Source organism: Pseudomonas sp. FSL R10-0056 (assembly GCF_009600105.1).
Taxonomy (GTDB): Bacteria; Pseudomonadota; Gammaproteobacteria; order Pseudomonadales; family Pseudomonadaceae; genus Aquipseudomonas; species Aquipseudomonas bubulae.
Window position 1 is genome coordinate 1 of sequence record NZ_WIWL01000193.1, and the last position, 57,379, is coordinate 57,379.

A 57,379-nucleotide genomic window follows, 5' to 3' on the forward strand; every position below is an offset into this window, starting at 1 on the left:
CCTCGCTGCCGGTGGCCTGCTGGCGTCCATGTTCATGGGCGGCGGCTTCCAGGGCATGCAATTCTTCGACATCCTGATCATGGCGGTTATCGCCTTCCTGATCTTCCGCTTTATCGCGGCCCGTCGTCGCAAACAAGCTGACATGATGGCCCCTGCTGGCCACGCACCCATGCAACGCGAAGCGTTCGACGCCAAGCCTGCTGCTTCGATCTTCGGTGGTTCGGCTGCCCCTGCAGCACGTCCGGTGATCAACGCCCCAGCCTGGTTCAATGAACAGAACTTCCTGGAAGCCGCGCGCAACCATTTCCAGTCCCTGCAACAGCACTGGGATGCCAACGAAATGGACAAGATCGCCGAGTTCGTGACCCCGCAGATGCTCGACTTCCTCAAGCGTGAACGCGCTGAGCTGGGTGATGGCTTCCAGTCCACCTACATCGACAACCTGACCGTGCAACTGGACGGCCTGGACGATCGCGCAGACAAAACCATTGCAACCCTGACCTTCAGCGGCGTGTCGAAAAACTCGCGCTTTGACCAGGGCGAAGCCTTCAGCGAAAGCTGGAACATGGAACGTCAGCAAGGCGACAACCAGCCTTGGCTGGTGGCAGGTATCCGCCAGAACGGCTAACCCTGCGAGTTACACATGCGTTTACCAAAGCCCCGGACTTGTCCGGGGCTTTGCATTTCACGATTGCACTTATAACGAGCTACTGTATAAAGCGCGTCATATAAACCGCGCCATAGAGCATGAGGATGAGGTCGTGGAAGAGATTATTGAAGAGCTACGCGAAAAAAACGAGCCTGTACCGGTTCCCCTGGAACTGCCTGAAGAAGACCAGTTGGTGGAAATCGAAGAACAGCTGTTCATCGATATTCCATTTGTCTTCAGAGAATTTCTGCTGACCGTCAGTGACGTGGTGTATGGCAGCCTGGAGCCGGTCACAGTGACCGACCCACAATCGCACACCTATCTGCCGGAAGTGGCGGCAAATGCCTGGGATGCTGGCGTTGATCGCAGCCTGATCCCTATTTGCCAGGACGGCGACGACTACTACTGCGTGGAAGAAGACGGCACCGTGGTGCTGTGGTCCGGCGAAGAAGAACTCGTCACTGAAGAAACCTGGGAATCGGTCTGGCACTGGGCGCGCGACGTCTGGCTGGAAAGCTGATACCTCCAGGGTTGGTTGACGTTTCGTTGTGAGCCACAACGAAACATCAACAGCCCCCGGGCATCCCCGCTTTCCAGCCATTGGTCAGCGGGCTGTCAGTGCCCCCCCTCCTTGTGGTTATCCAGCGTTTCCAGCAGTGCAACCTGCATGCGCGTGTGAATCCGGATAAACCAGCGCCACAACAGCGCCGCAACCCCCGCCGCCACCACCGCAATCACCATCAGCAACTCGTTGGTGGGCAGGATGCTTGCCGACAAGGCCGACAGCAGCAGAAAAATCACCAGCAACGACAGAATCGGGATGACTTCCGAGATCACCCGGCGCACGCGCTGCGTATGGCGCCCTGCCATTTCCGGCTTGACCCCCATCTCGGCCAGTAGCATCGAAAGCGCCTTGAGCTTGCGATACGCCGCAATCAGGAACGGCAACGACAGCAGCAAAGCAGCCCCCCAGATCATCCCTTTTTGCCAGCTCGGCTCCAGAATCCAGCCCTGCAAATAACGGCCGATGCGCGGTGCGAAATAACCGCCGGCAAAGAAAATAGCGATGACCAGGGCCAGATTGACCCCAACTTGCAGCAAGATCTTGCGAATCATGGCCGCCAACAACGCCCCTTCGCCCTGCGGCTGAATACTGCGCAGCCATTCGCCATACAACCCCAACACCCGTGACAAGCGACCAGGCACCACCTGTGCCAGCTTGAGCGAGAGCGGGTCTGCGGCGCGAATCAGGTAAGGGGTCATCAGGGTGGTCAATACGGAGACGGCCACTGCTACGGGGTACAGGAAGCTGCTGGTGACCTGCAATGTCATACCCAGCGCCGCGATAATGAAAGAAAACTCCCCAATCTGCGAAAGCCCCATTCCGACTCGTAGCGAGGTACGTCCATCATTGCCTGCGATAAACGCCCCCAGCCCGCAGGAGAGCATCTTGCCCAGCACCACGGCGATAGTGATCACCACAATTGGCAGCGCGTACTCCAGCAGGATTGCCGGGTCGAGCATCAACCCGATGGCGACAAAGAATATTGCACTGAACAAATCACGCACCGGTTCAATCAGGCGCTCGATTTTCAGTAACTGACGCGACTCGGCCATGATTGCACCGATCAAAAACGCCCCGAGCACCATGCTGTATTCCAGCTTGACCACCAGCAGGCAAAAGCCAAAACACAGGCCCAGCACAGTGATCAGCAGCATTTCATTGCTTTCGAATCGGGCTACATACGCCAGCACACGCGGCACCAGCAAAATGCCGATAACCAACGCCACGATCATAAACAATGACAATTTACCGACGGTCGAAAAAACCTCTTCGGGGCTGACGCTGCCGCTGACCGCAATGCTCGACAGCAGCGCAATAATCCCGATACCCAAAATGTCTTCAACGATCAGCACGCCAAAAATCAGCTGGGCAAAGCGCTCGTTTTTCATCTTGAGGTCGTTGAGGGCCTTGACGATGATGGTGGTAGATGAAATGGCCAGGATGGCGCCCAGAAACAGCGAATCCATGGTGTTCCAGTCGAACCAGCGGCCAATTTCATAACCAATCCAGATCATCAGCGTGATTTCCATAAACGCTGCGATAAAGGCTGTGGCCCCGACCTTGAACAACTTGCGCAGGCTGAACTCCAGCCCCAGACAGAACATCAAAAAGATCACCCCCAGCTCAGCCAGGGTCTTGATCGTTTCTTCATCGTGAATCAGGCCAAACGGCGGGGTGTGCGGGCCGATAATAAAACCTGCAACGATATAGCCCAGTACCACCGGCTGTTTGAACCTGTGGAAAAGAATCGTCACCACACCTGCGACCAGCATGATGACTGCCAGATCCTGAATAAAACTGATGGCATGCATGGCGTGGCACTCCTTGTTTGATATTCACCAGGCAACATGACGACAGACACAGCCTGTCAGGCCGCGCGTATCGACTGTTTAAAATGTAGGAAGTATCCGACTAACGGACTTTTGCAGGTTAACACCGCGACTTGCGACAGAAAGGCGGTGCAATATATGGAAACAGATAGAGATAAGCGTGACGGCAGCCAACACGGCAGCGTCCCGTTAATCACTGTTTCAAAAATCGACAAGTATCCACAGAGATACCCATTTCACTGCTGCAACACAACCACGAGCCTGCTGCTATGGAACCCGGAAACTCCCAACTGTCGATGACGGTCTTGATGACCCCGGACATGGCCAATTTTTCTGGCAATGTTCACGGCGGAACCCTGCTCAAGTACCTCGATGAAGTCGCCTATGCCTGCGCCAGCCGCTATGCGGGGCGGTATGTGGTCACCTTGTCGGTGGATCAGGTCATTTTTCGCGAGCCGATTCATGTCGGTGAACTGGTGACCTTCCTCGCCTCGGTCAACTACACCGGCAACACCTCGATGGAAGTTGGCATCAAGGTCGTTACCGAAAATATCCGCGAGCGCTCGGTGCGCCACACCAACAGCTGCTTCTTCACCATGGTAGCCGTGGACGACGACCGTAAGCCGGCCGCTGTTCCGCCGTTGCAGCCAGTGAACAGCGAAGACAAGCGCCGCTTTATCCAGGGCAAGCAACGCCGCCAGATCCGTCAGGAGCTGGAGCAGCGCTACCGCGAGCTAAAAGACGAAACACTGTAAGCCCGCTCCCACAGGTTTTGTTCAGTTTGCTTACAAACTGATCGGCACTGCCTCAAACCGCACACGCGGATGGGCAATGCGGTCCTGGGCCCGTACCAGCTGCAATTCATAGCTGGTGCAGGCCTGGGTTTCCAGCAACACCTCATGCACCGCCGCAGCGGTAAATTCAAACGCAGCCACCAGGCTGTCGCCCAGCAGCACTCTCGCCAGGAACAAACCTGAGGTCAGGTCGCCTACGCCCACTGGCTGGCGCGGGAAGGCAAGCAGCGGCCGACGCAAGTGCCAGTTGCCCTCTGCCGTGACCAGCAGCATCTCGAAACTTTCAGGCGGTTTGCCCGGATACGACAAATGCTTCACCAGCACCGCTTTCGGGCCGCGGGCCAGCAAGCTGCGGGCCATGGCCAGGCAGTCAAACAACGATTGCGGATGGCGGCCGCAAAAACTGTCCAGTTCGAGCTGGTTGGGGCACAAAAAATCGGCCATAGCGGCAGCTTCTTCAAGCAGGAAGTCACTGACTTCCTGAGGCACGATACAACCTTTCTCCGGGTGCCCCATTACCGGGTCGCACAGGTACAGTGCATGGGGATTAACAGCCTTGATACGCGCCACCCCACTTAAAATGGCCCGCCCCTGCGCCGCACTGCCCAGGTAACCGGACAAGACCGCATCACAGCTGCCCAGCTCGCCGATGGCGGCGATTCCATCGACCAGCGAAGGAATTTGTTCGGGAGCCAACACTTCCCCCGTCCACTGGCCATACTGAGTGTGATTGGAGAATTGCACCGTGTTCAGAGGCCAGACATTCACCCCGACGCGCTGCATGGGAAAAACCGCTGCGCTGTTGCCGGCATGGCCGAAAACCACGTGGGATTGGATGGCGAGTAAATGAGGTGTACGTTTCATGCCGGATTCCAGACTACGGGTGGATTCAAGCCACGCAGTATGCGACCAAACGCGGCCTGTACGACAGGTTGAAGACGCAGTTAAGCTGAGCACAATCTGTTGGAGCACATGTAATGCTGACCCTGGGAAATATGTTCGTCCTCATGCTGCTGGCTGCAGGCGCTGCCTGGCTGTGGCACAACCATGGGCTGCGCGAGCGGGCGCTGGAGCGGGTCAAGCAACACTGCAAAAACCTCGATATCGAACTGCTCGATGAAAACGTGGCGCTTAAAAAAATCGGTCTGATCCCCGACGCCAACGGCCATAAACGCCTGGCCCGTGTGTATAACTTTGAATTCACGGTGACCGGTGATCAGCGTCATACCGGAACCATCACCCAGTTCGGCGCCCACAGCGTAAAAATCGAGCTGCCGCCCTACCCGTTCCAGACCGAAGCCGAGCCAAGTGTCATTCCCAGCGCTCAGGTGATCGAACTCAGCCAGTGGCGCCAGGAACACAGCAAGACCCGCCACTGAGCCCTGCCTTTCAGCGCCTGCATGCCGGGCGCCTGTGGATAACTTTCCGCGCAACCTCGCTAAAACCATTGAGATAGACACCTCCGTGAGGTTTTAACGGTGCAAATCCCCTGCGCACACTTCAAGTTGTAGGACAATTTTACCAGCACAGAGCCCGCTAAAACCCTGGGTTTTGTGCCTCGCAACACGGGCCTGCTACCTAAAAAACCTCCTTGAGTAGACAACTTTCCAGCCCCGAGCAAAGCAAATCCAGATCCTGGGGCTGAGCAAAAATCAATTCGAAGCGTGAATCCTTGCGCCACTCACTCGATCTCCATTGCGCGATCGAGTTATCCACAGAATTGTTCGAAAACCAGCCCGCCGAACCATGAATAACCAGCTTTGCACGCTGCCAATCCAGCCTTTCGAGCCACTGTTGCAACAGATCCAGGTCAAATTGCCGAGAGGGGTGCCAGCGCCAACCTGCGCTCCATCCTTCGGGCTGATGTTGAGTCATCACCATCGGCGTACGCGGGTCGGAAAACACACTGCCAATATGATTAAAATCCTTATAAATCAATGAGTTATCCACAGCATGAGCGATATTCATATGGGCTACAGGCAGCGTATTTAAAGGGATGCGGCCATGCTCGACCCATAAAACAGGGCACTTTGGCAGGCTGCATGCAATCTGCTCACGTTGCTCATTTGGGACACTATTAGATTTATTCATGACCAGTAAACCGGCACTTTTCAGGGCCTCTTGCTGGGTTTTTGGCAAAGGTTTGCCCTGAGCCATCGCTTGCGCATCGAGCACCATGACGCACGGCTGGAGGGCCAAAACCCCCAGCCAGGGCGCTTCACCGAGCTGCTTTAGAATCTGTGCGGGATGGCCTAAACCGGAAGGCTCGATAAACAGGCGATCGGGCCTGGACTTGCGCAAAAGGCGACTCAAACCGATCTGAAAAGGCGCACCATTGACGCAGCACACACAGCCACCCGCCACTTCGGTGATAGCAATGTCATCGCTTCCCTGGCTCATCAGGGCCGCATCCAGGCCGATCTGACCGAACTCATTGACCAGCACCGCCCAGCGTTCGTGTGGCGGTTTGTGCGCCATCAGGTGCTGAATCAGACTGGTTTTGCCGGCGCCAAGCGGCCCGGCAATCACGTGGGTAGGTATGTTTTGCAACATGAGGCCAGCTTCTGTACGGATTGAAGCAAGCAATATGCCTCAGGCCAGCCAATCGAGGGTCAAAATCAGCCTGCGCTCGCCCGGTGCCAGTGCCGGCGAACGATGGATCAACCCCGCTCCCTCGTTACCCTGCCACTTCTCCCCCTTGAGCAAGGCAACTTCACCGGCGTTTATTTGCTGAATCAACTCTGCACGGGCGGGTTCGGCCTGCACCTGCCCTAACTGACGACGCTCCATTACGCCTTCCTGCAGCCACTGGCTACCAATCCCTGCATAAGTGGTAATAAGACGTACAGGTACATGGTCCACATGAAACCGGGGGCACATGGCTTTATCCAGGGCTCTGAGACGCAGCCCAATGCGTTTTGCGCCCAACAGGCACGCGTAGGCACTCACCAGCCAGGAAACGTCTGCAATAAAGCCTGCATAGCCTTCCAGATCATTAAACCTGGCAGCCAGGCCTGTCAGGTTGGGGTGAGCCTTTTCGTTGGGCATATCTATCACGATGGCGTCAGCCAATGGCTCGTCCAGGGAAAGCAATAAAGCCCCGAAATCGACGATATGCACAGGTAACTGACGCTGCCAGATGGCCAGGTTGACGTCTTCATCCAGAATTCGGGTCATGATTTCAGGCGTCTGCCCACGAACCTGATCGATCAACGGCTGAGCGGTAAAGGCAAATGCATTCTTCATGCAGCCACCTCTTCATACCAGTCGCCAAAAGGATCGCTCAGCAATTTCCAGCTCGCTTCGCCCAAGGCCATTTCAGCATCGTTGAGCAAGCAGGCATCGAGTTCAGCCGTCAGCCGGGCGAAGTCGATGTGCTGACCGATAAACACCAATTCCTGGCGGCAATCTCCCGTATCCGGCAGCCATTTTTGCAATATTTCTGCCTTGGCTTGCGGCTCCTGCGGCCATTGGTCGCGGGGCACAAAGCGCCACCAGCGACCGGCAAACCCATAGCGCATCAGACCGCCAGCCTGAGACCAACTGCCCGCCTCCTGAAATTTACTGGCCAGCCAGAAAAAACCTTTGGAGCGCAGCAGTTTGCCATTGGTCCAGGGCCGCTCGATAAAATTGAAAAAACGTTCGGGATGAAAAGGCCGGCGCGCACGATAGGCACTGGAGGCGATGCCGTACTCTTCGGTTTCGGGCACATGCTCACCGCGTAACTCTTGCAACCAGCCCGGTGCCTGCGCCGCACGGTCAAAGTCAAACCGGCCGGTATCGAGAATTTTATGCAGCGCAATTTCACCCATGACCATAGGCATTATTTCGGCCTGAGCGTTGAGGCGTTGCAGAATGGCCATTAATTCTTGCCGTTCGTCGGAACTTATTAAATCAATTTTGCTGATTAAAATGACGTCCGCGAACTCAACTTGTTCGATCAATAAATCAGTAATTGACCGTTCATCTGATTCTCCAAGGGTTTCACCCCGTGAATCCAGGCTCTCTGCGGCTTGATAATCCTGAAGAAAATTCAGCCCGTCGACCACTGTAACCATCGTATCCAGGCGGGCAATATCGGCCAGGCTTTGTCCTGATTCATCACGAAACGTAAAAGTTTCTGCCACAGGCAGCGGTTCTGAAATACCGGTCGACTCGATCAATAAATAATCAAATCGACCCTCCCTGGCCAGTGCGCTGACCTCTTCAAGCAAGTCTTCACGCAGGGTGCAACAGATGCAGCCGTTGCTCATTTCGACCAGTTTTTCTTCAGCCCGGTTCAAGGTCACATCGCGCTGTACTTCACCGCCATCAATATTTATTTCGCTCATATCGTTAACGATCACGGCCACGCGCAAGTTGTCGCGGTTGCGCAAAATATAATTGAGCAGCGTGCTTTTACCTGCACCTAAAAAGCCTGAGAGAACAGTTACAGGAAGACGATTCGACATCTGGATATTTCCTCATCAGGGCTGCAGGTCAAAACGCCCGCTTGGCAGTCAATCCGATACCGGATCAACAAATGATACATTATAACAATACATTTAAGACAACCCTGAAGTGACGAACGTACTGTTTTTCTGTTCGTTAACCCACGCCATATGGCTGCTGGCGGGCGGATTTTTCTGAAAATAAGCGATTAATCCGTTAAATAAACCCTCGGCTACCGCCTGTTGATGACGCGCGGTGATCAAGCGCTCGCTGTCGCGGGGGTTGGACATAAAGCCCGTCTCTACCAGAATCGACGGAATATCCGGCGACTTGAGCACGGCAAAACCGGCCTGTTCCACGCGTTTTTGATGCAGTGAGGTGATGCCCGAAAGGCTGCCCAGAATGGTGTTGCCCAACTGCAAACTGGCCGCGATGGTGGCATTCATGGACATATCGAGGATCACGCCTGCGAGCATCGGGTCTTTGTCTTTAAGGTTCAAAAGGCGGGTGGCACCGAGCAGATCCACACCATTTTCACGCTGTGCCATATACCGCGCTGTGGCCGATGTGGCACCACCCTCCGAGAGCGCGTACACCGATGCTCCAGACGCCGTAAGGCGCGGCGCTGCGTCTGCATGCACCGAAATAAACAGGTCTGCATTGTGCTTGTGAGCGACTTCTACCCGCTTGCGCAGGGGGACAAAGAAATCATCATTGCGCACCAGCCGTGCATCAAAGCCTTTTTCACGCTTGAGGCGCTTGGCCAGCAGCTGGGCGATGGACAAAACAACATCCTTTTCACGATGGCCTTTGGCGCTCGTCGCACCCGGATCCTTACCCCCGTGCCCGGGGTCAATCACCACAATAATGTCGCGTTTGGGGTGTGTGTTGCTTGGCGTTGCCGCTGCCACACCCAGTTTGGCGACCGCACTTTTGGCCAGGTCTAGCACCAGCCTGTGACCTTGCCCGCCCTGGGGTGGCAGCAGAAAACTGCTGAGCTGAACCGGCTCATCCAGGTCCAGCACGATGCGCGTATCACCCTGGCCGTAATGCTCGGAGCGAATCGAACGCAGGCCCGTATTGGCCAGTACCAACTCACTGAAATCCCCCTTCAGGCTGGCACCACTCACATCAATAATCAGCCGATCGGGAGCCGTTAATGAGAAGGTTTTGTACTGCACCGGCCCACTCAGATCCAGAACCAGACGCAAGGTATTCCCGGTGCGCCATAGCCTGGCGTGCTGAATTTGGGCAGCTGAAATTCCCAGCGGCAATGTGAATACGGAACTGGCAAGCAGCCAGTTGAGCAGTTGACGTCTGTGCATGGCCTGTACCGCAGATAAGGGAGCATCCGTACTCAAGATTGCTGTGTGTATGCCCCAGCAAAAAAGCATCGTCGACTTTATAGTTATAATATAACATGTCAAAACACTCTGCGACGGATCTCACTTTATGAATGCGCTGACTTTGCCAGATATCGCCGCGCAGTCATCCCAGCAAGCAATAGCGCTTGAATGGGTCGGTATGTGCGGCATTGCTTCCCCGGTATTAATCAACGGCCAACGCCTCAGCGCGAAAATAGATGCCGGCGTCAATCTCGTAGATGCCACTGCACGGGGCATTCACATGTCTCGCCTGTATCTGGCGTTGGATCAGCTGGAAACGGAAAACCTTACGCCTGCCCTGCTCAGGCAACTATTGCAGTGCTTTCTCGACAGCCACGAAGGTTTATCGAACAAAGCCTATGTGCGAATTCACAGCGATGTACTGCTCAAACGCTCGGCCTTAGTCAGCCCATTGGCAGGCTGGAAAAGCTATCCAACAAGCATTGAAGCGAGTTTGAAAAACGGAATGTTCCACGTGGAACTAAAAATTCTCGTGAGTTACTCCTCCACATGCCCCTGCTCAGCGGCGCTCGCACGGCAATTAATACAGCGACAATTCATCGATGATTTCGCCAACACATCACTGCAACACGCAGATGTTCTTGCTTGGCTCGGTAGTTCAAAAGGTATCGTGGCCACACCACACAGCCAGCGAAGCGCTGCACATCTAACGATTCGTTTGGGACATCAGTTCCCACAACTGCCTCTGGAAACAATCATCAATAACGCCGAAGGCGCATTAGGGACTGCCGTTCAAACAGCGGTAAAACGCGCCGACGAACAAGCCTTCGCACTGGCCAACGGTCAAAACTTGATGTTCTGCGAAGACGCGGCCCGAAGGCTCATCACGGTGTTGCAGAAAAGTTCTGGCGTGGAGGCGTTCAAACTTAAAGTTGTTCACGCAGAAAGTTTGCACAGCCATGACGCCGTGGCCGAAAGCTTTTGGAATTGGGAGGCGTGATGATCGGTTGTCAGCATCTGACTTGGGGCGTTCCGGGTCAGCCCCTCACTCCAGCGCTAAATATGAACCTGGTCAAAGGCAGCCTCACAGCCGTAATAGGCGCCAATGGTTGCGGCAAAAGCAGTTTGCTCAAAGTGATTGCGGGGCTGCAAAAGCCGCTCTCGGGAAAAGTTGTGCTGGATGTTCCACGCCAAGGCAACGTGGCCTTTATGCCACAACAACAATTTATGGATCGGCAATTCCCCATCAGTTTGCAAGAGTTGGTGGCTGCGGGATTTTGGGGCAAGAAGCAAACGGCCCAACAACGAAGCGACCGGTTGAACGCTGTCTTGGCAGACTGGCATTTAGACGGCCTGGAACACCGACCGCTTATGGCCCTGTCGGGCGGCGAATTGCAACGCTCGCTTCTGGCCCGCTTATGCCTTGCCGATGCCTCGGTGTTGCTACTGGATGAACCCCATGCAGCTCTCGATGAACTGGGGCAAGAACTGCTCTGGCAACATATCCAGAGATGGCAAACCGAAGGCCGAACGTTGCTGGTTGTGTGCCATGACCTTAACGCCGTTCGCAAACATATCCCCCAAACATTATTGATTAAAAGCAGCGGCAACTTACTGGCGCCGACCGAGCAACTGATCAACCCGCCGCAGGTCGCCTGATGGTTATCGTCAGCCAGTTATGGCAACCGTTCCAGGAATTTGTCTTTATGCGCCGTGCCTTATTTGGCGGTCTGGTACTGGCATGTAGCACGGCACCCCTGGGCGTTTTTTTGATCTTGCGGCGCATGAGTTTGATTGGTGATGCAGTCGCACACGGCATTCTCCCTGGAGCTGCGCTGGGGTTTTGGTTTGCCGGGCTGAGCCTGCCTGCTTTGACATTGGGGGGGTTGGGGGCGGGTTTGAGCATGGCCGGAGTGTCAGCCTGGATCACTCTGCGCACCGGCTTGCGTGAAGATGCCAGCCTCGCGGCGATTTACCCGATCTCATTGGCCAGCGGCATATTGATCCTTGGCATCGCCGGTAAACGTCTTGATCTGCTCCATCTGTTGTTTGGTTCAGCCTTGGCCGTCGACAGCCAGACGCTCACAGGCATGCTCTGGGTAACCGGCTTCAGCATGCTGCTGATGGCAGCCATCTACCGCCCATTGTTGCTCGACACCCTGGATCCTCTATTCCTTCGCAGTGTCAGTCGGCTGGGGCCATTGGCTCACGGGCTATTCCTGACATTGGTCGTGTTGAATCTGGTGATCGGATTTCAGGCTATCGGCGCACTGATGGTGGTTGGCCTGATGATGTTGCCGGCTATTGCCTCGCGCTTCTGGAGCCGTCGACTGCCTGTGCTGATCCTGATCTCGGCTGCGATTGGCTGCGTTTCGGTTTGGCTGGGCCTTTTACTGTCGTTTTATTACTCACTGCCCAGCGGCCCGGCCATCGTGCTGATAGCGGGTTGCAGCTATGCGTTGTCTGTCATTTTTGGTCCGGTACACGGTTTGCTGCGCCGACCGCCTTTGCTGTCATCCCGATGAGGTGCAACACGATGCGTGCTCTACCCATGATATTCAGTATGTGCGTGGCGATGGGCTTGTCCCTTGGCGTCGCGGCTCAGACACCGAAAATACCTGTCGTTGCCAGCTTCAGCATTCTCGGCGACATGACCCGGGCAATCGGCGGCGAACATGTGCACGTCAGCGCGCTGGTCGGCCCTGATGAGGATGCACATACCTATGAGCCCACCCCGGACGATGCCAAGGCACTGCTCAATGCCAAGATCATTATCAAAAATGGCCTGGGGTTCGAGCCCTGGCTTGATCGCCTGGTGAGCAGTACCGAAACCCCGGGGGCTATCGTGACTGCCAGCAAAGGAGTGGCTGCTCACACGATGGAGGAAGACGGCGAAACCATCCCCGACCCTCACGCCTGGCACAACCTGACAAACGCAAAACTGTATGTGAACAACATCACTCAAGCGCTGATCAAGGCCGACCCGGCCGATGAGGCGTACTACAACCGCAACCTTGCGGCTTATCTGAAAAAGCTGGATCGACTGCAAGCCGAGGCCATAACAGAGCTGGGCAACCTGCCCGCCGGCAATCGCCGTATCGTGACCTCCCATGATGCCTTCGGCTATCTGGGCCAGGCCTATGGCATCGACTTTATGGCACCTCAGGGCTTGTCCACTGAGCGCGAACCTTCGGCCGCTGAAGTCGCTTCGCTGATTCGTCAGATACGGGCCGACAAGGTGAGGGCCGTATTTATGGAGAACATTAAAGACTCGCGTCTGTTGCAGCAGATTGCCGATGAAAGTGGCGCACAAATTGGTGGCACGCTGTACTCCGATGCCCTGGCCAGTGAAGGTCCGGCCAGCACTTTTCTTGGCCTTTTCGAATACAACCTCACCACCCTGCACAACGCATTGAGCACACCATGATCCGAAAAAATCCATCAGGCGACTTGCCACAAATCGCCGAGTCCGCCTATGTCGACAGAACGGCCATCATTTGCGGCAAAGTAGTGATCGGCGAAAACGTATTTGTCGGACCGTACGCCGTGATCCGCGCCGATGAAGTCGACAAGGACGGCGGCATGCAACCGATCAGCATCGGCGCTAATTCAAATATTCAGGACGGCGTGGTCATTCACTCAAAGTCCGGCGCGGCGGTCATCATTGGTGAAAACACTTCGATAGCACATCGTTCCATCGTTCACGGGCCATGCCGTGTTGGCGATAGGGTATTTATCGGTTTCAACAGTGTGCTGTTCAATTGCGAGTTGGGTGATGGCTGTGTGGTGCGGCATAACTCGGTCGTGGATGGCCGCGACCTGCCGGATAACTTCTATGTGCCGTCCACGACCCGAATCGGACCAAACACGGACCTGAGCCAATTTGCGCCAGTGAGTGTTAGCGCATCGGAGTTTTCAGAAGATGTAGCGCGCACCAATGTGGATTTGGTGCGCGGCTATAAAGCGCTGCAAAACGAGTTCTGATCAAGTACGCGGTTTGACGGTTCCACAGTTTTGTCCCAACCAGACAGCACGGGTATCCATGCTGCCCTTCTGCTGTATCCCGGTCGCATTGAAGGTGCCATTTACTTGGGTGGTGAACTCCCGATCACTGGCAAACGTTGCCACACCTGCGCCCTGGGCTTTTGGACAACTAAAGCGAAACTTCCACTGATTTCCACTACGCTCAGTGATCTGCTGGTTACACCCAGACTTGGGGTCAGTCAGCGGAATGTTGTCTGACTTCACTTGCTCGGGCGTCAGGCACACCCGCACACCTTTGCCCGCCATGGTCAGCCCCTGGCTTTCCAGTTGGGCTTTTTGTTCCGGGGTCAGCATATTCTGTAATTGGCCTAACATTACCTGCAGTTCAGGCAGCTGTTGGCCATCTACCTGCATATTGCTGGAGCTGAGTTCCCAAAGCCCCGGTTGCAGCATCTGGGCCTGAGCCACAGGAATCGACAAACCACAGGCCATGAACAGCCCAAGCAGACGAACATTCATCAAGCAACTCCTACGCGATTGTCAGCGTTAGACGTCAAAAAAGGGCAAGTGTTGCGCCCGCAAACAAATAGGACATTCATAACAGATCATGGTCTGTTAGTACTGGCATTGGACATTTTGGAGTAAGGATACGCATGGATTATCTAGGCCCGCACGTACTTGGTTATCTGATTTTATTAATCCACAGCTTAGGCCTGATTGCCGCCGTGCATGCAGTGCTGACGGTCAGGACTGCGCAGGGCTCGATTGCCTGGGCTATGTCGCTGTTCTTTATTCCTTACTTCACGCTGATCCCGTATCTGATCTTTGGCCGTAGTACTTTTGACGATTACATTCGAGCCCGACGCGATGCCAACCAGGAAATGCGTGAAGCCATCACCCATCTGAGCTGGCGCCCATGGGTCGAAGAAGCACTGGCCGCACGCAGCTCAAAAGCCTACGCCTCGCTGCGCGCAATGCCCAGACTGGGTCGCATGCCATGCCTGGCCAACAACAGCGTGCGCCTGTTGATCAATGGCACGGCGACATTTGACGCCATTTTCGATGCCATTCGCTCAGCCAGAGAAGTGGTGCTGGTGCAGTTTTTTATCATCCACGACGATGACCTGGGCATGAAACTGCATGCACTGCTGCTCGAAAAAGCCGCGCAAGGGGTCGCGGTGCATCTGCTGTATGACAGTATCGGCAGCCATGCCTTGCCAAAAGTTTATGCCGAGACCCTGCGCGCAGGTGGTGTACAAACTTATGCGTTTGCCACCCGTGGCGGCTGGATCAGTCGTTTCCAGGTCAACTTCCGTAACCATCGCAAAGTGGTGGTCGTGGATGGCGTGCGCGGTTTTGTCGGCGGCCATAACGTTGGCGATGAGTATCTGGGTGCCAAGCCCCCGCTGTCGCCGTGGCGCGATACCCATGTGGAAGTCACCGGCCCTGTTGTGGCCTGCCTGCAGGAGTCGTTTGCCGAGGACTGGTTCTGGGCCGCACGCAAACTGCCGCCCCTGATCCTGCCACAAAGCTACCCGGACGGTGGCGTGCTCTGCCAGTTCCTGGCCAGCGGCCCGGCAGATCCATACGAAACCTGTTCGCTGTTTTTCGTTGAAGCTATCCATGCCGCCAATCAACGGGTGTGGATTACCAGCCCTTACTTTGTACCTGACGAAGCAGTGTTTTCCGCGCTCAGGCTCGCCGTGCTGCGCGGCGTGGATGTACGCATCCTGATACCTTCACGCCCGGACCACAAAGTCGTGTACGCCGCATCCAGCCTGTATGCCTTCGAGGCAGTACGCGCAGGCGTACGGATCTTCCGTTACCAGCCCGGTTTTGTGCATCAAAAAGTAGTACTGGTCGATGACGAGATCAGCGCCATTGGCAGCGCCAATATGGACAACCGCTCGTTCCGTCTCAACTTTGAAGTCATGCTGCTGACCGTCGACCAAGACTTCGCCAGGCAAGTCGAGCATATGCTGCTTGATGACTTCGCACTGGCCCGTGAAATCACTGATGCCGATATCAAAGCCACACACCGTTTGCAGCAACTGGGCATGCGAATAGCCAGACTGGTTTCACCGGTTTTATAGCTGTGTAGGACGGATCTGAATTACTCAGGGCAGGCAAAAGCGTCAAGCAGGATTCCATAAACTGAATGGCCCGGAATAACCCGGGCCGTTCAGTTTAAGGAATAAAAATAATGAGATTCTCGTTAATGGGTGTGCTCTTCACTATCAGCACGCTTGCTTCAGCTCAGGCCAAAGACACCCCTCATACCCCGCCGCTAATCAACGTAGAAGTGGGCCAGCCAACGTTTATCCACCGGCTGCACTACAAGAAGATGTATAGCGAAAAGCCCTTTGAAGAAGCGGTGTTGTACTACTACGACAATGGCCTCTACAAAATCATCTCCCCGGGAGAGAACCATTACGGCGTGTATGTGGTGGAGGGAGATTTTACTGACGACCAGTACCGCATCAGTTACATCTCCCTCCCCTCACCGGACTGGGGCGGCAATGTCGCCCGCCACGACCTTGTTTTCAACAAAAGCTCACTGACGTTTGAGCAAAAAGCCCTGGCCAAGGTTGATCAAAATATCGGGCTCCAGAATGGGCGCTTCGTCCTGGACAGAAACCTGATACAAGACCCGCAACCCATCACCTGGGAAACCCACGCTCAGCGGTAAATATCCGCCCTGGTCGGTGGTAACTCCAACGAGCCATCGGCATGGGGCTTGGTCGCCAGAATCTGGTCGATGTTGATCCAGCCATGGGCAAAGGCGTAGGCACAACCGGCCAGATACAAACGCCAGATCCGCAGGGCCTGCTCCGGTACCTGCTTGGCGGCAGCATCCAGTTTTTGCTCCAGGCGCTGGCTCCAATGCTCCAGCGTACGCGCGTAATGCAGGCGCAAACTTTCAACATCGACCACTTCCAACCCGGCCTCGCTGATTTCGGCAGTCATCATCGACAGATGCGGCAACTCGCCATTGGGGAACACATAACGATCGATAAAATCCCCTGCACCCCGACCAACCTGGCGGCCATCGGTGTGCTTGGAAGTGATCCCGTGGTTCATCACCAACCCGCCTTCGCGCACCGCTCTGGAGAGAATTTCGCAGTATTCGCGCAGGTTGGCGTGCCCGACGTGTTCAAACATCCCGACGCTGACGATTTTGTCGAACCGGCCATCCTGCGGCAGATCGCGATAATCGAGCAGTTGCAGATCAACCTTGTCTTGCAGACCTTCAGCGTTGACGCGCTCACGGGCAAGTTTGAGTTGTTCCTTGCTGAGGGTAATCCCGAATACCTTGACCCCATATTCGCGTGCGGCAAACCGCGCCAGCCCGCCCCAACCGCAGCCTACATCCAGCAAGTATTCGCCGGGCTTGAGCCGCAGCTTGCGGCATAACAGACGAAACTTGGCTTGCTGGGCTTCGTCCAGACTCTCTTCCCCGGTTTCAAAATAACCACAGGAATACGCCATGTCGCGATCAAGCCACAGCTGGTAGAAGTCATTGGACAGGTCGTAGTGATAAGAGATGGACTCGGCGTCAGTCGCCTTGTCGTGATAAACCCGGGGTGGCGGGGCGTAGTCATCATCATCTACCAGCGCCTGGCTCAACTCATCGCATACCCGAATCGCTTCGCTGATAGAGCCTTCCAGTTCAAGCCGACCCTCAACGAAGGCACTGCCCAGCAAGTCGAGGCTGGGGTGGGTAAATTGAGCCACCAGGGTCGGGTCCTTGACCACGATCGTGACGCTGGGCGTCGGGCCGAAATTGAACTCGTGCCCGTCCCACAGCCTCAGGCGTAATGGAAGTTGAAGTTTCTGTAAGGCCGGTGGAAGTTGCGCGAGCATCTGTAATCCTCCTTCATTTCAGATATCAAAACTATAGGTTAGACGAATAACGAAAACTGTCAGCTTCGCGGACAGGAGGTCGACGCTAGAGCGGGCGCGACCGTTTATCCGAATCACTTTCAAGCCAACTTCAACGGCTGCAGGGGTTCATGAAACCGCAGCAAACGCCCGGCATTGCCCAGCACCAGCAATGTGCTGAGGTTATGCAACACCGCGGCGATCATCGCGCCGGCGGCCCCCAGCCAGCCAAACGCCGCCGCCGCGACAATCGCCAGGGTCCAGCCCAGGCCGATGATCACATTGACCTGCAAAGTATGCCGGCACTCACGGCTCAGGCGCACGCAGGTGCCCAGCCGACGCAAATCGCTGCCGATCAACACGATATCCGATGACGCCAGCGCGATATCCGCGCCACCGGCGCCCATGGCAACCCCCACCACACCGGCCTTGAGCGCCAGCGAATCGTTGATACCATCGCCCACCACCATAGGCCGAAAGCCGTTGCCGATTTCACTCAGCACACGTTCGAGCTTGTCTTCGGGCAGTGCCTGCGCTTGAACTTCGTTGATGCCCACAGTGTGCGCCAAATGCTCGGCCACGCTCTGGCGGTCGCCGGTCAGCAGCACCTGGCGCCCAAGCCCCAGTTCACGTAATTCACTTAACGCCTGTCGGGCTTCGGGTTTTACGCTATCTGCCAGCAACATCCAGCCCAGGAAATTGCCATTGAGGGAAAGCCCGGCAATGGGGCCATCGTGGTCAGGCACGGCACTGGTGGTGATGTTCAATTGACTGAACAATTCAGGACGGCCCAACGCTGCTTCACCCTGCCCGGTGCTGGCCACAATGCCCAACCCTTGTCGCTCGCGCACATCATTGAGGGGGAGCATCTGCTCGTGGCTCACCAACCCGGCCAGCGCCCGGCTCACCGGGTGGCTGCTGGCGGCGCCCAAACTGGCGGCCAGTTGCAGCAGCGGTTGCTCGTGCAGCACATCGGTTTCGATCGCTTGCAGGCGCAAAGTGCCGTAGGTCAGGGTACCGGTTTTATCCACAACCAATGAGCTGAGGTCTGCCAGCTCTTCCAGAAACGCCGAACTACGGATCAAGATCCCGTGGCGCGCCGCCACGGCAATCCCGGCAATCGCCGTCGCCGGTGCCGACAACACCAGCGCACAAGGGCACGCAGCCACGAGCACTGCCAGCATGGCCTGGGCATCGTTGGTGATAAACCAGGTCACTGCTGCAATCATCAACACCAACACCATATAACTGCCAGCATAGCGTTCAAGCAAACGGGTGATCGGCGGCTTGGCGCGCTCGGCGCTTTGCATCAGGGCGATGACTTTACCTAATGTCGATTCTTCACCGGTGCGGGTAACCTGTACCCGCAGTAAACCATCGAGGTTGATGGCCCCACCAAAGACCGGCATGCCGCTACCGACTTCCAGCGGCACTGACTCACCGGTAATAGAGGCCGTATCCAGGCTGGCCTGCCCTGCCAGTACCAGACCATCGGCGGGCACCCGATCTCCAGCGCGCACCTCTACCTGATCGCCGCTTTTAAGGGTGGCGTTGTCGACTTCCAGCAAACTGCCGTCAGCCTGAAATAAACGCGCCTGGCTGCGGGTCAGTTTGCCCAGGGCATGGATCGCTTCCTGGGAGCCAATCACACTGCGCTCTTCCAGCACATGGCCAAAAATCATGATGATCGGCAGCAAAGCCGCCGTCAGCAAATCGCCGGTGGCCCAGGCGCCGAGCATGGCCAAGGCAATTAACTGGTCGGTGATCCCGTGCAGGCTCGGGTAGCGCAGGCTGTACCAGGCCGAACGCATGACCGGCACGGCCACCAATATTGAAGCAAAACCCAGCAGCAACTGACTGACGCCGATTTGCGCGGGCATCAGCCAGCGCCATACCAGCCCTAAACCCAACAAGCCCAGCGCCAGCATGGCCAGTGTCAGTTGGCGCGCTGCGCGACGTTGTTCGGGACCGGTCAACAGGCTCACGGCGGGTTGAGTGGCAGACGCATTCATTGTTCGGCTCCCTGAATAATCAGGCGGGAATCATCGTTGGGATCGACGCTGGTGACAGAACCGGCCTGCCCCAGAATCCTGGGCATGCGTTCGCGGTACAGGCGCAACATCAAGCCAGAGTCATTGCCGGCCTGCTGTACCTTGGCCAGGTTGATGATGGTAGACGTATCTGCCTGAGCCTTGGCCAGACGCTCGCTGGCCTGGGCCTGGGCCTGCTCGACACTGCGATCAGCCTGCTGGGTGGCCGATTGGGTGACTTTGGCCGCTTCATTGCGCGCTGCAGCCACCGCTTGCTCCGCATGCTGGCTGGCCGTCAGTACCGCATTGAAGGCATTCACCGCAGGGCCCGGCAAACTCGATTGCACATCCACCCGTACCACTTGCAAACCAATACCCTGCCCGGTGGCACTCAGGGATGCGAGTTGTTGGTTGATGCCTTGCACCAGATCACCGCGCAGGCGCTCACGGCGTTCAGCTGCCTGGCTGTCGCTGCCGATCAGTTCCGGGCGCGCCACCAGAATCGTGTCCAGATCGCGGGCGGCGCTCAGCGCAACGGCGCTACGTGTCACCAACCGGTCCAGCGCAGGCAGTACATGCTCACCTTGCAGCACAAACGCATAGGGCTCGGTGACGTTGTAAAACACCCGTACATCCAGTTGCACCACGCCAGCATCACCGGTCAGCAAATACCCGGAACCGGCCAGCGCATCGCTGACCGGCGTGGCGAACGAAGCTTTTCGATCGGCCTGCAACGCCACATCCGAGCGCAGCAGATTTTCAATCCGGCGTTCACTCACACGGTCTGCTGCGGGGACGATCACCACTTGCTCGAAAGGCTTTGGCCACGCCCACAACAAGCCGGCATTCTGGATACGGTCCAACGCGCCCATGCGCAATACCACGGCACGATTTTGCGGATCGATCTGACGCACATTGGAAAACCCCCAGGCAACCGCCGCGAATACAGTCACCGCGTACAGGCCCAAAAATGCCAGTCGCCCCGCCTGTTGCCATGGGCTGCTGACACCTTTGATTTCATCAGGTGCCTGGCTCATGGCTGCGATCCAGCCTTGGCATCCAGCTTCGGCGGGCCATCGACCAGTACCCGGAAGGGTGCGGCATCGGTGCGCAAAATAATTTTTGTGCCGGGATTAACCATTGTTCCCAGCGTATCGAGCGCGCGCAGTTCGTTGTACAGCGCGGGCGAACTGGCATAGGCACGACCATAAATCTGCGCGGCTTCTACCCGCGACTGCGCTTCGATATCCGCGGCCTTGATGCTCGCATCGGCCTGCAGGATGCGCGCATCGCGTTCGGCAGCGGAGCGGATTTGCGCCGCTTCGCGCTTGCCTGCGGCGGTGCGCTCCGTGGCGATGGTTTCGCGCTCGGCACGCATGCGGTCAACCGTCGCCGTGAGCGTGACCGATGGCAAAGTCAGGCGCTCCACGCCCACTTGCAGCACACGCACACCATAGGTGTTGAGCAATTGCTGTTCGATCTGCTGACGCAATTGCGCTTCAAAGTCGGCAATTTTGACCTGGCTGGCATCGGTGTTCACCAGGCTTGAAAGATCAAAACTGGCAGCCGTCGTTTCCAGTGCCGACCCCACAAATGTACGGATCTGCCGCGCCGCTTCGTCAGGCTGATTTTGTACGGCGCGCATAAAGCGCTGCACATTCTCGGCATCGGGCTGCACCTGCCAGGCCACATAGGCCTGCACAATAATCCGCAGACCATCGCGAGTGCCCACGTCCTGCAGGCCGCTGGAGGTGGTGCGCAAACGCAGATCCACCGGCACGCTGACTTCAAATGGCGCCGGCCAGCGCCAGCCCAGACCGGGCTCCAGCAGCACCCGGGCCGGGTTGCCAAAGCGGGTAATTACCGTGGCTTCGCCGGAACGTACTTGCACCAGGCTCGCCGCGGCGATGGCAAACAGCACCAGCAATGCCGCCCAGCCCATGCGTCGCCACGGGAAGGGGCTTGGCTCAAGGGTATCGTCATGATGGTGATGGCCGTGGTGGGAACAGCCATGATGATGGCTGCTGTGATCGTGGGATTGAGACAAGAGAAGACTCCTTACTGAGCAGCTTTACGCGGCGCGACAGGATCGGCCGGCAGCGTGAAAGAACGCAGGTCGAGGGTCGGCGCACTGCTGCCCCCAAGGCGATGGTCGAGGATCAGCAATCGAGCATTGTTCAGCCCCTGGCTTAACTGGCTCAGGTACTGTTCCAAAAGGAACGCATGACCGGCACTGGCGTAGGCTTTTTGCTCGGCGCCAAAGCGCAGATCAGCTGTCAGTGCGGTGGCATTTATTTCACGCGCCAGCGCATGGGCTTGATCCAGGGCGACGCTGGCCTGCAATTGCGCCACATTGGCTTGTTCACTGGCCGCGCCCCGTTCGCGGGCAATCAGGGCCTGCGCGCTGATCTGTGCTGCCTGCACACCGTGATAGGCATTGGCGGCCCCGGCAGGTGGGTGGATGGCTTCAACCACGGTGGCAAGAATTTCCACCCCGCTGTCCAGGCCATCCAGATCAGCCTGCACGGCGTGGCCTATATCATCGGCCAGCGCACTGCGCTGCTCACCGAGCACACCATCAAGCGTCCGAGAGGCAAAGTCGTGTACCAGAATGCGGCTGGCGGTAGTGCGAATCAGCGTCGGTACATCAGCACTGTGATAAGTGGCGGCAATGGCGGCGTGGTCGCTCAGGCCAATGCGATAGACAAAACGCACGTCCATATTGACGATCTGAAAGCCCTGTTTGTCGCCACTGTCGCTGGCAATCACCTGGGACTTGTCATTCACATGGGTGGCATCCCACAGGCGATTGGCGGTAAGCGGTGGTAAACCATCGGCAGGCGTGAGTAGCGGATCGACAGTCGATTCTGTGCTAGTGGCCAACTCATGTACCACACCGTTTTCCACCGCCAGGACTCGCCCAAAAGGCCATGGCAGGCCCACGTGCAAACCCGGGCCCAACACTTCAACCGGCTCACCAAAGCGCTCATAAATCCCTCGACCTTGCAGCGGGATTTCACTCACACCGCTCAGCACCCAGCCGACAGCAGCAACCACCGCCAGCACCGGGAAAAACGCTTTGCGCATAAAGGTAAAAGCCCAGATTTGGCGCAGGTCGATGCCGAACCGGTTATGCAATTCGCTCTGCAGCGTCAGCAATGGCTGAGGCGGCCAACGCAACATACCAGCGACAAAGCTTTGCCCGATCATGCGCGGTTCTAGTTTGTCGCGGCGCGGGATGAACAGTGCAGCCAGCGCCCTCAGAATCAGCTCAATAGCCACGGCAGCAGGTAGCAACCCGGTCAGCACCGCGAGGCGGGCAGGCCACACCGCATCGTCGCTGCTGAAAATCAGGCACACGGCGCTCAGGAGCAAAGTGAGGATGGGCACGCGAACCAACGGTGCCAGCAAACGCGCCTCCGGCCATTGGCCAGGGTGTTGCTGCGCCAGGAAACGTTCGAACACTAACAGTGCAAACGCGCACAGCACCGCAATGCCAGCCGCGACACTGCCCCAGGTTCCCAGAGCCAAACCGGGTAAAGCCAGGTTCCAGGTGTGCTGGACGCTCCACCAGGCGACACCGCTCACGCCTGCCAGCCACAAAACGGGCGCGCCGATGGTGGCCAGCACCTGTTTTGCCCCGGCATCAATCCGCTGGTTAAAACGTTCAATGCCACGCAACTGTTCGTCGGGCGCGACCTCAGCCACCTGTGGTGCGGGGTTGAGTGCGTCATTGCGCCAATCCGCCACCCAGTAAGCCGATTGAACGCCTGCGGCCAGCACCAGCATGGCTGCTGCGTTATTGCCCAGCAGCACCGGCCACAGCGATTCCGATGAAAACAGACCTATAAAAAATGCCAGCACCCACGCCAGCAACGCCAGGACTGCCAGCACTACCCCCAGTAGATAGAGCTGACGAGCCTGTGCGCTGGCGCTTTGGAAACGAGGCAAAGACTCGAGCCGGCCCTCCTCTGCCTCTAAATCGACACGCATGGAAACACTCACTTATGAAATATCTAGTTACGATATCGCAGAAATGATGAAACTTTTGTCGAGCTTACGGATTCTTCATCTTGGTTTAAAAACGGCGAAACGCCGCTATGGGAGCCGGTCAAGCACGACTCCCAGCGTTTTTTGGCGCTATCAGTCCGGGTGAGTCATCAACTGTTTGGCCAGGGCTTCAAATGCAGGAATAGTCACCGGATCGTTAGCCGAGTTGCTGGCAACCGGGTTGGAGGCATAACGCACAATAACCATTTCGGCTTTCGGGTCAATGTAGGTGCGCTGACCGTAAACACCGCGCGCCATAAAGGCACCATCCGCGTTGTGCGTCACCCACCACATGTCGCGATAGCTGGCGCCCTTGAGCAAGTCATAACCGGCTTTGGCAAAGGCCGCTTTATCGCCGCCACCACGAATGTCATCGACAACCGCCTTGGGTACGATTTGCTTGCCGAGATACTGACCATTGTTACGGATCATTTCTCCAAAGCGGGCCATGTCCCGTAGCCCTGTATTCAAACCACCCCCCGCAAACGGGGTACCGATTGAATCCACGGTGAAATAGGCCGATTGTTCAGCGCCAATGCGCTGCCAGATTTTTTCCGAGAGCAATTGCGCAACGTTACGCCCTGTCACTCGTGCAATGACCCAGCCCAGCACATCGGTGTTCACGGTTTTATAAGCGAAGGCCTCGCCGTGCTCCCCCTCCGGCTCGACCGTCTGCAAATATTCCATATAGCTTTGCGGGCCGGTGTAGTCCTTGGGTTTGGGTAGCGGGTTACCGGCCTGTGCATGCTTCCAGACTTCAGCATTGGGGTCGGCATAATCTTCGCTGTATTTAAGCCCCGTGGTCATGTCCAGCACCTGGCGCAGGGTGGCGTTGCCAAAGGCCGACTTGGCCAGCTCGGGGACATACTCAGCAATTTTTTTATTGGCATCCAACGTGCCATCAGCCACCAGCATCGCGCCCATAGTACCCACCACGGACTTGGTCATCGACATGGCGCCGTGCTGGCCTTCGGGGGTCAGCACACCAAAGTAACGCTCATAAACAATTTTGCCGCGGTGCAGCACCACAATGCCGTCGGTGTAGTTCGCCGCCAGCGACTGTTCCCAGGTCATCGGCTCCTTGCTGCCCAGTGGCACGAAGGTCAAGGCGTCGATATCCGTGCGCAAGGCTCTGGCCAGCGGCACGGGCGCACCCAGGCCACGGGAGACATTGGTGGTAGGCATCAATTGACGGAAGTTGGAAACACTCCAGCGCATGGCGGGAAACTGGAAATAACTGCCGTCGGCAAAGCGCACGATGCGATCCGGCGGGGGCGGTGCACCGACCATCCAGCCCAGCTTCGCCGGGTCGCTGGCAGCGGCGTCCGGGTAACTGGTTTTATCGCTGGCACAGGCGATGGAAGCCGCCAGGCAAGTCACTAGAAAAACCGCACCGGTGCGGGCGGGTTTGATAAATTGCTTGATCATCGAAAATTCCTTTTCAGTTCATGGCCGTGCCCTACCCTGCGGGATAAGCAGTGGGAATGTATAGCGCACACCAGCACCCGCAGGCGATTTTGCGCACCTGAAATTTATTTTTTTATTTTTTCGATCAACCCTTCCAGCTCATGAAAGTCGCTGTGGATGGTTCGTTCACGGCTCCAGATCATGTCCAGAGTGAAAGTCGGAAAACCGGGCGGCGGTTGGAGAACTTTAATGTTTGGCGGCACATTCAACGTCGCCACTATTTTTTTCGGGATCACGATCAGTGCCGGCACCGCCAATAAAACATTGACCCCGGCGTGATAGGAGTTGGCCCGGGTAAAAATACTTCTACGCCGCGACTGTTTTTCCAGCCAGCCATCCACCATGTTTTTTTCCGACTGCCACGGCGTTGGAAATATGTGCGGCGTGTCACAAAATTCATCAATATCCAAAAAAGATTTAGCCTGATGTTTTGCCACGCTGGACAGGCACACAAAAGAATCTTCAGTAAGGCTGCGATAGCCCAGCAACGGATGCCGTTGGTGATAGCCCGGGCCGAAGCCAAAGCAAACGTCGGTGTCAGAAGCCAATAACTCACTGATGGGCAAATCCTGGCCCAGGCGGCTCACACTCAACGCCCAGTTGCGCCCGGTTGAACGCACCTGCTGCAACACTGCAGGCAACATGAGAATTTCAAAATATTCCGGGGCAGTGATATTCCACTGACGCAGCGCTGTGCCCTGCCCTGCTCCTTCCTTGGCGCACTGATTGATGCACTGCAGGATGTTTTGCAGATAAGGCTTGATCGCCAGCACCCGTGCCGTGGGTTGCATGGCGCCGTCGGTGTTCTCGAAGAGTTTGTCGTCGAAACAGTGGCGGAGTTTTTTCAGGCTGTAACTGATGCTTGATTGGCTGAGATTCAACATTTCTGCCACACGCTTGGCGCTGCGATTTTCGATCAACAGCAAGACAATCGAAATATCCTGCATATCCAATTGTTTCAGCGCATTGGTGTAAAGCATGCCAGCTCCTTGCTGAAGTTATCCACAACCCAGAAGCCACAAGACATCAACGTACATTTGCTGGCGCTGCTTGCGGCGAGGCTCTGGGTCGGATCAAAGGGTAAAACGAAGATATCCCCGAACTCTCCCGACCATTCGGCATTACTTGCGTTATGTCTTAAAATAGCCGGTTGCCGAAAGAACCGTCATGGCCGTAGCCATGAAGGGCTTTCATCCCTTGAAAATAAGTGTGGTGAAGATGAACAAGCCTTTCATTTCGCTGTGCCCGGAAGTTACTCGGGCGCATGCGTTGACGTTGATGGATTGGTTGGAAGATGAGCGCGTCACCTGTTATCTGAGCGATTCACGTCATGTCTCCCGCTCCATCGAGCAAGCCATTGATAGAACCCAATTGCCAATCCTGACCCATCTGTTCAACCAGGGCGGCCGATTCTTCATGGCTTATGACCGGCATGACGCCCCGGTAGGCTTTGTCCGTCTGATCAAGACCGGCTCAAATTGCGAGATAGTCCTGGTCATCGGAGACAGCGACAAATGGGGCCGAAACCTTGGCGCCCGCACGATCCGCGAAGGCATGAAACTGGCCTTCCTCGACATGCGGGCCAAGAAGCTCATCGCCAAGATCCACCCGGACAACACGCGCTCGGTAAAAGCCTTTCTGCGCAGCGGCTTTGTGCTTGAAAGCGAAACGCCCACATTGAAGTCATTTTCCATGGCCGCGGGGCGCTATCTCCAGCTCTTGCGCGAAGGTACCGTTGGCGACTCCACCAGGATCTACATCACTGAAATCGACAAGGCCAGGCTAGAGAGTCTCATCGCTCTGGAGCAAGGTCCGACGGTTGTTGAGCTCGAACATGAGCTTGAACGAGCCATTGTCGTCAAGCCGCAGCAGGTGGCGGGCAATGTCGTCACGATGAACTCCAGGGCTTTAGTGCAACTGGACGACGAAGAGATCGAAGTGGCCTTGGTCTACCCGGAAGACGCGGACAGTAACGCCGGGAAGCACTCCGTGTATTCCGACATTGGTGCTGCCATCCTGGGCTATCAGGAAGGGGACGCCATTGACTGGCGAATTTCTGATCGGACCCGCCGAATTGAGATCAGGAAAGTGCTTTACCAGCCAGAGGCTGCGGGCCATTTCCACCTGTAATTGATTCTTTCCCTCAGTGTTGGTCAAGCAACCTGGAAGAAGGGGATCTGTCGAAGAAGGGAGCCCGTAAGTGGCTCCCTTCATTCGCGACAGTTTTAACTCTCTAAAACCACTGAGTAGTGCCGCAGCTGTGATTTATTCCACAGTCACGGATTTAGCCAGGTTACGCGGCTGGTCCACGTCAGTGCCTTTAAGCACGGCCACGTAGTACGACAGCAATTGCAGCGGGATGGTGTAGAGGATCGGCGCCAGCACATCGTGGATATGCGGCATGTTGATCACATGGGTGCCTTCGCCGTTGCTCATACCGGCTTGTTCATCAGCAAACACAATCAGCTCGCCACCGCGGGCACGCACTTCTTGCAGGTTGGATTTAAGTTTCTCCAACAGCTCATTGTTCGGAGCAACGGTCACTACCGGCATGTCGTTATCCACAAGTGCCAGAGGGCCGTGCTTCAACTCGCCCGCCGGGTACGCTTCAGCGTGGATGTACGAAATTTCTTTGAGCTTGAGTGCACCTTCCATTGCCACCGGGAACTGAGCGCCACGGCCCAGGAACAGGGTGTGATGTTTATCGGCAAACAATTCAGCCACTTTTTCAACCACCGAATCCATCGCCAGGGCTTCGCCCAGACGCGCAGGCAAACGACGCAGTTCTTCTACCAGCTGTGCTTCAACGCCCTCTTCCAGAGTGCCGCGCACTTGCCCCAGGGACAGGGTCAGCAGCAACAGGCCTACCAGCTGGGTGGTAAATGCCTTGGTGGAAGCCACACCGATTTCGCGACCGGCTTGGGTTAGCAGCGTCAGATCAGACTCACGAACCAGCGAGCTGATACCTACGTTGCAAATCGCCAGGCTACCGAGGAAGCCCAATTCTTTTGCATTGCGCAGTGCTGCCAGGGTGTCAGCGGTTTCGCCCGATTGCGAGATCGAAACAAACAGGGTGTCCGGTTGCACCACAACTTTGCGGTAGCGGAACTCGCTGGCCACTTCAACCTGGCACGGAATGCCTGCCAGGCTTTCGAGCCAGTAACGGGCAACCATGCCGGCGTGGTAGCTGGTACCACAGGCGACGATCTGAACATTGCGAACCTTGGCGAACAATTCCTTCGCTTGTGGACCGAAAGCTTGAACCAGTACATGGTCAGCACCCAGGCGGTTTTCCAGGGTGCGTTGAACTACAGCTGGTTGCTCGTGGATTTCCTTGAGCATGTAGTGGCGATACTCGCCCTTGTCGGCCGCTTCGGCGCCATCGCTGTATTGCACGGCTTCGCGTTGAACGCTCTGACCGTTTACGTCCCAGATCTGCACGCTGTCACGACGGATTTCAGCGATATCGCCTTCTTCCAGGTACATGAAACGGTCAGTGACCTGACGCAGTGCCAATTGGTCGGAGGCCAGGAAGTTTTCACCCAGGCCCAGGCCAATCACCAGCGGGCTGCCGCTGCGGGATGCAACCAGACGATCCGGTTGCTTGGCGCTGATCACAGCCAGGCCGTAGGCACCGTGCAACTCTTTAACGGTGGCCTTGAGGGCCTCGGTCAGGTCGCTGTGATCTTTGAGTTTGTGGTTTAGCAGGTGGGCAATGACTTCGGTGTCAGTGTCCGAGGTAAACACATAGCCCAAGCCTTTGAGCTGCTCACGCAGGGCTTCATGGTTTTCGATGATGCCGTTGTGCACAACAGCCAGATCGGAACCGGAGAAATGCGGGTGAGCGTTACGCTCGCACGGCGCACCGTGGGTGGCCCAACGGGTATGGGCAATGCCCAGACGACCGGCCAATGGCTCACCGGCCAGAGCTTGTTCCAGCTCGGCCACTTTGCCGTTGCGGCGCATGCGTTCCAGGGTGCCGTTGTTGGTGAAAACAGCCACACCTGCGCTGTCGTAACCACGGTATTCAAGACGTTTCAGGCCTTCCAGCAGAATGGCCGTGATATTACGTTCAGCGACTGCGCCAACGATTCCACACATAAAGTTCTCCTAGCTTAGGGCCGCGCATAACAATGTTATGCCCCGGGCCTGAATCTGTTCGCGTGCCTCAAGGGGCAGGCGATCATCGGTAATAAGGGTATGGACGCTGCTCCAGGGCAGTTCCAGGTTGGGTATTTTTCGACCAATCTTGTCCGACTCGACCATCACGATCACTTCACGCGCGACGTCAGCCATGACCCGGCTCAGACCCAACAACTCGTTAAAAGTTGTCGTGCCGCGCTGCAGGTCTATGCCGTCAGCACCGATGAACAGTTGATCGAAGTCGTATGAGCGCAACACCTGTTCGGCAACCTGTCCCTGAAAGGACTCGGAGTGCGGATCCCAGGTGCCCCCGGTCATCAGCAATACAGGCTCATGTTCCAGTTCACTGAGTGCATTGGCGACGTGCAGGGAGTTGGTCATCACTACCAAGCCAGGTTGCAGGCCCAGTTGTGGAATCATCGAGGCCGTGGTGCTGCCGCTGTCGATGATGATGCGCGCATGCTCTTTAATCAGACCAACCGCTGCACGGGCAATGGCTTGCTTATAAAGAGAAACTGGCTGAGGGACATCACTGACCAGTTCTTGCGGCATGGTGATCGCGCCGCCATAACGACGCAATAAAAGCCCGTTACTTTCGAGTGCAGCCAGATCCTTGCGAATCGTAACCTCAGAGGTTTCGAAGCGCTTGGCCAGTTCATCCACACTGACTTCGCCCTGCTCGGCAAGCATGGCCAGGATGTTGTGTCTGCGTTGTGGCGTATTACGTTTGGACATAACGGCTTAAGTTTCGTTTCGAAAGATAACGAAAGCAATGAAACCGTATCTCGAAACCTTCGTCAAGAAAATGTTGTGGGCTATTTTCTGTGAATAACTCGATATGGGCCTGTGTTCATTGGCCAAAACGCTTATTTAAGCCCGCAAAAAACAAAGCCTTATCCACAGGGCGTGAATAAGGCTTCAGGTAACTTATTGATTTAAAACAGTTATAGGATGACTTGTTAATAACCTTAAATCATCATCGCCTATCTGTGGATAACTTTAAATCAAGGCTTTGGCTGTTTAACCGGACGCTTCCAGCCATCAATGTTGCGCTGGCGCGCACGACCAACGGCCAGTTGCTCCGCGGCAACATCCTGATTGATGGTCGAGCCTGCAGCAGTGGTAGCACCGTTGGAGATATCCACAGGTGCAACCAACGAGTTGTTCGAACCAATAAATACATCAGCGCCCAACACGGTCTTCCACTTGTTGGCGCCATCGTAGTTGCAGGTGATGGTGCCAGCACCGATATTGGTGCGCGGTCCGACCTCGGCATCGCCCAGATAAGTCAGGTGACCGCATTTGGCGTCTTCACCCAAGTGGGCGTTTTTCAATTCGACAAAGTTACCCACATGGGCACGGGCATCCAGCACACTGCCCGGGCGCAGACGAGCGAACGGACCGGCATCACTGTTCTCGCCCATCACGGCACCGTCGAGATGGCTATTGGCCTTGACCACAACACCTTTGCGCAAGGTGCTGTCCTTGATTACGCAATTCGGGCCGATGACCACGTCGTCCTCAATAACCACGCGACCTTCAAGAATCACGTTGATATCGATCAGCACATCACGACCCACGGTGACTTCACCGCGCACATCGAAACGCGCCGGGTCACGCAAGGTCACACCCAAGGCCATCAGGCGACGGGCTTCGCGCAACTGGTAATGACGTTCCAGCTCACTGAGTTGTTTACGATCGTTGGCGCCCTGCACTTCCATCGGGTCAAGGGCATGCTCGGTGGCCACGACCAAACCATCGCTGACCGCCATGGCGATTACGTCGGTCAGGTAGTACTCGCCCTGTGCGTTGTTGTTCGACAGACGGCTCATCCAGTCAGCCAGGCGACGGGTCGGCAAGGCGAGGATCCCGGTGTTGCCTTCGGTAATTGTACGTTCGGCTTCGGTTGCGTCCTTGTGCTCAACAATCGCACACACCTTGCCATCCGCATCACGCACGATACGACCATAACCAGTCGGGTCGGCCAGGTTGACGGTCAGCAGGCCCAGTTGCTCGGGGCCAACTTGCTTGAGCAGACGTTGCAGGGTCTCAACCTCGATCAGCGGTACATCGCCGTACAGGATCAACACGTTTTCTGCGGTCAGAAATGGTAGCGCCTGAGCCACGGCATGGCCGGTACCCAGTTGCTTGTCTTGCAGCACAAAGTTCAGGTCATCAGCAGCCAGACGTTCACGCACCAGTTCGGCTCCGTGACCAATGACGACGTGGATGCGAGTCGGTTCAAGCTGACGAGCGCTGTGGATAACATGGCCAAGCATGGAGTTGCCTGCCACGGGGTGCAGAACCTTGGGCAGGGCAGAACGCATGCGGGTGCCCTGACCTGCGGCGAGAATAACGATATCGAGAGACATGACTGGCTACCAATCCTGGGTGGTCAGCGGTTGCGACCAAAAAGTATTTCGCGGAAAAAGAAAAAGGGTAGCCGAGGCTACCCTTTTTAATCAATCACACAATAAGACAGGAGGCTTAGCCGCCAAACTTCTTGCGGATTTGCTGGACGGTGCGCAGCTGAGCTGCGGCTTCGGCCAGACGTGCAGCAGCAGATCCGTAATCGAAATCTGCGCCTTTTTCGTTCAGTGCCTTCTCGGCAGCCTTTACGGCTTCCTGAGCGGAGGCTTCATCCAGGTCGGCAGCACGTTGCACGGTGTCGGCAAGAACCTTGACCATGTTCGGCTGAACCTCGAGGTAACCACCGGAGATGTAAAACACCTCCGATTCCCCGCCCAGCTTGATCAGGCGGATCGGACCCGGCTTGAGTTCAGTGATCAGCGGAGCGTGACCCAGAGCGATACCAAGATCACCCAGGCTGCCGTGCGCAATCACCATCTCGACCTGACCGGAAAAGATTTCTCCTTCCGCACTGACGATATCGCAATGGACTGTCATCATATTAGCCATCTGATTGCCTCAACCTGATTAGCGCCCGTTGCCGGGCGCTGGAATTACAGTTTCTTGGCTTTCTCGATCGCTTCTTCGATGCCGCCGACCATGTAGAACGCTTGTTCTGGCAGGTGGTCGTAGTCACCGTTGAGGATGCCTTTGAAGCCAGCAATGGTGTCTTTCAGGGAAACGTATTTACCCGAAGCGCCAGTGAAGACTTCAGCCACGAAGAACGGCTGAGACAAGAAACGCTGGATCTTACGAGCGCGGGATACCAACTGCTTGTCGGTTTCCGACAGCTCGTCCATACCCAGGATCGCAATGATGTCCTTCAGTTCTTTGTAACGCTGCAACACGTACTGAACGCCGCGAGCGGTGTCGTAGTGTTCCTGGCCAATTACGTTCGGGTCCAGCTGGCGCGAAGTCGAATCCAGTGGATCTACTGCTGGGTAGATACCCAGGGAAGCGATGTCACGGGACAGAACGACGGTAGCGTCCAAGTGGGCAAACGTGGTCGCAGGCGACGGGTCAGTCAAGTCATCCGCAGGTACGTATACCGCTTGGATCGAAGTGATCGAACCGTTTTTGGTCGAAGTGATGCGCTCTTGCAGAGTACCCATCTCTTCAGCCAGAGTCGGCTGGTAACCTACTGCCGAAGGCATACGGCCCAGCAGTGCGGATACTTCAGTACCGGCCAAGGTGTAACGGTAGATGTTGTCAACGAACAACAGTACGTCGTTACCTTCGTCACGGAACTTCTCGGCCATGGTCAGGCCGGTCAGTGCTACGCGCAGACGGTTACCCGGCGGCTCGTTCATCTGACCGTAAACCAGTGCCACTTTGTCCAGTACGCTGGAATCCTTCATCTCGTGGTAGAAGTCGTTACCCTCACGGGTACGCTCGCCCACACCAGCAAACACAGAGTAACCGCTGTGTTCCATGGCGATGTTACGGATCAGTTCCATCATGTTTACGGTTTTGCCTACACCGGCACCACCGAACAGACCAACCTTACCGCCTTTTGCAAACGGGCAGATCAGGTCGATAACCTTGATACCGGTTTCCAGCAGGTCGTTGCCGCCAGCTTGCTCAGCGAAGGACGGTGCTGGGCGGTGAATGCCCCAACGCTCTTCGGTGTCAATCGGGCCAGCTTCGTCGATCGGGTTGCCCAGAACGTCCATGATCCGGCCCAGGGTAGCTTTACCTACTGGAACGGAGATGGCTGCGCCAGAGTCGGTGACTTCCAGACCGCGCTTCAAGCCCTCGGTGGAACCCATCGCAATGGTACGAACCACGCCGTCGCCCAGCTGTTGCTGAACTTCCAGAGTGGTTCCGGCCGCGCTTTGTACTTTCAGCGCGTTGTAGATGCTCGGTACGTTTTCGCGTGGAAATTCCACGTCGATCACGGCGCCGATGATTTGAACGATACGTCCGCTACTCATAGCTGGATCCTCTGAATATTTGAACCGTTAAACCGCGGCAGCGCCGCCGACGATTTCCGAGATCTCTTGGGTGATCGCAGCCTGACGCGCCTTGTTGTAGATCAGCTGCAAATCGCTGATCAAGTCACCGGCGTTATCAGTGGCGTTCTTCATTGCGATCATCCGCGCAGCTTGTTCAGCTGCACTGTTCTCGACCACCGCCTGGTACACCTGCGACTCCACGTAACGCACCATCAAGCCGTCTAGCAGCTCTTTGGCATCCGGTTCGTAGAGATAGTCCCAGTGGTGCTTGAGTTCTTGATCCGGGGTCGCCACCAGTGGAATCAATTGCTCCACAGTAGGCTGTTGCGTCATGGTGTTGATGAACTTGTTGGATACCACGGACAGGCGGTCAATACGGCCTTCCAGGTAAGCATCCAGCATCACCTTAACGCTGCCGATCAAATCATTGATCGACGGTTCTTCACCCAGATGGCTGATAGCAGCGACGACGTTACCGCCGAAGTTACGGAAAAATGCCGCACCTTTGCTGCCGACCACGCACAGATCAATCTCGACGCCGTTTTCACGGTTTACCGCCATGTCCTTGACCAAAGCCTTGAACAGGTTGGTATTCAAACCACCGCACAAACCACGGTCACTGCTCACAACCACATAACCCACACGCTTAACTTCGCGGTCGATCATGAACGGGTGGCGGTATTCCGGGTTGGCGTTGGCCAAATGCCCAATAACCTGGCGGATACGCTCCGCATAAGGACGGCTAGCAGCCATGCGCATTTGTGCCTTGCGCATTTTGCTGACCGCCACTTTTTCCATGGCGCTGGTAATCTTTTGCGTGCTTTTGATGCTCGCAATCTTACTGCGAATCTCTTTTGCGCCTGCCATGTAACACCTATCAGGTTAGCAAGCGGGAGCCTTGCGGCTCCCGCTGCGGCTTACCAGGTTTGGGTGGCCTTGAACTTCTCGATACCGGCTTTGATGCCAGCGTCGATTTCGTCATTGAAGTCACCTTTAACGTTGATCTTCGCCATAAGCTCGGCGTGATCGCGGTTGAAGTAAGCAATCAGCGCTTGTTCAAAGCTACCGACCTTGGTGATTTCGACGTCAGTCAGGAACCCACGCTCAGCGGCATACAGCGACAGCGCCATGTCAGCGATCGACATTGGTGCGTATTGCTTCTGCTTCATCAGCTCGGTAACGCGCTGACCATGCTCAAGTTGCTTACGGGTCGCTTCGTCCAGGTCAGAAGCGAACTGGGCAAATGCTGCCAGTTCACGGTACTGAGCCAGAGCGGTACGGATACCACCGGACAGCTTCTTGATGATCTTGGTCTGAGCGGCACCACCCACACGGGATACCGAAACACCGGCGTTCACTGCAGGACGGATCCCGGAGTTGAACATGGCCGATTCCAGGAAGATCTGACCGTCGGTGATGGAAATCACGTTGGTCGGAACGAACGCGGAAACGTCGCCAGCCTGGGTTTCGATGATCGGCAGTGCGGTCAGGGAACCGGTTTTGCCGGTCACTGCGCCGTTGGTGAACTTCTCTACGTATTCTTCGGATACGCGGGATGCGCGCTCCAGAAGACGGGAGTGGAGATAGAACACGTCGCCTGGGTAAGCTTCACGGCCTGGTGGACGGCGCAGCAGCAGGGAAATCTGGCGGTAAGCCACTGCTTGCTTGGACAGATCGTCATAAACGATCAGCGCGTCTTCACCGCGGTCGCGGAAGTATTCGCCCATGGTGCAACCGGAGTACGGTGCCAGGAACTGCAGCGCTGCGGATTCGGAAGCACTGGCAGCAACGACGATGGTGTTAGCCAGCGCGCCGTTTTCTTCCAGCTTGCGAACCACGTTGGCGATGGTCGATTGCTTCTGACCGATCGCTACGTATACACAGAAAATGCCGCTGTTCTTCTGGTTGATGATCGCGTCGATCGCCAGAGCGGTTTTACCGATCTGACGGTCACCGATGATCAGCTCACGCTGGCCACGGCCGACAGGGATCATGGCATCGACAGCCTTGTAGCCAGTCTGTACAGGCTGGTCTACCGACTTACGCCAGATCACGCCTGGAGCAACTTTCTCGACTGCATCAGTCTCGGTGTTGCCCAGTGGACCTTTGCCATCAACTGGGTTACCCAGTGCGTCGACAACGCGACCCAGCAGTTCCTTACCAACCGGAACTTCCAGGATACGGCCAGTGCACTTGGCGCTCATGCCTTCAGCCAGAGTCGTGTATGCGCCCAGTACTACGGCACCTACAGAGTCTTGCTCGAGGTTGAGAGCCATACCGAAGACGCTGCCCGGAAACTCGATCATCTCGCCGTACATTACGTCGGCCAGACCGTGAATCCGCACAATACCGTCAGATACGCTGACGACAGTGCCTTCGTTACGGGCTTGGGAGGTCACATCGAGTTTTTCGATGCGGCCCTTGATAATTTCACTTATTTCGGAAGGATTGAGTTGCTGCATTGCTCTGCTGCCCCTTCAAACTCAAGATTTCAATGCTTCGGCAAGGCTTGCGAGTTTCCCGCGAACCGAGCCATCGATAACCAGGTCGCCGGCGCGGATGATGACACCACCTATAAGGCTGGCATCCTCCGCAACTTGCAGGCGCACTTCCCGGTCGAGTCGTGCACTGAGAACCTTGGCGAGTTTGTCTTGCTGTTCTTGGTTCAATGCAAAAGCACTGGTGACTTCAACGTCTACCGACTTCTCTTGTTCGGCCTTGTACAGGTCAAACAGAGCGGCGATCTCCGGCAACAGCGGGAGACGGTCGTTTTCGGCAACGACGTTGATGAAGTTCTGTGCTTCTACAGTGAACTTGTCGCCGCACACGTCAATAAACGTGGCGGCCTTTTCTGCGCTCGTCAGTCGCGGGGCCTTGAGCACGCGCTGCATAGTGTCGTCTTGCGACACTGCTGCAGCCAGGCCGAGCATGGCTGACCAAGAGGCCAGTTGCTGGTGGGCCTGGGCGTGCTCGAAGGCTGCCTTAGCGTAAGGTCGGGCCAACGTGGTCAATTCTGCCATGATCGCCCTCGCTTAAATTTCAGCAGCCAGTTTAGTAACCAGCTCCGCGTGCGCGTTTTGATCGATTGTGGCACCCAGGATCTTCTCTGCGCCTTCAACAGCCAGGGTACCCAGTTGGGCACGCAGGGCGTCTTTGACGCTGTTCAGTTCCTGTTCGATCTCGGCCTGAGCCTGAGCCTTCACACGGTCAGCTTCAACGCGAGCCTGTTCACGGGCTTCGTCTACGATCTGAGTACCGCGTTTCTTGGCTTGCTCAATGATTTCAGCTGCTTGAGCCTTAGCTTCGCGCAGTTGTTGACCCGCTTTATCTTGGGCCAACTCCAGGTCGCGAGCTGCTCGGTTAGCAGCGTCCAGTCCAGCCGCAATCTTCTTCTGACGTTCTTGCAATGCCGCGATGACCGGAGGCCACACGAACTTCATGCAAAACAGTACAAAAATGAAGAACGCAACGGACTGGCCAATCAGGGTTGCATTAATGTTCACGCCAACACCTCGCTCGTTCGTTGTCCATCACTCTAATCAACTCGAAAATTCGAGTGATTAGCCAGCGAGTTGACCAACGAAAGGATTAGCGAAGGTGAAGAACAGTGCGATACCAACACCGATCATGGTTACGGCGTCGAGCAGACCGGCAACGATGAACATTTTAACTTGCAGCATTGGAACCATTTCTGGTTGACGCGCTGCGCCTTCCAGGAACTTGCCACCCAACAGGCCGAAACCAATTGCGGTACCCAGTGCGCCCAGGCCGATCAACAGTGCAACAGCGATAGCGGTTAGACCAACTACAGTTTCCATCTTTCCTCCCGACTTTTACGTCGTATGGTTTAGGTTTTTAGATTAAAGCGGTAAAACAAAATCATTTTGCGACGCCCTCTCACCCGAAGGTGAGAGGAGCACCAGATTCGCCGAAGCGGATCTTAGTGATTATCTTCGTGTGCCATCGACAGGTAGACGATGGTCAACATCATGAAGATGAACGCTTGCAAGGTGATGATCAGGATGTGGAATACAGCCCACGCCCATTGCAGCACCACGCCCAGACCGCTAAGCCAAAGCAGGCCGCTGCCGAACATCACGGCGATCAGGATAAACACCAGCTCGCCAGCGTACATGTTGCCGAACAGACGCAGAGCCAACGAAATAGGCTTGGCAATCAACGTCACGAATTCGAGCAGGAAGTTCACCGGAATCAGCAGCGCCTGAACAAAAATGTTCTTGCTGCCGAATGGGTGCAGGGTCAGTTCACCGATAAAGCCACCGATGCCCTTGATCTTGATGCTGTAGAAGATGATCAGTGCAAACACCGACAGGGCCATGCCCATGGTCGCGTTTGGATCAGTCGTCGGTACGGCACGGAACGGGAAGTGTTCATCGCCAGTGATCAAGATGGCCAACTGAGGAATCCAGTCAACCGGGATCAAGTCGATGGCGTTCATCAGGAACACCCACACGAAAATGGTCAGCGCCAGCGGTGCGATTACTGCACTGCGACCGTGGAAACTGTCTTTTACGCTGCCATCAACGAATTCCACCAGTACTTCAACGAAGTTCTGCAGTGCGCCTGGCTGACCGGAAGTTGCCTTCTTGGCCGCCATGCGGAATACGAGGATGAAAATCAGACCAACAAACAGCGACCAGCCGAGGGTATCGACGTGGAACGCCCAAAAGCCCATTGCTTTAGCTTCTGCAACGGTGTGGGCAAAGCCCCAGCCGCCATCAGGTAGCTGCCCAAAGGTCAGGTTCTGTAAGTGGTGCTGGATATAGCCCGAAGCGGTTGTTTCTGCCATGGTTGCCTCAAACGCCCTAAGGTCTCGAAAGTGTTGTTCTCATTAGCAGGGGAGCGAACCAACTGACCAGTTGGGTCAGCACGAAGACACCGAATACTGCTAACGGCGCCAATGGCTTCACACCTGCAAACGTCAGCGCGAACAGCACTGCCGTCAAAATTAACTTGCCTGCCTCACCGGCGTAAAACGACCGGACGATGGCTTGCGCTGCTCGGGCGCCGGAAAACCGAAAAGCCCTGTGAGCAAAATACACATTGGGTAGCAAAGCTATCAGGCCTCCGCAGAGTCCTGAATATCCGGCGACGACTCCATGCCATTGCCAGAGCCCCAGAGCAGCCAGCAATAAAACGACAAATTGAGCCAGCAAAACCGGAAAAACCGCCAAGCGATGGAACGGCAAGCGGTTTGGCGTGCGGGTTTCCATCACAACTGCTCCTCAAAGGTCGGCTACCAAAAACAGAAAACTTGGCATAATTTGTGCCGATAAAATGCGCGCAGAGTATAGGGGCGACGAAGCCCCTATTCAACTGTCAGGTAGTGATTTCCGACTGCGCGCTACATGAGGAATTGTTTCAGCGGATGTGAGCAAGCACTCCTTGCAGCTCATCCAGGGAATTGTAACCAATCACTAACTGGCCTTTTCCCTTCTTTCCGTGGCGGATCTGCACCGCAGAGCCCAGCCGCTCAGCCAGACGCTGTTCGAGTCTGGCAATGTCCGGATCGGTTTTAACCGGTTCCGCGGGTTCCTGTTTGCCACTCAACCACTGGCGAACCAGGGCTTCAGTCTGACGTACCGTCAGGCCTCGTGCGACAACGTGTCGCGCCCCTTCAACCTGCTGAGCATCAGGCAAACCGAGCAATGCCCGCGCATGACCCATTTCCAGGTCACCGTGGGACAGCATGGTCTTGATCACTTCCGGCAACGAAATCAATCGCAACAAGTTAGCCACAGACACCCGGGACTTACCCACAGCGTCGGCGACTTGCTGTTGAGTCAGCTGGAACTCTTGCTGCAAACGCTGCAAGGCGACAGCTTCCTCGATCGGATTGAGGTCTTCACGCTGAATGTTCTCGATCAACGCCATCGCAATGGCGGTTTCGTCCGGCACGTCTTTGACCATCGCCGGGATCGTGTCCTTGCCAGCCTGTTGGCTGGCGCGCCAGCGACGTTCACCGGCGATGATCTCAAAGCGGTTACCTTCGATCGGGCGCACCACGATCGGTTGCATCACGCCCTGGGTGCGGATCGAGCTGGCCAGTTCTTCAAGCGCCTGCGGATCCATGTCGCGACGAGGCTGGTACTTGCCGCGCTGGATCAGGTCCAGGGGCAGGTGCTGCAGTTCGCTTTGATCAACCTTGACCGCTTGCTCTTCCAGCGAGCTGACCGTAGGACCACTCAGGAGTGCATCCAGTCCGCGTCCGAGACCTCGTTTCTTGACGGCCATGGAAATTCCTTAAGTTGGCTGAGGCGTGCGGGTAGAACGACGTTGACGACGAACCAGCTCGCCCGCCAGGGCAAGGTAAGCAATCGCGCCACGGGAATTTTTGTCATACGCCAGCGCTGGCATGCCATAGCTTGGCGCTTCGGCCAGGCGGATGTTGCGCGGAATCACGGTGTCGTAGAGCTGCTCGCCGAAGTGTTCCTTGAGCTGCGCCGAAACATCGTTCATCAGGCTCAGGCGCGGGTCGTACATAGTGCGCAGCAGGCCTTCGATCTTCAGGTTCGGATTGAGCAGCTCGGCGATGCGCTTGATGTTATCCACAAGGTCGCTCAAGCCTTCGAGTGCAAAGTACTCGCACTGCATGGGGATAATCACCCCATCGGCCGCCACCAGGGCATTCAAGGTCAGCATCGACAACGACGGCGGGCAATCGATCAGGATGTAATCGTAGCTTTCGCGAACCGGGGCCAGCGCTGTACGCAGACGACTTTCCTTCATCTGCATTTCGAGCAGCACGACTTCAGCCGCGGTCAAATCGCGGTTTGCGGGAAGCAACTGGTAACCACCGTGCTCGGAGATGTGCATGGCCTGGGCCAGGTCGCATTCACCGATCAACAGGTCGTAGACCGAATTCTCAAGACCGTGTTTATCCACACCGCTACCCATGGTGGCGTTGCCCTGTGGATCAAGGTCAATGAGCAGCACGCGGCGCTTGGTCGCGACCAGCGATGCTGCGAGGTTGATACAGGTGGTGGTTTTACCCACACCACCTTTTTGGTTCGCTATTGCGAATACCTTAGCCATTCTTGCTTGCGTTCCCAATCATGCCGTGCGGCGCAGTATCAGCAGATGGCGTTGGCCTTGGCAACCCGGAACGGTCAAGGCGTGTTCGCCATCGAGACGAAAATCAGACGGCAATGCTACCAGCTCATCGGCCGGATGAACGCCCTTCATTGCCAACCAGCGGGTTTCGCTGTTGCCAAGGTGGCGCGTCCAGTTGCTGAAGTTCTCCATGCTGCTGAAAGCCCTGGAAACAATTCCGTTGAAAGGCTGCTCAGGCTGGAATTCTTCGACGCGACTGTGGATAACTTGCAGGTTATCCAGCTTCAGCTCGAGTTTTACCTGGGTCAGGAAACGGGTTTTCTTGCCGTTGCTGTCCAGGCAGGTCACTTGCGACTCGGGAAACAGGATCGCCAGGGGAATACCCGGCATGCCGCCGCCACTGCCCACATCCAGCCAACGGCCATTTTCGATGAAGGGCATCACGCTCAGACTGTCGAGCAAATGACGCGACACCATCTCGTCCGGGTTACGCACAGCCGTGAGGTTGTAGGCCTTGTTCCATTTGATCAACAGGGCCAGATAACCCAGCAATTGCTGATGCTGATGCTCGGTCAGTGCGACGCCCAGCTGGCGTGCACCTGTGGATAACTCTTCGGCGTGTTGTGCGGTTACCAGCGAACTCAAGCGTTTTGCTCCAACGTGCGGCCAGCGCCGCGCTTTTTCAGGTGAATCATCAACAGGGAAATTGCCGCAGGGGTCACACCCGGGATACGCGAAGCCTGGCCCAGGGTCTCGGGACGTGTTGCGCCCAACTTGCTCTGAATCTCTTTCGACAGACCGGAGATGGTCGTGTAATCGATATCCACAGGCAGCTTGGTATTTTCACTGGCACGCAGACGGGCAATTTCGTCTTGTTGACGATCGATATAACCGGCGTACTTGGTTTTGATCTCAACCTGCTCGGCAACCAGCGGGTCTTCTGCCCCCTGCCCGGTCACTTCAACCAGGCCGGCGTAATCAATTTCGGGGCGGGTCAGCAGGTTGAGCAAATTGTATTCATGGGTCAGCGGTGTGCCGAACTTGGCAGCAATGGCATCACCCTGCTCGGTACCCGGACGAACCCAGGTACTTTTGAGGCGTTGTTCTTCCTGCGCGATGCTTTCGCGCTTGGTGCAGAAAGCCGCCCAACGAGCGTCGTCGACCAGGCCCAGTTCGCGGCCTTTTTCAGTCAAGCGCATGTCGGCGTTGTCTTCGCGCAGGATCAGGCGGTATTCGGCGCGGGAAGTGAACATCCGGTACGGTTCTTGAGTACCCAGGGTAATCAGGTCGTCGACCAATACGCCGATGTACGCCTCATCCCGGCGCGGGCACCAGCTTTCCTTGCCCTGTGCGAGCAATGCCGCGTTGGCGCCAGCCAGCAAACCCTGGGCGCCGGCTTCTTCGTAACCGGTGGTGCCGTTGATTTGCCCGGCAAAGAACAAGCCGCCAATCACCTTGGTTTCGAGGCTGTACTTCAGGTCGCGTGGATCGAAGTAATCGTACTCGATGGCATAGCCCGGGCGCACGATATGGGCGTTTTCCATACCGCGAATCGATTGCACGATCTGGATTTGCACGTCGAACGGCAAGGAGGTGGAAATCCCGTTCGGGTACAGCTCGTGTGTGGTCAAACCTTCCGGCTCGATAAAGACCTGATGGCTTTCCTTGTCGGCAAAGCGATGGATCTTGTCTTCGATCGACGGGCAGTAACGCGGGCCAATACCTTCGATCACGCCTGAATACATCGGCGAACGATCAAGGTTGGAGGCAATGATTTCGTGAGTGCGGGCGTTGGTATGGGTAATCCAGCAGCTGACCTGGGCCGGGTGCTGTTCCTTGTTGCCCATGAACGACATGACAGGAATCGGTGTATCACCCGGTTGCTCGGTCATTACCGAGAAATCCACAGAACGGCCATCGATACGCGGTGGCGTCCCGGTTTTCAGGCGACCGACTCGCAGGGGCAGTTCACGCAGACGGTGTGCCAGGGCAATCGAAGGTGGATCACCGGCCCGACCGCCCGAGTAATTCTGCATGCCGATGTGGATAAGTCCACCGAGGAAAGTGCCTGTGGTCAGAACCACGGCATCAGCCATAAAACGCAGGCCCATCTGGGTCACTACGCCACGGACTTGATCCTGTTCAACGATCAGGTCATCAGCGGCCTGTTGAAATATCCACAGGTTGGGCTGGTTTTCCAGGATTTCGCGTACGGCGGCCTTGTACAGGATGCGGTCGGCCTGTGCACGGGTCGCCCGTACTGCCGGGCCTTTGCGTCCGTTGAGTACGCGGAACTGAATACCGCCTTTATCGGTGGCTATCGCCATCGCGCCGCCAAGGGCATCGATTTCTTTAACCAGATGGCTTTTACCAATCCCGCCAATTGCAGGATTGCAGCTCATTTGCCCGAGGGTTTCCACGTTGTGGGTCAACAGCAGGGTTTTCACACCCATACGTGCTGAAGCAAGTGCAGCCTCGGTTCCGGCGTGACCGCCGCCGATGACGATCACTGCAAAACGGGAAGGGAAATTCACCACGCACCTCGTGCCTGTTACTAGGGGTTTTTTGGATAGACCGCGAAGTATAGGGACTTCGCCCTTCTTAAAGAACCCTTTGCACAAAATTTAACCAGCTGTGGATAAGGGCAAGATAGATAAATAAATAGAGAAGAAATTTATAAAGCTTTGTTTTTATGTTTATTTCTACTGAGGCACCTTTCTGTGGATAGATTGCTACAGGCTATATTTTACGTACTGTACAGAGGATCAAAAGTCTGTGGTTATGCACTGATGAGGGGTTGGGATAAGTGCTTTAAGCCTGTGGGTAAAACAGGTGCTTATCCACAGGGGTGGTTATCTTCAGTTTTCAGACCTACTTACCCACTGACCTGAGGGCCAGTTATACACAGGGCTTATTCCCGTGTTTGGGTGCTTTCGAGCCAATAAACAGGCAGCCGAAAAACGCTTGAAGGTGCAATCCGGCAAGCGGTCGGACGTTCGGTCAATGATTAATGTGATAAACGGTAGCCAACAGCCCCGTTAGACGGGGCAAAGCAGCCAGCCTGTGGGTGAGGCCATGAGCCTGTGGGTAATTCCGATTGCGGCCAGAAACACATCATCGTGTGAGGTAACGATCAGAGTGCCCGGGTAATGCTTGAGCATGCTTTCCAGGGCTTGAACGGAAGGCAGATCCAGGTGATTGGCCGGTTCATCGAGCAGTAACAGCTGTGGTGGGGATTGTGTATAAAACACGCAGGCCATCGCCGCTTTCAAGCGTTCACCGCCACTGAGCCGATGGGATTGCAGGTTAATACGATCGGCATTGAGGCCCAATTGCGCCAGCCGGGTACGTAATTCTCCTTCACTCAGTTGCCGGTTAAGTGACTGCAACTGCTCAAGAACTGACCGAGCCGGTTCCAAAACGCCCAGGTGCTGGTCGAGGTAAGTGCTGGTGACCAGGGTCCTGGCCTGACCGGAAACAACCGTTAGTTGCCCGGCCAATACCTTGAGCAAGGTCGACTTGCCGCAGCCGTTCGGGCCGGTCAAGGCAATGCGCTGGCCTCGCGTAACGGCAAGATTGATCCTGCGCAGTTGTTGCGCCCCATAAGGCAGGCGGGCCTCTATCAACTCGGCAATTTGAGCCGGCGAGCCAGAGCAAGGCTGCGGCGCAGAGATAAAGATGGCCTGCTGCTCTTCTACCTGATTCGCAGCCTGACGGACCTGCACAGATAATTGCTCGCGAGCCGCATCCTGCTGTACCCGCAACTTACCGCTGCTGGCCTGGCTGCGCTCCTTTTGCCGGCCCAGCAAAATCTTCGCCTGATTGGCGTCAGCGGCCTGTTTCCGGCCACGGGATTGTTTGCGCTCAAGACTTTCCCTTTGCTCACGCAGGGTCTGTTCCTGACGCTTGCGCTCCAGCCGGTATGCCGCCAGCTGTTGTTGTGCCGCTTGCAGTTGCCCGGTTTTGGCCTGTGCATAAAACGAGTAACCGCCGCCGTAACTGGTGAGGCCCTGTGGTGACAGCTCAACGATGCGCTCCATATTTTCCAGCAAGGCGCGATCATGGCTGATAACAAGTAATCCTTCTGGCCACTGCTGCAACTGTTCATGCAGGGCAAGTCGATGCTGGTGATCCAGATGATTGGTGGGCTCATCCAGGATCAACAGGTCGGCTTTCGACAAAAAGGCGCCCAGCAGAGCCACGCGCATGGCTTCACCACCGCTGAGTGCTGATGCAGGAGTCGAAAGGGTCAGGTGTGCAAGCTTGTTGCGGCTTAGCTGATCGAGCAGTTGCTGGCGGATATTCCAGCGTTCGCCCACACAGTCAAAGTCCGCTTGGGCGCTGCTGCCCCGCTCTATTCGCTCAAGGGCGCTAATGACTGGTTGCACGCCAGCAAGCTCGGCAAGGGTGTGATTGGGGTCATGGCTGACTTGCTGCGTCAGGTAATACACCGTGCCATTACGGATGCAGTAGCCGGTTGAGGGCAAGAGATCCCCTGCCATGATGCGCGCCAATATGCTCTTGCCCACACCATTGCGCCCTACCAGGCCGGTGCGGCGCTGGTCGAGATGCAGATCAATATCTGAAAACAGGGAACTGCCATCGGGCAGATGATAAGAAACGCCTTGCAGCGTTACAGAGGTAACGTGAGCCATACGCACTCCAGAGATGCACAGATCTACCCCCTGTTGCAGGGGAATCAAGAACTGGCCGCAAGCATCGCGGCGGCATCAATGGCGCATCGGACTAATACCTCGTGTGAATGTGGATAACTGTAGCAGCTGCCGTAGGAACGATGCTGCGTTCGGCGACGTAGTCGTCGTAAATCCTGAGCTCCGGTTTTAACTGGCACACCACAGTGTCTGATTTTACGACGGCTGTGCCGCCGGACGCAGCCTCGTACCTACGGCAGCTGCTACGAGGGTCATTTACCGATACAGAAGCTGGAGAAGATCCGCCCCAGCAGGTCATCCGAACTGAATGCCCCGGTAATTTCGCCAAGGGAATGCTGTGCCTGGCGCAAATCTTCGGCCAATAGCTCCCCGGCGCCCGCCAGGGTCAGTTGTGCCCTGCCATGCTCAAGTGCCTTGCTGGCGTGCTGCAATGCCTCCAGATGGCGGCGGCGTGCGCTGAAGCTGCTCTCCGAGGTCTGCTCATAGCCCATGCAGGCCTTGAGGTGTTCCCGCAGCAGGTCCAGGCCTTCTGTAGATCTGGCACTCAGGCTGATGGTGACATGGCCATCTTCACTGACTTCAAGGGCTACATTCTCACCGCTTAGATCCGCCTTGTTGCGGATCAAGGTCACCTTCGCCGGATCCGGGCGTTGTTCAAGAAACTCTGGCCACAGGGCAAACGGGTCATCAGCTTCCGGTGCCGTGGCATCAACCACCAGCAATACCCTATCAGCTTCACCAATGGCCTTGAGTGCGCGCTGCACGCCAATTTTCTCAACCTGGTCATCGGTGTCGCGCAGACCTGCGGTGTCGACAACGTGCAATGGCATGCCATCAATGTGGATATGTTCGCGTAACACATCACGGGTAGTACCCGCGATTTCGGTCACGATCGCCGCTTCACGCCCGGCCAGGGCATTGAGCAGGCTCGATTTTCCAGCATTGGGCCGCCCGGCAATCACCACGGTCATGCCGTCGCGCAGCAAAGCACCCTGGCCGGCTTCGCGCTGTACGGTGGATAACTCTTCACGAACCTTGTCGAGCATACCGAGCACATGGCCATCGGCGAGGAAGTCGATTTCTTCTTCCGGGAAATCAATCGCTGCTTCGACATAGATACGCAAACCGATCAATTGCTCGGTCAAGTTATGCACACGTTGAGAGAAAGCACCCTGCAAGGAACGTAATGCGTTACGCGCAGCCTGTGCAGAACTTGCCTCGATCAGGTCGGCAATCGCCTCGGCCTGGGCCAGGTCGAGCTTGTCATTCAAAAAGGCCCGCTCGCTGAACTCCCCCGGACGGGCCAAACGGCAGCCCAACTGGATGCAGCGCTGCAGCAGCATATCCAGAACAATCGGACCGCCGTGGCCCTGCAGTTCAAGGACGTCTTCGCCGGTAAAGGAGTTGGGCCCGGGGAAGTAGAGTGCTATGCCTTCATCCAGCACTTCGCGGTTGTCGCCGTAAAAAGGGCCGTAATGGGCATAGCGCGGTTTTAGTTCGCGTTCGCTGAACGCTTTGGCCGCAACACGGGCGAGTGGGCCGGAAATACGTACGATCCCCACACCACCTCGGCCTTGGGCGGTCGCTACTGCAGCAATAGTCTCTGCCGGAACACTCATAAAACAGGCCTCAAAACAAAAGTGACGGATAGCAAAACGCCCCACTAGGGGGCGTTTTGAGTGGTGCGTATCAGAGTAAGTTACTCAGCGACTTTTTTGGTAGCCGCTTCGACTTTACGCGTGATGTACCACTGTTGAGCGATGGACAGGCAGTTGTTCACAACCCAGTACAGCACCAGACCAGCCGGGAACCACAGGAAGAAGAAGGTGAAGATGATTGGCATCAGCTTCATCACCTTGGCCTGCATCGGATCCGGCGGAGTCGGGTTCAGACGCTGCTGGATGAACATGGTTGCGCCCATGATGATCGGCAGAATGAAGAACGGGTCTTTGATCGACAGGTCGGTAATCCAGAGCATGAACGGCGCCTGGCGCATTTCAACACTTTCCAGAAGTACCCAGTACAAGGACAGGAAGACCGGCATCTGCACCAGAATCGGCAAGCAGCCGCCCAGTGGATTGATCTTCTCTTTCTTGTACAGCTCCATCATCGCTTGCGACATTTTCTGGCGGTCATCACCGAACTGCTCTTTCAGAGCGGCCAGTTTTGGTGCCACAGCGCGCATGCGGGCCATCGACTTGTAGCTGGCGGCCGACAGAGGGAAGAAGATCCCTTTGATCAGCATGGTCAGGAAGATGATCGACCAGCCCCAGTTACCGACCAGGCTGTGGATATGTTGCAGCAGCCAGAAGATAGGCTGGGCAATGAACCACAGGATGCCGTAGTCAACTGTCAGTTCCAGGCCTGGGGACAACTCTTTGAGTACACCCTGGCTTTTCGGACCGGCGTACAACGTAGCGCTGGTTTCAGCGGTTTTGCCCGGTTCAACAGTCAATGTTGGGCCAGTGAAACCGATGATGTAGTTGCCTTGGTTGTCTTTGCGGGTCTGAACGACGTTGTTATCGCCTTTCTGAGGGATCCACGCGGTCACAAAGTAGTGCTGCAACCAGGCAACCCAGCCGCCTTGTACGGTTTCTTTCAGCTGAGCCTTGTCGATATCTTTCATCGACACTTTTTTGTACGGCTCTGCACTTGTCCACAGGGCAGCGCCCAGGTAAGTCGCAGTACCGGTGGCGGTGCTGGAAGAAGGATCGGAGCTGGCATCACGCTTCAATTGCGCGAACAGGTTGCCGTTCCACGGCTTGCCGCTCTCGTTATCAATCAGATAGCTAACTTGTACATCGTACAAACCACGCTTGAGCGTGAAACGTTTGATGTAGTTGATGCCGTTTTCGCTGAATTTCAGATCAACAACCAGTTGATCCTGACCTGGGGCCAGTTCGTAGGTCTTTTTCTCGGTGCTGAAAACAGGACGACCTGACGGACGGGCGTCCGGGCCATCAACGCCTGTCAGGCCACTTTGGGCCAGATAGGTGCGTTCGTTGCCGTTATCGAACAACTGGAAAGGAACATCCGGGTGATCCTGGCGACGTGGATAAAGCGGCAGACGCAGCTGGGCAATATCACCACCCTGTGGATCAATCGCGATATCCAGAACATCCGTTTTTACGTGGATGAGGTCTTTGCTTGCAGCCACCGGGGTTTCAGTCGGTGTGCTGGTATCGGTATTGGCGCTGGGTACATCGGCACTGTTTGCAACGTTGTTACCTGAAACCGTATCGGGCAAAGCCGGTGCGGTGGTGCTGGCGGCAACATTCTGAGTCGGCAGGGCAGCTTGGCCGTAGTCCTGGTTCCATTTCAGAACCATAACGTAGGACACGACTGCGAGAGCGACGATCAGGATCGTGCGTTTAATATCCATGATTACTCGGCCATCAAGAAGAACGGGAGGTAGGGATAGGTGGAACCGGGTCGTAACCACCGGGATTCCACGGGTGACAGCGACCTAAACGACGAAAGGTCAGCCAGCCGCCGCGCAGAAGGCCATGATTTTCGATGGCTTCCAACGCGTAGCAGGAACAACTGGGGTAGAAACGGCAGTGGCTGGCCATCAAAGGACTAATGGCATAACGATAAAACTGGATCGGAACGAGTGCCAGTTTACGCATCAGGACTGCCTACCCCTACAGTTTCGGTTTTAACCGCTGGAACTGGCGTGTTACGGGCCAGACGCTTCCAGAGTTTGCCGAAATGCTGAATCAATTCGGGGTTCTCTACGTCACCCAAACCTTTGCGCGCGACGATAACGATATCCCAACCAACCAGTAAATCCTGGTGGAGACGAAACGATTCACGCATCAAACGCTTAAGGCGATTGCGCTCAACGGAGAGCTTTACGCTCTTTTTCCCGATCACTAACCCCAGGCGGGGGTGATCAAGATCGTTGCTACGCGCAAGGAGCAGGAGATTTTTCCCCGGAACCTTGCCGGTGGGGGAGTCAAAGACTGCCTTGAAATGTCGGGGAGTGAGTAACCGCTTTTCCCGACTGAAGTCCTGACTCACCACCATTGTCTGATTATCAAACTGCCAGACGTGCACGGCCTTTGGCGCGGCGACGCGACAGGACTGCACGGCCGTTTTTAGTAGCCATGCGAGCACGGAAACCGTGAGTGCGGGCGCGTTTGATAGTGCTTGGTTGGAAAGTACGTTTCATGTCGTGCTACCTGGTTCGTCCACAACGGGCCGGAATGGCCCCCGTTTTAAGAGACCGGCGATTCTAGAGAATGCAAGCCGATAGGTCAATTTCCAACCAACGTTTACTGCTAAATAGATGTTTGCCGTTTTGCACCAGTCTTGTGCCTGCCAACTATAGAAATAAAAAAACGAAGTATTTAAAGCTCTTTTAAAGAACTTACTACTCTTATAGAGCCGTTCTGCTGTGGATAACGCTATGCAGCCCTTGTAGAGCAAGGTTTTCAGAGAACAGAAAGGTTGTCCACAAGCGGTGCTTTGCCTGTGCTGCACCCTCGGAAAAGCTGTGCATGAAAGGGCTACTTATCCACAGCCGTGTTATGCACAGAGTTTTACCCCCACTTGTGCAACGAGCTCAGGCCCGCTTATCCACAGACCTTATGCACATACCATTTGTCGCTTTGTTCACAGTAAAAAGCCTGTCAACGCCTTATATGCAGGTCAGCTACATGTGGATAAGTGGGGCGGCGGTCGCTACAATGGCGCCTGTTTTTGCCTCACCGGCTTTCAACTTAGGGGATATCCGTGTCAGTGGAACTTTGGCAGCAGTGCGTGGAGCTTTTGCGCGATGAGCTGCCTGCCCAGCAATTCAACACCTGGATCCGTCCACTACAGGTCGAAGCCGAAGGCGACGAGTTGCGTGTGTATGCACCCAACCGATTCGTTCTCGACTGGGTTAACGAAAAATACCTGAGCCGTTTGCTTGAACTGTTGAATGAGCACAGCAATGGCATGGCGCCAGCGTTGTCCTTGTTAATAGGCAGCAAACGCAGCTCGGCGCCTCGTGCTGCCCCCAATGCGCCCTTGGCTGCATCGGCTTCTCAACAAGCCCCGGCGCCGAGCGCGCCTGCGCCTGCAGTCTCTGCACCCGCGCCCAAGCAGTCCGAGCCCGCCAGCGAAGAGCCTTCGCGTGCCAGCTTCGACCCGATGGCAGGCGCCAGCTCGCAGCAAGCACCCGTGCGCGCCGAACAGCGCACCGTTCAGGTTGAAGGTGCCCTGAAGCACACCAGCTACCTGAACCGCACCTTTACCTTTGAAAACTTCGTCGAGGGCAAGTCCAACCAACTGGCCCGCGCTGCGGCGTGGCAAGTGGCGGATAACCCCAAGCATGGTTACAACCCGCTCTTCCTTTATGGCGGCGTAGGTCTGGGTAAAACTCACTTGATGCACGCGGTGGGTAACCACCTGTTAAAGAAGAACCCGAATGCCAAGGTCGTATACCTGCATTCCGAGCGTTTTGTAGCTGATATGGTTAAAGCCCTGCAGCTCAATGCCATCAACGAGTTCAAGCGCTTCTACCGTTCGGTCGATGCTTTGCTTATCGATGACATTCAATTCTTTGCGCGTAAGGAACGGTCCCAGGAAGAGTTCTTCCACACCTTCAACGCCCTGCTTGAAGGCGGTCAGCAAGTGATTCTGACCAGTGACCGTTACCCGAAAGAAATCGAAGGCCTCGAAGAGCGTCTGAAGTCGCGCTTTGGCTGGGGACTGACGGTTGCCGTCGAGCCGCCGGAGCTAGAGACCCGCGTAGCGATCCTGATGAAGAAGGCCGATCAGGCCAAGGTTGATCTGCCCCATGATGCAGCCTTCTTTATTGCCCAGCGCATTCGCTCCAACGTGCGTGAGCTCGAAGGCGCGCTCAAGCGCGTTATCGCTCACTCGCACTTTATGGGCCGCGACATCACCATCGAGCTGATTCGCGAGTCCCTAAAAGACTTGCTGGCGCTGCAAGACAAACTCGTCTCTGTGGATAACATCCAGCGCACCGTGGCCGAGTACTACAAGATCAAGATCTCGGACTTGTTGTCCAAGCGCCGTTCGCGCTCGGTAGCGCGACCACGCCAGGTCGCCATGGCACTGTCCAAGGAACTGACCAACCACAGCCTGCCGGAAATCGGCGATGTGTTTGGCGGTCGCGATCACACCACGGTTTTGCACGCATGCCGCAAGATCAACGAACTCAAGGAATCCGACGCGGACATCCGCGAGGACTACAAGAACCTGCTGCGAACTCTGACAACCTGATGACACCAGCGCAGCTTATTAAGGCAAGGGACTAGACCATGCATTTCACCATTCAACGCGAAGCCCTGTTGAAACCCCTGCAACTGGTCGCCGGCGTAGTAGAACGCCGCCAGACCTTGCCGGTATTGTCCAACGTGCTGTTGGTTGTCGAAGGCCAGCAACTGTCGCTGACCGGTACTGACCTTGAAGTCGAGCTGGTCGGTCGGGTGCAACTTGAAGAGCCGGCCGAGCCAGGCGAAATCACCGTGCCTGCGCGCAAGCTGATGGATATCTGCAAAAGCCTGCCCAACGATGCACTGATCGACATCAAACTTGATGACAACAAACTGGTGGTCAAGGCAGGCCGTAGCCGCTTTACCCTGTCGACGTTGCCGGCCAACGATTTCCCGACGGTTGAAGAAGGTCCGGGTTCGCTGACCTGCAGCCTGCAGCAGAGCAAGTTGCGTCGTCTGATCGAGCGCACCAGCTTTGCCATGGCCCAGCAGGATGTTCGTTACTACCTCAACGGTATGCTGCTGGAAGTGTCGGCCGGGATCATCCGTGCCGTAGCTACCGACGGTCACCGTTTGGCCATGTGCTCGATGAAAGCCGATATCGGCCAACCAGACCGTCACCAGGTGATCGTACCGCGCAAGGGTATCCTCGAGCTGGCGCGCCTGCTGACCGAGCCAGACGGCGAAGTGAGCATCGTTCTGGGTGCACACCATATCCGAGCGACCACCGGCGAGTTCACCTTTACTTCCAAGCTGGTAGACGGCAAGTTCCCGGACTACGAGCGCGTTCTGCCTAAAGGCGGTGACAAGGTGGTGATCGGTGACCGTCAGGCACTGCGTGAAGCGTTCAGCCGTACCGCGATCCTGTCCAACGAAAAGTACCGCGGTATTCGCCTTCAACTGGCCAATGGCCAGCTGAAAATCCAGGCCAATAACCCGGAGCAGGAAGAAGCGGAAGAAGAAGTTGGCGTTGATTACAACGGCGGCTCTCTGGAGATCGGCTTCAACGTGAGCTACCTGCTGGACGTACTGGGCGTCATGACCACTGAACAAGTGCGTCTGATCCTGTCGGACTCCAACAGCAGCGCCCTGGTCCAGGAGTCGGACAACGACGACTCGGCCTACGTTGTCATGCCGATGCGCCTGTAACTTATGCACAGCCCACGCTAGATGTCCCTCAGTCGTGTCACAGTCACCGCGGTGCGTAACCTGCACCCGGTGACCTTCTCCCCCTCCCCCCGCATCAATATTCTGTACGGCGCCAACGGCAGCGGCAAAACCAGCGTGCTGGAAGCTATCCACCTGCTAGGGTTGGCGCGGTCGTTTCGCAGTGTGCGGCTGAACCCCGTTATCCAGCATGAGCAGCAGAGCTGTACAGTTTTTGGTCAGGTAGAACTGGCAGAAGGCGGACACAGTGCACTGGGTGTCTCGCGGGATCGTCAGGGGGAGTTCCAGATTCGTATCGACGGCCAGAATGCGCGCAGTGCTGCGCAATTGGCCGAGATACTTCCGCTGCAATTGATCAACCCGGACAGCTTCCGACTTCTTGAAGGGGCCCCAAAGATCCGCAGGCAATTTCTCGACTGGGGCGTGTTCCATGTTGAACCGCGGTTCATGTCGACCTGGCAGCGGCTACAGAAGGCCCTGCGGCAGCGGAACTCATGGCTGCGGCATGGTACACTCGACGCCGTTTCACAAGCGGCCTGGGACCGGGAACTGTGCCTGGCCAGTGCTGAAATTGATGAATACCGCCGCGCCTACATCAAAGCCTTGAAACCAGTCTTTGAGCAGACCCTGAGCGAGCTGCTGGATCTCCAGGGGTTAACGCTGAGCTATTACCGTGGTTGGGATAAAGACCGTGAGCTGAGTGCTGTACTCGCCGCGTCTGTCCACCGGGACCAGCAAATGGGGCATACCCAGGCGGGGCCACAACGTGCTGATTTGCGCCTTAAGCTGGGTGCAAATAACGCCGCAGATATTTTGTCGCGGGGGCAGCAGAAGTTGGTGGTCTGCGCGCTGCGCATCGCTCAGGGGCACTTGGTCAGCCAGGCCCGGCGAGGCCAATGTATTTATCTGGTGGATGACTTGCCGTCCGAACTGGACGAGCAGCATCGCAACGCACTGTGTCGCTTGTTGGAAGACTTACGCTGCCAGGTATTCATTACCTGTGTAGACCACGAATTATTGAGGGAAGGCTGGCAGACGGAAACGCCAGTTGCCCTGTTCCACGTGGAACAGGGCTGTATCACCCAGACCCACGACCATCGGGAGTGAAGGCATTGAGCGAAGAAAACACGTACGACTCAACGAGCATTAAAGTGCTGAAAGGCCTTGATGCCGTACGCAAACGTCCCGGTATGTACATTGGTGATACTGACGATGGCAGCGGTCTGCACCACATGGTGTTCGAAGTAGTCGACAACTCCATCGACGAAGCGCTGGCTGGCCATTGCGACGACATCACCATCACGATCCACCCGGACGAGTCCATCACCGTGCGCGATAACGGCCGCGGTATTCCGGTTGACGTGCATAAAGAAGAAGGCGTATCTGCAGCCGAGGTCATCATGACCGTGCTGCACGCCGGCGGTAAGTTCGATGACAACTCCTACAAAGTATCCGGCGGCTTGCACGGTGTAGGTGTTTCGGTGGTAAACGCCCTGTCCGAACTGCTGGTCCTGACTGTACGCCGCAGCGGCAAGATCTGGGAACAGACCTACGTCCACGGTGTTCCTCAGGCGCCTATGGCTATTGTGGGTGAAAGCGAAACCACGGGTACGCAGATCCACTTCAAGCCTTCGGCTGAAACCTTCAAGAATATCCACTTTAGCTGGGACATCCTGGCCAAGCGGATTCGTGAACTGTCCTTCCTGAACTCCGGTGTGGGTATCGTCCTCAAGGACGAGCGCAGCGGCAAGGAGGAGCTGTTCAAGTACGAAGGTGGCCTGCGTGCATTCGTTGATTACCTGAACACCAACAAGAACCCTGTGAACCAGGTGTTCCACTTCAATGTTCAGCGTGAAGACGGCATCGGCGTAGAAATCGCCCTGCAGTGGAACGACAGCTTCAACGAGAACCTGTTGTGCTTCACCAACAACATTCCACAGCGCGATGGTGGCACGCACTTGGTGGGCTTCCGCTCTGCCCTGACGCGTAACCTCAACACGTACATCGAAGCTGAAGGCCTGGCCAAGAAGCACAAGGTCGCCACCACCGGTGATGATGCCCGTGAAGGCTTGACCGCGATCATATCGGTGAAAGTGCCGGATCCAAAGTTCAGCTCGCAGACTAAAGACAAGCTGGTGTCTTCCGAAGTGAAGACCGCTGTTGAACAGGAAATGGGCAAGTTCTTCTCCGACTTCCTGCTGGAACACCCGAACGAAGCCAAGTTGATTGTCGGCAAGATGATCGACGCAGCCCGTGCTCGTGAAGCTGCACGTAAAGCCCGTGAGATGACCCGTCGTAAAGGCGCGTTGGACATCGCGGGCCTGCCGGGCAAGCTGGCTGACTGCCAGGAAAAAGACCCTGCTCTGTCCGAACTGTACCTGGTGGAAGGTGACTCTGCTGGCGGCTCCGCCAAGCAGGGTCGCAACCGTCGTACCCAAGCCATCCTGCCGTTGAAAGGTAAAATCCTCAACGTCGAGAAAGCCCGTTTTGACAAGATGATCTCTTCGCAAGAAGTCGGCACCTTGATCACTGCGCTGGGCTGTGGCATCGGCCGCGAAGAGTACAACATCGACAAACTGCGCTATCACAACATCATCATCATGACCGATGCTGACGTTGACGGTTCGCACATCCGTACCCTGCTGCTGACCTTCTTCTTCCGTCAGTTGCCGGAGCTGATCGAGCGTGGCTACATCTACATCGCCCAGCCACCGTTGTACAAAGTGAAAAAGGGCAAGCAAGAGCAGTACATCAAAGACGACGAGGCCATGGAAGAGTACATGACCCAGTCGGCTCTTGAAGATGCCAGCCTGCACCTGAACGAAGATGCTCCTGGCATCTCCGGTGAGGCACTGGAGCGTCTGGTGTACGACTTCCGCATGGTGATGAAGACCCTCAAGCGTTTGTCGCGCCTGTACCCTCAGGAGCTGACCGAGCACTTCATCTACCTGCCGGCTGTAAGCCTTGAGCAGTTGGGTGACCACGCTGCCATGCAGGACTGGATGGCCAAGTTTGAAGAGCGTCTGCGTCTGGTTGAGAAATCGGGCCTGGTCTACAAAGCCAGCCTGCGTGAAGACCGTGAGCGTAATGTCTGGTTGCCAGAGGTCGAACTGATCTCCCACGGCCACTCGACGTTCATCACCTTCAACCGCGACTTCTTCGGCAGCAACGATTACAAAACCGTTGTGACCCTGGGCGCTCAACTGAGCACCCTGCTGGATGAAGGCGCCTATATCCAGCGTGGCGAACGTCGCAAGCAAGTGACCGAGTTCAAGGAAGCACTGGCCTGGTTGATGGCTGAAAGCACCAAGCGTCACACCATCCAGCGCTACAAAGGTCTGGGTGAAATGAACCCGGATCAGCTCTGGGAAACCACGATGGACCCAAGCGTGCGTCGCATGCTGAAAGTCACCATCGAAGACGCGATCGGCGCCGATCAGATCTTCAACACCTTGATGGGCGATGCTGTAGAACCACGTCGTGAATTCATCGAGAGCAACGCACTGGCAGTGTCCAACCTGGATTTCTGATCCTGTTTTGACCCGCAGTACCCAAAAAGGCCAACGCTCAGCGTTGGCCTTTTTTAATGGCTAAAAAATGACTATGGCGCCAACAGCACCGCCCTCTCCTCGCGGCACAACTCCAGTAAAAAATCCCACACCACCCTCAACCTTACGGATTTGTGCAGTTCACGGCGGGTGCTGATCCAGTAACTGCGTTGCACAGACTCGCCCGGCAATACACGCACCAGGTCGGGGTCGTCAGCGGCCATGTAGTTGGGCAATACGGCGATACCCAGGCCGGCGCGAGCGGCTTGTTGCTGGGCAATGACGCTGGTGCTGCGAAAGGTCACGGTCGGGGTGCGGCAGAAGGTATTGAGGAACAGCAGCTCCTGACTGAACAACAGGTCGTCGACGTAGCCGATCCAGTAGTGGTTGGCCAGATCGTCGCGGCTGTTCAGAGGCGGCGCCTTGTCCAGATAAAGGCGGCTGGCATAGAGCGCGAGCCGGTAGTCAGTGAGTTTGCGAGTTATCAACAGGTCGGCGTTGGGACGGTCCAGATGAATACTGATTTCTGCTTCGCGGTTGAGGATGCTGACGAAGCGCGGTACTGCGACCAGTTCCACCTCCAGACCTGGATAACGCTCAAACAAACCCCGCAGTCGCGAGGTGATAAACATGATGCCAATGCCCTCGGTGACACCCAGACGGATTTTGCCCAAGGGGGTGAGGGACTGATTGATTTCTTCCTGGGCCAGCAGTGCGACGTTTTCCATCGCTTCGGCATGTTTGAGCAAGGCTTGCCCGGCCGGGGTCAGTTCGTACCCCTGAGCATATTGCACAAATAAAGCCGCGCCCAAGTGTTGCTCGATGCTCTCAATATGCCGGGCAACGGTGCTATGGGTGGTGTTCAGGCGCTTGGCGGCGGTGAGTAAACGTCCGCTGCGCTGCAACTCCAGGAAGTACCGCATGTCATTCCAGTCGAACATGATCAACCCCCAGAGCGCTACATCAGATGTGGCTTACGGATGACTGTGCAAAAACGCACAAGCCATGGGTGAAATCTCGCGTTTGCAACACGAAAATAATCAATAGGATGGTGTAGGACAAGAACAATAAATAAAAGGCGCGAGGTGATACATGCCATCAGCCAACAAGGTGTACGACTACATCATCGTGGGTGCCGGGCCTGCAGGTTCAG

General features: G+C 56.2%; 54 protein-coding genes (1 of these 54 cut by a window edge). 17 read left to right on the forward strand and 37 right to left on the reverse strand.

Features of this window, described 5'->3' with window-relative positions:
* A partial coding sequence (locus GHO42_RS16420; RefSeq protein WP_153384166.1) for a Tim44 domain-containing protein occupies positions 1 to 628 on the forward strand: 628 nt, incomplete at its 5' end.
* A gap of 133 nt (positions 629 to 761) precedes the next feature.
* A complete protein-coding gene (locus GHO42_RS16425) occupies positions 762 to 1,169 on the forward strand; it encodes an SMI1/KNR4 family protein (RefSeq protein WP_016782918.1) in 408 nt (135 codons plus the stop codon).
* Between the two features lie 95 nt (positions 1,170 to 1,264).
* Here GHO42_RS16425 and GHO42_RS16430 read toward each other — a convergent pair whose 3' ends face one another.
* On the reverse strand, positions 1,265 to 3,025 hold the full coding sequence (locus GHO42_RS16430) for a cation:proton antiporter (protein WP_094999549.1): 1,761 nt from the start codon (positions 3,023 to 3,025) through the stop codon (positions 1,265 to 1,267).
* A gap of 287 nt (positions 3,026 to 3,312) precedes the next feature.
* On the opposite strand from GHO42_RS16430, the gene GHO42_RS16435 reads away from it, so the two are divergent.
* Entirely contained in the window at positions 3,313 to 3,798 is a 486-nt protein-coding gene (locus tag GHO42_RS16435) for an acyl-CoA thioesterase (protein ID WP_094999550.1), read from the forward strand.
* A gap of 30 nt (positions 3,799 to 3,828) precedes the next feature.
* Here GHO42_RS16435 and pdxY read toward each other — a convergent pair whose 3' ends face one another.
* A complete protein-coding gene (gene pdxY / locus GHO42_RS16440; protein WP_095020586.1) occupies positions 3,829 to 4,701 on the reverse strand; it encodes a pyridoxal kinase PdxY in 873 nt (290 codons plus the stop codon).
* A gap of 113 nt (positions 4,702 to 4,814) precedes the next feature.
* On the opposite strand from pdxY, the gene GHO42_RS16445 reads away from it, so the two are divergent.
* Entirely contained in the window at positions 4,815 to 5,216 is a 402-nt protein-coding gene (locus GHO42_RS16445; protein WP_094999552.1) for a DUF3301 domain-containing protein, read from the forward strand.
* A 199-nt stretch (positions 5,217 to 5,415) separates the two neighbouring features.
* Here GHO42_RS16445 and GHO42_RS16450 read toward each other — a convergent pair whose 3' ends face one another.
* The 4 genes from GHO42_RS16450 to GHO42_RS16465 form a co-directional block, all read right to left on the reverse strand.
* Positions 5,416 to 6,390, reverse strand: coding sequence for a GTP-binding protein (locus GHO42_RS16450; protein WP_153326317.1), 975 nt, complete (start codon positions 6,388 to 6,390; stop codon positions 5,416 to 5,418).
* 39 nt (positions 6,391 to 6,429) lie between these two features.
* Positions 6,430 to 7,083, reverse strand: a complete 654-nt coding sequence (locus GHO42_RS16455) for a DUF1826 domain-containing protein (protein ID WP_094999554.1) — start codon at positions 7,081 to 7,083, stop codon at positions 6,430 to 6,432.
* Complete coding sequence (gene zigA, locus GHO42_RS16460; protein WP_153326315.1) at positions 7,080 to 8,288, reverse strand: zinc metallochaperone GTPase ZigA; 1,209 nt, start codon at positions 8,286 to 8,288, stop codon at positions 7,080 to 7,082. Before zigA ends, GHO42_RS16455 begins: the two co-directional genes overlap by 4 nt.
* Positions 8,289 to 8,381: 93 nt before the next feature.
* A complete protein-coding gene (locus GHO42_RS16465) occupies positions 8,382 to 9,593 on the reverse strand; it encodes an N-acetylmuramoyl-L-alanine amidase (RefSeq protein ID WP_153326313.1) in 1,212 nt (403 codons plus the stop codon).
* Between the two features lie 127 nt (positions 9,594 to 9,720).
* On the opposite strand from GHO42_RS16465, the gene folE2 reads away from it, so the two are divergent.
* Genes folE2 through GHO42_RS16490 form a run of 5 tightly spaced genes read left to right on the forward strand, consistent with a single transcriptional unit; the run spans position 9,721 to position 13,598 of the window.
* Positions 9,721 to 10,614, forward strand: coding sequence for a GTP cyclohydrolase FolE2 (gene folE2 / locus GHO42_RS16470; protein ID WP_153326311.1), 894 nt, complete (start codon positions 9,721 to 9,723; stop codon positions 10,612 to 10,614).
* The gene (locus GHO42_RS16475; RefSeq protein ID WP_095024798.1) at positions 10,614 to 11,273 is read left to right on the forward strand and encodes a metal ABC transporter ATP-binding protein; all 660 of its coding nucleotides are present in this window, start codon (positions 10,614 to 10,616) and stop codon (positions 11,271 to 11,273) included. The genes folE2 and GHO42_RS16475 overlap by 1 nt, the downstream gene beginning before the upstream one ends.
* Complete coding sequence (locus GHO42_RS16480; RefSeq protein WP_153326309.1) at positions 11,273 to 12,139, forward strand: metal ABC transporter permease; 867 nt, start codon at positions 11,273 to 11,275, stop codon at positions 12,137 to 12,139. Before GHO42_RS16475 ends, GHO42_RS16480 begins: the two co-directional genes overlap by 1 nt.
* Before the next feature lie 11 nt (positions 12,140 to 12,150).
* Positions 12,151 to 13,041, forward strand: a complete 891-nt coding sequence (locus tag GHO42_RS16485) for a metal ABC transporter substrate-binding protein (protein ID WP_094999560.1) — start codon at positions 12,151 to 12,153, stop codon at positions 13,039 to 13,041.
* On the forward strand, positions 13,038 to 13,598 hold the full coding sequence (locus tag GHO42_RS16490; protein ID WP_095020592.1) for a DapH/DapD/GlmU-related protein: 561 nt from the start codon (positions 13,038 to 13,040) through the stop codon (positions 13,596 to 13,598). The genes GHO42_RS16485 and GHO42_RS16490 overlap by 4 nt, the downstream gene beginning before the upstream one ends.
* Here GHO42_RS16490 and GHO42_RS16495 read toward each other — a convergent pair whose 3' ends face one another.
* Positions 13,599 to 14,117 (reverse strand): DUF3617 domain-containing protein, encoded by a 519-nt coding sequence (locus GHO42_RS16495; protein WP_016782904.1) that lies wholly within the window; start codon positions 14,115 to 14,117, stop codon positions 13,599 to 13,601.
* A gap of 134 nt (positions 14,118 to 14,251) precedes the next feature.
* On the opposite strand from GHO42_RS16495, the gene cls reads away from it, so the two are divergent.
* A complete protein-coding gene (gene cls, locus GHO42_RS16500; RefSeq protein WP_095023139.1) occupies positions 14,252 to 15,691 on the forward strand; it encodes a cardiolipin synthase in 1,440 nt (479 codons plus the stop codon).
* A 110-nt stretch (positions 15,692 to 15,801) separates the two neighbouring features.
* Positions 15,802 to 16,287: a hypothetical protein gene (locus GHO42_RS16505; protein ID WP_095017933.1), complete on the forward strand. Its 486-nt coding sequence runs from the start codon at positions 15,802 to 15,804 to the stop codon at positions 16,285 to 16,287.
* Here the strand turns inward: GHO42_RS16505 and cfaB are convergent.
* The 7 genes from cfaB to GHO42_RS16540 form a co-directional block, all read right to left on the reverse strand.
* A complete protein-coding gene (gene cfaB / locus GHO42_RS16510) occupies positions 16,278 to 17,462 on the reverse strand; it encodes a C17 cyclopropane fatty acid synthase CfaB (RefSeq protein ID WP_088378578.1) in 1,185 nt (394 codons plus the stop codon). The two genes, GHO42_RS16505 and cfaB, sit on opposite strands and share 10 nt — an antisense overlap.
* Positions 17,463 to 17,581: 119 nt before the next feature.
* Positions 17,582 to 19,492 (reverse strand): cation-translocating P-type ATPase, encoded by a 1,911-nt coding sequence (locus tag GHO42_RS16515; RefSeq protein WP_095023140.1) that lies wholly within the window; start codon positions 19,490 to 19,492, stop codon positions 17,582 to 17,584.
* Positions 19,489 to 20,547 carry a protease modulator HflK gene (gene hflK, locus GHO42_RS16520; RefSeq protein ID WP_095017932.1) on the reverse strand — a complete coding sequence of 353 codons (1,059 nt, stop codon included), beginning with the start codon at positions 20,545 to 20,547 and terminating at the stop codon, positions 19,489 to 19,491. The genes GHO42_RS16515 and hflK (GHO42_RS16520) overlap by 4 nt, the downstream gene beginning before the upstream one ends.
* Positions 20,544 to 21,557 (reverse strand): protease modulator HflC, encoded by a 1,014-nt coding sequence (gene hflC, locus GHO42_RS16525; RefSeq protein ID WP_094999566.1) that lies wholly within the window; start codon positions 21,555 to 21,557, stop codon positions 20,544 to 20,546. Before hflC ends, hflK (GHO42_RS16520) begins: the two co-directional genes overlap by 4 nt.
* 11 nt (positions 21,558 to 21,568) lie before the next feature.
* The gene (hflK, locus tag GHO42_RS16530) at positions 21,569 to 23,503 is read right to left on the reverse strand and encodes a protease modulator HflK (RefSeq protein ID WP_094999567.1); all 1,935 of its coding nucleotides are present in this window, start codon (positions 23,501 to 23,503) and stop codon (positions 21,569 to 21,571) included.
* A gap of 150 nt (positions 23,504 to 23,653) precedes the next feature.
* Positions 23,654 to 24,988, reverse strand: coding sequence for a serine hydrolase (locus GHO42_RS16535; RefSeq protein WP_095020597.1), 1,335 nt, complete (start codon positions 24,986 to 24,988; stop codon positions 23,654 to 23,656).
* A 104-nt stretch (positions 24,989 to 25,092) separates the two neighbouring features.
* Positions 25,093 to 26,007, reverse strand: coding sequence for a LysR substrate-binding domain-containing protein (locus GHO42_RS16540; RefSeq protein ID WP_153326307.1), 915 nt, complete (start codon positions 26,005 to 26,007; stop codon positions 25,093 to 25,095).
* A gap of 187 nt (positions 26,008 to 26,194) precedes the next feature.
* Here GHO42_RS16540 and GHO42_RS16545 point away from each other — a divergent pair, with 187 nt between their 5' ends.
* Positions 26,195 to 27,157 (forward strand): bifunctional GNAT family N-acetyltransferase/nucleoside diphosphate kinase regulator, encoded by a 963-nt coding sequence (locus GHO42_RS16545; RefSeq protein WP_094999570.1) that lies wholly within the window; start codon positions 26,195 to 26,197, stop codon positions 27,155 to 27,157.
* 135 nt (positions 27,158 to 27,292) lie between these two features.
* On the opposite strand, the gene glmS is transcribed toward GHO42_RS16545, so the two are convergent.
* The 22 genes from glmS to rpmH form a co-directional block, all read right to left on the reverse strand.
* Positions 27,293 to 29,128 carry a glutamine--fructose-6-phosphate transaminase (isomerizing) gene (gene glmS, locus GHO42_RS16550; protein WP_153326305.1) on the reverse strand — a complete coding sequence of 612 codons (1,836 nt, stop codon included), beginning with the start codon at positions 29,126 to 29,128 and terminating at the stop codon, positions 27,293 to 27,295.
* Between the two features lie 9 nt (positions 29,129 to 29,137).
* Positions 29,138 to 29,905, reverse strand: coding sequence for a DeoR/GlpR family DNA-binding transcription regulator (locus tag GHO42_RS16555; RefSeq protein ID WP_088378585.1), 768 nt, complete (start codon positions 29,903 to 29,905; stop codon positions 29,138 to 29,140).
* A gap of 269 nt (positions 29,906 to 30,174) precedes the next feature.
* The gene (glmU, locus tag GHO42_RS16560; protein WP_094999572.1) at positions 30,175 to 31,542 is read right to left on the reverse strand and encodes a bifunctional UDP-N-acetylglucosamine diphosphorylase/glucosamine-1-phosphate N-acetyltransferase GlmU; all 1,368 of its coding nucleotides are present in this window, start codon (positions 31,540 to 31,542) and stop codon (positions 30,175 to 30,177) included.
* A 115-nt stretch (positions 31,543 to 31,657) separates the two neighbouring features.
* Positions 31,658 to 32,077 carry a F0F1 ATP synthase subunit epsilon gene (locus tag GHO42_RS16565; RefSeq protein WP_029611653.1) on the reverse strand — a complete coding sequence of 140 codons (420 nt, stop codon included), beginning with the start codon at positions 32,075 to 32,077 and terminating at the stop codon, positions 31,658 to 31,660.
* A 56-nt stretch (positions 32,078 to 32,133) separates the two neighbouring features.
* The gene (gene atpD, locus GHO42_RS16570) at positions 32,134 to 33,513 is read right to left on the reverse strand and encodes a F0F1 ATP synthase subunit beta (protein ID WP_016782877.1); all 1,380 of its coding nucleotides are present in this window, start codon (positions 33,511 to 33,513) and stop codon (positions 32,134 to 32,136) included.
* A 27-nt stretch (positions 33,514 to 33,540) separates the two neighbouring features.
* On the reverse strand, positions 33,541 to 34,401 hold the full coding sequence (gene atpG, locus GHO42_RS16575; protein ID WP_003438003.1) for a F0F1 ATP synthase subunit gamma: 861 nt from the start codon (positions 34,399 to 34,401) through the stop codon (positions 33,541 to 33,543).
* A 50-nt stretch (positions 34,402 to 34,451) separates the two neighbouring features.
* Complete coding sequence (gene atpA, locus GHO42_RS16580; RefSeq protein ID WP_086799496.1) at positions 34,452 to 35,996, reverse strand: F0F1 ATP synthase subunit alpha; 1,545 nt, start codon at positions 35,994 to 35,996, stop codon at positions 34,452 to 34,454.
* 21 nt (positions 35,997 to 36,017) lie between these two features.
* Entirely contained in the window at positions 36,018 to 36,554 is a 537-nt protein-coding gene (locus GHO42_RS16585) for a F0F1 ATP synthase subunit delta (RefSeq protein WP_016782875.1), read from the reverse strand.
* Between the two features lie 12 nt (positions 36,555 to 36,566).
* Positions 36,567 to 37,037 carry a F0F1 ATP synthase subunit B gene (locus GHO42_RS16590; RefSeq protein ID WP_094999573.1) on the reverse strand — a complete coding sequence of 157 codons (471 nt, stop codon included), beginning with the start codon at positions 37,035 to 37,037 and terminating at the stop codon, positions 36,567 to 36,569.
* Positions 37,038 to 37,094: 57 nt separating this feature from the next.
* Complete coding sequence (gene atpE, locus GHO42_RS16595; protein ID WP_002555987.1) at positions 37,095 to 37,352, reverse strand: F0F1 ATP synthase subunit C; 258 nt, start codon at positions 37,350 to 37,352, stop codon at positions 37,095 to 37,097.
* Positions 37,353 to 37,474: 122 nt separating this feature from the next.
* Complete coding sequence (gene atpB / locus GHO42_RS16600; RefSeq protein WP_086799500.1) at positions 37,475 to 38,344, reverse strand: F0F1 ATP synthase subunit A; 870 nt, start codon at positions 38,342 to 38,344, stop codon at positions 37,475 to 37,477.
* Between the two features lie 16 nt (positions 38,345 to 38,360).
* Entirely contained in the window at positions 38,361 to 38,768 is a 408-nt protein-coding gene (locus GHO42_RS16605; protein WP_003437994.1) for a F0F1 ATP synthase subunit I, read from the reverse strand.
* A gap of 148 nt (positions 38,769 to 38,916) precedes the next feature.
* Positions 38,917 to 39,789, reverse strand: a complete 873-nt coding sequence (locus GHO42_RS16610; protein WP_094999574.1) for a ParB/RepB/Spo0J family partition protein — start codon at positions 39,787 to 39,789, stop codon at positions 38,917 to 38,919.
* A 9-nt stretch (positions 39,790 to 39,798) separates the two neighbouring features.
* Positions 39,799 to 40,590, reverse strand: a complete 792-nt coding sequence (locus GHO42_RS16615) for a ParA family protein (RefSeq protein ID WP_094999575.1) — start codon at positions 40,588 to 40,590, stop codon at positions 39,799 to 39,801.
* An 18-nt stretch (positions 40,591 to 40,608) separates the two neighbouring features.
* The gene (gene rsmG, locus GHO42_RS16620; protein ID WP_094999576.1) at positions 40,609 to 41,253 is read right to left on the reverse strand and encodes a 16S rRNA (guanine(527)-N(7))-methyltransferase RsmG; all 645 of its coding nucleotides are present in this window, start codon (positions 41,251 to 41,253) and stop codon (positions 40,609 to 40,611) included.
* Entirely contained in the window at positions 41,250 to 43,142 is a 1,893-nt protein-coding gene (gene mnmG, locus GHO42_RS16625; RefSeq protein ID WP_016782869.1) for a tRNA uridine-5-carboxymethylaminomethyl(34) synthesis enzyme MnmG, read from the reverse strand. Before mnmG ends, rsmG begins: the two co-directional genes overlap by 4 nt.
* Before the next feature lie 504 nt (positions 43,143 to 43,646).
* A complete protein-coding gene (locus GHO42_RS16630; protein ID WP_095031565.1) occupies positions 43,647 to 45,263 on the reverse strand; it encodes an ABC-F family ATP-binding cassette domain-containing protein in 1,617 nt (538 codons plus the stop codon).
* Between the two features lie 269 nt (positions 45,264 to 45,532).
* Entirely contained in the window at positions 45,533 to 46,900 is a 1,368-nt protein-coding gene (mnmE, locus tag GHO42_RS16635; RefSeq protein WP_094999578.1) for a tRNA uridine-5-carboxymethylaminomethyl(34) synthesis GTPase MnmE, read from the reverse strand.
* Between the two features lie 80 nt (positions 46,901 to 46,980).
* Complete coding sequence (yidC, locus tag GHO42_RS16640) at positions 46,981 to 48,663, reverse strand: membrane protein insertase YidC (RefSeq protein WP_094999579.1); 1,683 nt, start codon at positions 48,661 to 48,663, stop codon at positions 46,981 to 46,983.
* 13 nt (positions 48,664 to 48,676) lie between these two features.
* A complete protein-coding gene (gene yidD, locus GHO42_RS16645) occupies positions 48,677 to 48,910 on the reverse strand; it encodes a membrane protein insertion efficiency factor YidD (RefSeq protein WP_019828647.1) in 234 nt (77 codons plus the stop codon).
* Entirely contained in the window at positions 48,903 to 49,304 is a 402-nt protein-coding gene (gene rnpA, locus GHO42_RS16650; protein ID WP_019828646.1) for a ribonuclease P protein component, read from the reverse strand. Before rnpA ends, yidD begins: the two co-directional genes overlap by 8 nt.
* 16 nt (positions 49,305 to 49,320) lie before the next feature.
* Positions 49,321 to 49,455, reverse strand: a complete 135-nt coding sequence (gene rpmH / locus GHO42_RS16655) for a 50S ribosomal protein L34 (protein ID WP_003213577.1) — start codon at positions 49,453 to 49,455, stop codon at positions 49,321 to 49,323.
* 563 nt (positions 49,456 to 50,018) lie between these two features.
* On the opposite strand from rpmH, the gene dnaA reads away from it, so the two are divergent.
* The 4 genes from dnaA to gyrB are packed head-to-tail and all read left to right on the forward strand — an operon-like array spanning position 50,019 to position 56,208.
* On the forward strand, positions 50,019 to 51,518 hold the full coding sequence (dnaA, locus tag GHO42_RS16660; protein WP_094999580.1) for a chromosomal replication initiator protein DnaA: 1,500 nt from the start codon (positions 50,019 to 50,021) through the stop codon (positions 51,516 to 51,518).
* A gap of 38 nt (positions 51,519 to 51,556) precedes the next feature.
* Entirely contained in the window at positions 51,557 to 52,660 is a 1,104-nt protein-coding gene (gene dnaN / locus GHO42_RS16665; RefSeq protein ID WP_016782864.1) for a DNA polymerase III subunit beta, read from the forward strand.
* Positions 52,661 to 52,681: 21 nt separating this feature from the next.
* A complete protein-coding gene (gene recF / locus GHO42_RS16670; RefSeq protein ID WP_094999581.1) occupies positions 52,682 to 53,785 on the forward strand; it encodes a DNA replication/repair protein RecF in 1,104 nt (367 codons plus the stop codon).
* Between the two features lie 5 nt (positions 53,786 to 53,790).
* Entirely contained in the window at positions 53,791 to 56,208 is a 2,418-nt protein-coding gene (gene gyrB, locus GHO42_RS16675; protein WP_153326303.1) for a DNA topoisomerase (ATP-hydrolyzing) subunit B, read from the forward strand.
* A 71-nt stretch (positions 56,209 to 56,279) separates the two neighbouring features.
* Here the strand turns inward: gyrB and GHO42_RS16680 are convergent, their stop codons facing one another.
* On the reverse strand, positions 56,280 to 57,167 hold the full coding sequence (locus GHO42_RS16680) for a LysR family transcriptional regulator (RefSeq protein WP_094999582.1): 888 nt from the start codon (positions 57,165 to 57,167) through the stop codon (positions 56,280 to 56,282).
* Positions 57,168 to 57,318: 151 nt separating this feature from the next.
* Between GHO42_RS16680 and GHO42_RS16685 the strand changes: the two genes are divergently transcribed.
* Positions 57,319 to 57,379 carry the 5' end (the start) of a GMC family oxidoreductase gene (locus GHO42_RS16685; protein ID WP_153326301.1) on the forward strand. 1,601 nt of this gene lie beyond the right edge of the window, so the window shows 61 of its 1,662 coding nt (coding positions 1-61); its start codon is at positions 57,319 to 57,321; its stop codon lies off the right edge, out of view.

What these genes read in the sequence shown, in the direction of transcription:
- GHO42_RS16505 (WP_095017933.1), top strand. Translation starts at nt 15,802, where the DNA reads ATGAGATTCTCGTTAATGGGTGTGCTCTTCACTATCAGCACGCTTGCT.
- dnaN (WP_016782864.1), top strand. Translation starts at nt 51,557, where the DNA reads ATGCATTTCACCATTCAACGCGAAGCCCTGTTGAAACCCCTGCAACTG.
- yidD (WP_019828647.1), bottom strand. Translation starts at nt 48,910, where the DNA reads ATGCGTAAACTGGCACTCGTTCCGATCCAGTTTTATCGTTATGCCATT.
- GHO42_RS16630 (WP_095031565.1), bottom strand. Translation starts at nt 45,263, where the DNA reads ATGGCTCACGTTACCTCTGTAACGCTGCAAGGCGTTTCTTATCATCTG.
- recF (WP_094999581.1), top strand. Translation starts at nt 52,682, where the DNA reads ATGTCCCTCAGTCGTGTCACAGTCACCGCGGTGCGTAACCTGCACCCG.
- GHO42_RS16605 (WP_003437994.1), bottom strand. Translation starts at nt 38,768, where the DNA reads ATGGAAACCCGCACGCCAAACCGCTTGCCGTTCCATCGCTTGGCGGTT.
- hflK (WP_094999567.1), bottom strand. Translation starts at nt 23,503, where the DNA reads ATGCGTGTCGATTTAGAGGCAGAGGAGGGCCGGCTCGAGTCTTTGCCT.
- GHO42_RS16545 (WP_094999570.1), top strand. Translation starts at nt 26,195, where the DNA reads ATGGCCGTAGCCATGAAGGGCTTTCATCCCTTGAAAATAAGTGTGGTG.
- GHO42_RS16495 (WP_016782904.1), bottom strand. Translation starts at nt 14,117, where the DNA reads ATGAATGTTCGTCTGCTTGGGCTGTTCATGGCCTGTGGTTTGTCGATT.
- GHO42_RS16680 (WP_094999582.1), bottom strand. Translation starts at nt 57,167, where the DNA reads ATGTTCGACTGGAATGACATGCGGTACTTCCTGGAGTTGCAGCGCAGC.
- GHO42_RS16555 (WP_088378585.1), bottom strand. Translation starts at nt 29,905, where the DNA reads ATGTCCAAACGTAATACGCCACAACGCAGACACAACATCCTGGCCATG.
- yidC (WP_094999579.1), bottom strand. Translation starts at nt 48,663, where the DNA reads ATGGATATTAAACGCACGATCCTGATCGTCGCTCTCGCAGTCGTGTCC.
- atpB (WP_086799500.1), bottom strand. Translation starts at nt 38,344, where the DNA reads ATGGCAGAAACAACCGCTTCGGGCTATATCCAGCACCACTTACAGAAC.
- atpG (WP_003438003.1), bottom strand. Translation starts at nt 34,401, where the DNA reads ATGGCAGGCGCAAAAGAGATTCGCAGTAAGATTGCGAGCATCAAAAGC.
- GHO42_RS16445 (WP_094999552.1), top strand. Translation starts at nt 4,815, where the DNA reads ATGCTGACCCTGGGAAATATGTTCGTCCTCATGCTGCTGGCTGCAGGC.
- GHO42_RS16610 (WP_094999574.1), bottom strand. Translation starts at nt 39,789, where the DNA reads ATGGCCGTCAAGAAACGAGGTCTCGGACGCGGACTGGATGCACTCCTG.
- pdxY (WP_095020586.1), bottom strand. Translation starts at nt 4,701, where the DNA reads ATGAAACGTACACCTCATTTACTCGCCATCCAATCCCACGTGGTTTTC.
- GHO42_RS16455 (WP_094999554.1), bottom strand. Translation starts at nt 7,083, where the DNA reads ATGAAGAATGCATTTGCCTTTACCGCTCAGCCGTTGATCGATCAGGTT.
- GHO42_RS16465 (WP_153326313.1), bottom strand. Translation starts at nt 9,593, where the DNA reads ATGCACAGACGTCAACTGCTCAACTGGCTGCTTGCCAGTTCCGTATTC.
- GHO42_RS16535 (WP_095020597.1), bottom strand. Translation starts at nt 24,988, where the DNA reads ATGATCAAGCAATTTATCAAACCCGCCCGCACCGGTGCGGTTTTTCTA.
- GHO42_RS16450 (WP_153326317.1), bottom strand. Translation starts at nt 6,390, where the DNA reads ATGTTGCAAAACATACCTACCCACGTGATTGCCGGGCCGCTTGGCGCC.
- zigA (WP_153326315.1), bottom strand. Translation starts at nt 8,288, where the DNA reads ATGTCGAATCGTCTTCCTGTAACTGTTCTCTCAGGCTTTTTAGGTGCA.
- GHO42_RS16540 (WP_153326307.1), bottom strand. Translation starts at nt 26,007, where the DNA reads ATGCTTTACACCAATGCGCTGAAACAATTGGATATGCAGGATATTTCG.
- atpD (WP_016782877.1), bottom strand. Translation starts at nt 33,513, where the DNA reads ATGAGTAGCGGACGTATCGTTCAAATCATCGGCGCCGTGATCGACGTG.
- cfaB (WP_088378578.1), bottom strand. Translation starts at nt 17,462, where the DNA reads ATGCTCGCGCAACTTCCACCGGCCTTACAGAAACTTCAACTTCCATTA.
- GHO42_RS16615 (WP_094999575.1), bottom strand. Translation starts at nt 40,590, where the DNA reads ATGGCTAAGGTATTCGCAATAGCGAACCAAAAAGGTGGTGTGGGTAAA.
- GHO42_RS16435 (WP_094999550.1), top strand. Translation starts at nt 3,313, where the DNA reads ATGGAACCCGGAAACTCCCAACTGTCGATGACGGTCTTGATGACCCCG.
- GHO42_RS16515 (WP_095023140.1), bottom strand. Translation starts at nt 19,492, where the DNA reads ATGAATGCGTCTGCCACTCAACCCGCCGTGAGCCTGTTGACCGGTCCC.
- atpA (WP_086799496.1), bottom strand. Translation starts at nt 35,996, where the DNA reads ATGCAGCAACTCAATCCTTCCGAAATAAGTGAAATTATCAAGGGCCGC.
- glmU (WP_094999572.1), bottom strand. Translation starts at nt 31,542, where the DNA reads ATGTCTCTCGATATCGTTATTCTCGCCGCAGGTCAGGGCACCCGCATG.
- GHO42_RS16480 (WP_153326309.1), top strand. Translation starts at nt 11,273, where the DNA reads ATGGTTATCGTCAGCCAGTTATGGCAACCGTTCCAGGAATTTGTCTTT.
- hflK (WP_095017932.1), bottom strand. Translation starts at nt 20,547, where the DNA reads ATGAGCCAGGCACCTGATGAAATCAAAGGTGTCAGCAGCCCATGGCAA.
- GHO42_RS16565 (WP_029611653.1), bottom strand. Translation starts at nt 32,077, where the DNA reads ATGACAGTCCATTGCGATATCGTCAGTGCGGAAGGAGAAATCTTTTCC.
- GHO42_RS16490 (WP_095020592.1), top strand. Translation starts at nt 13,038, where the DNA reads ATGATCCGAAAAAATCCATCAGGCGACTTGCCACAAATCGCCGAGTCC.
- GHO42_RS16485 (WP_094999560.1), top strand. Translation starts at nt 12,151, where the DNA reads ATGCGTGCTCTACCCATGATATTCAGTATGTGCGTGGCGATGGGCTTG.
- rpmH (WP_003213577.1), bottom strand. Translation starts at nt 49,455, where the DNA reads ATGAAACGTACTTTCCAACCAAGCACTATCAAACGCGCCCGCACTCAC.
- glmS (WP_153326305.1), bottom strand. Translation starts at nt 29,128, where the DNA reads ATGTGTGGAATCGTTGGCGCAGTCGCTGAACGTAATATCACGGCCATT.
- GHO42_RS16430 (WP_094999549.1), bottom strand. Translation starts at nt 3,025, where the DNA reads ATGCATGCCATCAGTTTTATTCAGGATCTGGCAGTCATCATGCTGGTC.
- GHO42_RS16585 (WP_016782875.1), bottom strand. Translation starts at nt 36,554, where the DNA reads ATGGCAGAATTGACCACGTTGGCCCGACCTTACGCTAAGGCAGCCTTC.
- mnmE (WP_094999578.1), bottom strand. Translation starts at nt 46,900, where the DNA reads ATGAGTGTTCCGGCAGAGACTATTGCTGCAGTAGCGACCGCCCAAGGC.
- folE2 (WP_153326311.1), top strand. Translation starts at nt 9,721, where the DNA reads ATGAATGCGCTGACTTTGCCAGATATCGCCGCGCAGTCATCCCAGCAA.
- cls (WP_095023139.1), top strand. Translation starts at nt 14,252, where the DNA reads ATGGATTATCTAGGCCCGCACGTACTTGGTTATCTGATTTTATTAATC.
- GHO42_RS16475 (WP_095024798.1), top strand. Translation starts at nt 10,614, where the DNA reads ATGATCGGTTGTCAGCATCTGACTTGGGGCGTTCCGGGTCAGCCCCTC.
- atpE (WP_002555987.1), bottom strand. Translation starts at nt 37,352, where the DNA reads ATGGAAACTGTAGTTGGTCTAACCGCTATCGCTGTTGCACTGTTGATC.